The following is a 50,669-nucleotide window of genomic DNA, read 5'->3' as shown; positions in this document are numbered from 1 at the left end:
CGGATCGCCTCTGTCGTCGTGGCGCTCCCATGAAGAACCTGGCCCATAGCGCATCCTTTGATTCGGACGAAAAGTATGCACCATCAAAGCCTGGGATCAAACACCTAGGTCGTATTTCGGCGATGCCTCGGACAAGCCTGCGTATGGCCGCATCGGCGTCTTCGTCGGGGTATGAGTTCAAGTGCCCGAACACGTTTGTGACGTCTGCCGTCACTTCTGCGCCATCGAGTTTTGCACCGATTTTTGCAGGATCCGATGGGTCTGCGACAGCGCTATCGACACCCGGCTGCCGTTTGAATTCGGCAATTACGAGCTCTCTGAATTCCGCCATATTAGAAAAGCGACGCTTCTGAGCCTTCGCGCGCCCGAGAAAGCCAGCGATTATGGAAAACAAAGCCATCGCAAATATCCCCCGCCTTGTGACTGGATGCCCCGATGACGTAACCATCTATCGCCCTACTTGTCTCTCGATACCCGCAAAACTACAGCCTGCCATCTTGGCAGGCACTAAACCCCTTCCGCCATGATCTCGCGCCCGATCAGCCAGCGGCGGATTTCGCTGGTGCCGGCGCCGATCTCGTAGAGCTTGGCGTCGCGCAACAGCCGGCCGGTCGGATACTCGTTGGTATACCCGTTGCCGCCAAGCAGCTGGATGGCGTCGAGCGCCATCAGCGTCGCCTTTTCCGCGGCAAACAGCACGCAGCCGGCGGCATCCTTGCGTGTCGTCTGGCCGCGATCGCAGGAAGCCGCGACAGCATAAACGTAAGCGCGCGCGGCATTCATCGTCGAATACATGTCGGCGAGCTTGCCCTGTACCAGCTGGAACTCCCCGATCGGCTGGCCGAACTGCTTGCGCTCATGCACATAGGGGATGGCGACATCGAGGCTCGCCGCCATCAGCCCGAGCGGGCCGCCGGCGAGCACGGTGCGCTCGTAGTCGAGGCCCGACATCAGCACCTCAACGCCGCGGCCTTCCTCATGCAGCACATTGTCGTAGGGAACCTCGACATTGTCGAACACCAGTTCGCCGGTGTTGGAGCCGCGCATGCCGAGCTTGTCGAGCTTTGGCGATGCCGAGAAGCCGGCCATCGTCTTTTCGACGATGAAGGCGGTGATGCCGTGCGATTTCCGCTCCGGATCGGTCTTGGCGTAGACCACCAGCGTTTCGGCGTCGGGGCCGTTGGTGATCCACATTTTCGAGCCGTTGAGCACATAGCGGTCTTTGCGCTTTTCGGCGCGCAGCTTGAGCGAGACGACGTCGGAGCCGGCGCCCGATTCCGACATGGCCAGCGCACCTGCCCTTTCGCCCGAGCACAATGCCGGCAGGAATTTCTCCTTCTGCGCCGGCGTCGCCCAGCGGTTGATCTGGTTAACGCAGAGGTTCGAATGGGCGCCGTAGGAGAGACCAACCGAGCCCGAGGCGCGCGAAATCTCTTCCACCGCAATGACGTGGGCAAGATAGCCCATGCCGCTGCCGCCGAAATCGGGATCGGCGGTGATGCCGAGAAGGCCGAGCGCGCCGAGCTCTTTCCACAGATGCGTGGGGAATTGATTGCTGCGGTCGATCTCGGCAGCGATCGGCGCTATTTTCTCCTGGGCAAAGCGGCGCACCAGATCGCGCAGCGCCTCGATGTCCTCGTCATGCCCGAAGCTGAGTGTGTTCGTGTACATGCCGTTCCCTCCTGCCGCATGACCCCGAAAATCGACTTCGATTTTCGGAAAGGATCATGCGCGAAATCAAAATGATACAGCGTCCTTTGCGCGTCCGAAGGGACGCGCGGCGCTGTAAGTCTTGCCGTCGATCTTCGCGCCAACCAGGCGCATTGTCATTGAAAGATATGTCGCCGTGACTTCAGCCATCGACAGCCGCTCGCCCGGCCGGAACCAGACGATGACGCCGGTCATCATCTGGATCAGGGCCATGGCAGTGAGCCCGGTGTCATCGACACTGAAGGCGCCGGCCTCCGCGCCGTCGCGCAGGATGGCGCGCAACTCCTTCTCATAGGCGGTGCGCATGCGAAGGATCTGCGTCAGCCGGTCATGTGACAGGCTGCGCAATTCCATGTTCGAGACATGGGTGCAGTGGCGGCGCTCGATGTGGAAAGCGATGTGGTTTTCGACATAGGCGGCAAGCCGCGTTGCCGGATCGGCGGCATCGGGGCGTGCGGCGTCCCACGCTTCGATCAGCCCTTCCATATGTTCGCGCATAAGCGTGAACAGCAGGTCTTCCTTGGTCGGAAAATAGCGGTAGAGCGCGGCGGCCTGGACGCCGACCTCGGCGGCAAGCTGCCGCATCGACATCGCCTCGTAGCCGAAGCGGGCGATCAGGCTGACCGCTGCCTCGCGGACGGCCGCTTCAGTCTTTTCGCCATCGGATCCCGTTGTGCGTGCCATGATCGTCTCCCGATATTTACTAATAAAACGAACGTTCAATTAATTCAAGCGGCAATAAAGTGGTTCCGTCTAGGCAATGATCCGAAAGTCGATGGGCGCGTCGAGGAGTTCGAATTCTTCGATCTCGACCTTCGAAACCGAAGCTCCCCTTGGCCCTTGCCGGAGCCGTTCGATCATTGTGGAAACCGCAGCATCGGCACCGGCAATCGAGGCCGTCACCGTGCCGTCTCGTTCATTGCGTACCCAACCTACGAGGCCAAGCCCTATCGCTTCGCGTCGCGCCCACATCCGGTAGCCGACGCCTTGCACCTTACCATGCACGCGCGCCTGCACCGCCTTTTGCCGGTCGTTATCTCCCATGCTCAAGAACTGGCGCGGGATTGGACGAAAGCAACAGCCTTGAACGGTTGGATTGTTGTTGGATCGACGGAAGCCGGGGACTCGGCTGATTTTATCGTGGCTTTTGGCGGCGTCGGCAGGCCGTGTCGCGACGGCAATCGGCCGGGCTAGTTTCCCCGCGCCGCGGCGAGTGCGCCGGGCAGTTCCTCGGCAAAGATGTCGAGCTCATGATCGAGGCCGACGCTGACCCTTATGCAACGGTCGAGCCCTGGCGCCATCGGTTTGCGAATGAACACGTCGCGCGACAAAAGATTTTGCAGCACTTTCAGCGCGAAGGCGCCGTCCTTGCCGCAATCGATGGTGACGAAATTGGTCGCCGATGGCAGCGGCTTCAGCCCGTTCGTCTCCGCAGTCCCGGCTATACGTGTGCGGCCGGCAGCGACTCGCGCCACCACGCTGTGCAGCCAGTCCTGGTCGGCCAGCGCCTCGACGCCGGCGATCTGCGCCATGCGGCTGACGCCGTAATGGTTGCGGATCTTCTCGAAATCGCGGATCACCTCAGCCTCGGCCACCGCATAGCCGCAGCGAATGCCGGCCAGCCCGTATGCCTTGGAGAAGGTGCGCATGCGGATGACGTTGGGCCGCGCGACATCGATCGGCGGCAGCGCCGAGGCCGGTCCCAACTCGCCATAGGCCTCGTCGAGCACCAGCATGGTGGTTTCCGGCAACGCTTCGACAAAGCGGGTGATATCTCCTGCTTCCCACCAACTGCCCATCGGATTGTCCGGATTGGAGAGATAGACCAGCGGCGCCTTATCCTTGATAACTGCCTTAAGCAGTTCGTCCAGACTTTCCTTGTCGTTCTCGTAAGGCACCGTGACCAGCCGGCCGCCGACGCCGGCAATGTGGAAATTGAAGGTCGGATAGGCACCGAGCGAGGTGACCACCGCGTCGCCGGGCGCCACATACATGCGCGCCACCAGGCTGAGCAGCCCGTCTATGCCTTCGCCGACCACGACGTTTTCGGCGCCGACCCCGAGATGGCGGGCGGTGGCCTGCTTCAGATCGTAATTGTCGGGATCGCAATACATCCACTGGTCACGCGCGACGCTCTCCATGCGGGCGATAACGCGCGGTGAAGGCCCGAAACTGCTCTCATTGGCGCCGATGCGGGCGCGAAACGCGCGGCCGCGCTCGCGCTCCTGCGCCTCCGGGCCGACAAACGGCACCGTCGAGGGGAGTGCGCCGACAAGCGGCGTGAGGGCAGGGCGCTGGCGCATGGCAAAGGCTCACGACGAGAAGAGGGGCCTTCTTGCTAGCGTGCCCGATAGGACGGCGCAAGTTCTGGCGCGGCTGGAAATAGCGGCCATGACGCCCGGGATGAAATCGGCGCGGGTGGCCACGCTCTACGACCTGACTGCCGGTAGGCGGCAACCTTTTGAAGGCCAGCACTGCAGCCAATGACTATGGCGACGGATGCTTCAAACTGCAGCCAATGACTATGGCGACGGATGCTTCAAAAAGAAAAACCCGGCGGTTGCCCGCCGGGTTCGATTTTGAGCCAGTCAGAGCCTGTTAGAACGAGCGCTGGAAGCGCAGCAGGCCGCCAATGCTGCTCTTCTTGTCGGCGTTGGTGAAGTTGGAGAAGTTGGCGTCGTCGAACTTGCCTGCGTTGAGGTAGTCGACTTCGGCCGTGACCGTGAAGCCGGGAACAACGTCGTAGGCGATGTTGGCGGCGACGCCGAGATTCTTCCATTCGTCATACGAGACCTGGGCGTTGAACGAGGTCTTCTCGTTGATGGTGTAGGTGCCGCCACCCCAGAATGCCCAGTTGCCGCCCCACTGCTTGTAGAAGCCGCGGCCGCCGGCGTCGATCGCATAGCTCGAGTCCGTCAAATTGTCGTCGGTGCCGTAGCCGCCCATGATGAACAGCGACAGGTTCTGCATCGGGGTGATGTCCAACCGAACCTTGCCGGCGACTTCTTCATAGTTGCTGTCATAAGCGACGACGCCGGTGATGGCGCCCCAGCCCTGCGTGTACTTCACGCCGCCGACGACATGCGGAACGTAGCTGTCGATGGTGTCGAAGCCCGAGCCTTCTTCGAGAGAGACGACGGCCGAGAAGCCGTTGCCCGCATCGAAGTAGTACTGGACGACGTTGGTGTCGAAGTCGCCGTAGGGAACGAGCGTATCCTGAAGGACGTTGCCGGCGTAGCCGATGAACGTGTCGAAGGCCGATTCGTCTTTACCGACGCGCAGACCACCGAGCTGGATCCAGGCGAAGTTCAGCGAAACGTTCTTGTTGCCGGCAGGGTTGGAGTTGAACTCGTCTGCTTCCGTCGCCGGATCGTCTGCCGACGGATAGCCGTTACGATTGCCGAAGTTGAAGCGGGTCTCGGTGTAGGTCTTCAAGGTGCCGAGTTCGGTTTCCTGGCCGGTCCAGGTCTTCAGCGTGAAGCGGGCGTTCTTGTAGAAGGTGTCCTGCTCGTCGCCATCCTTATGGTCGAAGGACCTCGCACCGTCGAACGAGCCGACGTCGCCGGCACCGATGTCGTAACGGACATAGCCGCCAATGCGCAGGCAGGTTTCGGTGCCGGGAATGTAGAAGTAGCCGGCGCCGTAGACGTCGCAGATCTTGACGTATTCAGCCGGTTCCGGCTCGGCGACGACGACGGCGTCGGCGGCGCGCGCACCGGAAACTGCGATCAAGGCCGCAGCGGAGCCGAGGAGAAGGCTCTTAATGTTCATTTTCTGACCTCCAGTCAGAATCGAACAAGACAGTGAAGCCGGCGACAGGCGTTTTCGCTGTAATCAGTTGTTATTGTTGAGGTTTATTGAAAAATGGACTTTGCTGCGGGTGATGCGGCCATCACCACAGGCGCTTGTTTGCGAAAGCATGCCCTGAACCGGATTTGAGATAGCGCTCGAATGAAGCTGCCTTGGCCTGGTTCGAAAAGGCCATATAGGTGACGATCCGCCACGGCAGAAACTTGGATGTATGGCTGGATTTCCCCGCATTGTGCTCGACAAGCCGTCGTTTCAGGTCCTTCGTTATGCCGATATAGCGTTCGCCTTCCGCAGCCGTACTCTCCAGAAGATACACATACCACATGAGCTGCTCTCCTTTGCCGGGGCTTCGGAGGGCATCCTCTCCGCCATCTTGCTTCGCGCTGAGGGTTGGGCTTGTCCTGCGAAGCTCGAAGAGCGAAGCAGGACTGCCAATCGAATTTTGCAAGGGGTTCTCTGGGCTTACGCTGTGCGGCACGTAGCACACCACACGGTCCGGCCCTCCTACGCCAAGGCTTCGGAGGGCATCCTCTCCGCCATCCTGCTTCGCGCTGAGGGTTGGGCTTGTCCTGCGAAGCTCGAAGAGCGAAGCAGGATGGCGGAGAGGATGGGATTCGAACCCACGAGAAGCTTTTGACCTCTACTCCCTTAGCAGGGGAGCGCCTTCGACCACTCGGCCACCTCTCCGTTGCGCCGCTGGATAGAGAAAAGCGCCGGCACAATCAACAAGCCGGCGCGATAATCGTTGAAAAATCCGCATTCCGCCGCAGCGGCGCGTTTTGCATGCGGCGATTCTACGGCAGTTCCCTGGCTGGCGAGTCGGCGACATGGCCGCAATTCCGGCCGGCCATCGCCGGATTCGGCCACATTGCGCGGCGCTGGATAAGGCTTGCAGGCCCTTCGATAGTTAATGAGAGCTTTCTGACTGAGGCCAAATCGTGTCATTTGTGCAACAACGCCGGGGGATAGCGTCCGCACAGCCCTTTCGCCCGTACGATCGTGGTTGAACGCCGCCGCCTCATGGGTAATGTCGATTTCGAAGGAGCGGCGCGGTGCGCATCTTTTTCGGTAGTGGGGATGGGGCAGGGAACGCTGTCCTTCAGCAAAGAATACCCAGACCCGTTTTTTAACTTTTGACTGGAGGTCAGAAAATGAACATTAAGAGCCTTCTTCTCGGCTCCGCTGCGGCCCTGATCGCAGTTTCCGGTGCGCGCGCCGCCGACGCCGTCGTCGTCGCCGAGCCGGAACCGGCTGAATACGTCAAGATTTGCGACGTTTACGGCTCGGGCTACTTCTACATCCCCGGCACCGAAACCTGCCTGCGCATCGGCGGCTATATCCGCTACGATATCGGCGCCGGCGACGTCGGCTCGTTCGACGGTGCGACGTCTGCCGACGTTGAGGACGGTGGCAGCAACGACACCTGGTTCAAGCACGCCCGTTTCTCGCTGAAGACCTGGACCGGCCAGGAAACCGAGCTCGGCACCTTGAAGACCTACACCGAGACCCGCTTCAACTTCCAGAACAACAACCGTGATTCGGGCTTCGATCCGGACGGAGCCGGCCCCCTCTTTGGCTCGCCCAATGCTGCTGGCAACGGCGACACTGTCTCGCTGAACTTCGCCTGGATCCAGCTCGGTGGCCTGCGCGTCGGTAAGGACGAATCGGCCTTCAACACGTTCATCGGCTACGCCGGCAACGTCATTCAGGATACGCTGGTTCCCTACGGCGACTTCGACACCAACGTCATCCAGTACTATTTCGATGCGGGCAACGGCTTCTCGGCCGTGATCTCGCTCGAAGAAGGCGCGGGCGGCGGTACTCCCGGTTCCTACGGCGTGGGCACGATCGACAGCTACGTTCCGCATGTCGTCGGCGGCTTGAAGTACACGCAGGGCTGGGGCGCCATCACCGGCGTCGTCGCTTACGACAGCAACTATGAAGAAGTCTCCGGCAAGGTTCGTTTGGACATCACCCCGATGCAGAACCTGTCGCTCTTCATCATGGGCGGCTACGGCACCGACGACAACCTGACGGATACGGGCTACGCGTTCCCGGCCGGCGGCCGCGGCTTCTACAAGCCGTGGGATGGCAACTGGGCAGTCTGGGGTGGTGGCACCTACACCATCAACGAGAAGACCTCGTTCAACGCTCAGGTTTCGTATGACGAAGGTGAAAACCTCGGCATCGCAGCCAACATCGCCTACGACGTCGTTCCTGGGTTCACGATCACTGCCGAAGTTGACTACGTCAATGCAGGCAAGATCGATGAGGTCGATACCCTTGGCACGAACCACAACTGGACCGGTATTACTGATGGCGACGACGCCATCGGCGGCATGCTCCGCTTCCAGCGCTCGTTCTAAGGTCTGGCTTTAGGCAAGTGAATACCAGCCCGGGCGCATAAACGCCCGGGCTGTTTTTGTTTCGTGACTGGACAAGACAAGCAGAAGGAACAGGGGGAATCGGCAGCTGAACAGTCCGTAGGGTGCGTTCGTGGGATCCGCTGATGGGCGGATGAATTCACAACTGCGTGATTAAATCTCTTGAAAGGACGCTTCCAAGCGGGTAGGTCTGACTCTATCCACTCGGGGGTGTGGCAATTTATGACCAGCGACGCGATACAAGAGGGCGACCCCTCCGAACATTTCTCAATGTTCTCTTCTCAAAATGCGAAGATAAAATACAGCTACAACAAGATTAGAGAAGTAAAGTCGCACCGGGTCCGAGAGCTTTTTTCAGCGTACCGAGACATACTCTGGGATGATGGGCGACATAAATACAATGTCAGCTCCTTCATCGGCGAAATAGACGAGATTCTCCTCGGAGAACGGTTCAGCGCCTTCGACCAGAGCACCCTGGACAATCTTATCGGCACCTTGCGCCAGCGCGGCAACAGCAACGCAACCATCAATCGAAAGATGGCTGCCCTCAGCAAACTGCTGCGCAAGGCTTACAAGATGGGGGATATCCACAGCCTGCCCGAGTTCCGCCGCCAGAAGGAGCGGGCGGGACGAATTCGTTTCCTCGAAAGGGACGAAGAAGCAAGGCTGTTCGCCGCCATCAGGACCCGCAGCGAAGACGCCTACCGTCTTTCGTGCTTTCTCGTGGACACCGGATGCCGTCTCGGCGAGGGGCTCGGACTGATCTGGAACGATATCCAGGAACATCGCGTCTCGTTCTGGATCACCAAATCCGGCCGCAGCCGCACCATCCCGATGACCGAGCGGGTCAAAGAGGTGATCAAACTGCCCCCGTCAGAGGGCCGCCGGCCCAAGGGTCCGTTCACCAAACTCAGCCAGGCACAATTTCGCGCGATCTGGAACGATGCCAAGGCCGAAGTCGGTCTCGGCGCCGACGACCAGGTGGTTCCGCACATCTTGCGTCACACCTGTGCCTCGCGTCTGGTCCAGGGCGGCATCGACATCCGCCGCGTGCAGATGTGGCTCGGCCACCAGACGCTTTCGATGACCATGCGCTATGCGCATCTGGCCACCAACGATCTCGACGGCTGCGTTGTCGTGCTGGAAACGCCCCGCGGCGAGGGGTTATCCGGCGATGGAAAAAGCTCGGCCTTCGCATCGCCGCTGACCACGGCCTCAGTGCCAGCGCCTGCTCAAAAAAGTAAAGCGGCAGCGGCGAAGGCACCCAAGGCGCCCCGGAAAAGCTCGAAAGCCAAATAGTTACCCAAGGCTTTCATATACTGCCTCGGCAACCCCAGGATCATCTTTGATCTTGGGGTTTACTTTTTCTGGGCCGCATTTGGTACTCCATCCAGGAAGGTCGCGATAGCGCCCGGCAGGTTGCCTGTCTCCAGGAAGGGCGCATGGCCCTGGCCCTCGACGGTGATCGCTTCCATGCCGGAATGACGCTTTTGCATCTCGTCGAGTGTGTCGGCCGACAGGAGTTTCGAGTTGGCGCCGCGAATGGCAAGCAAAGGTATGGCCGCCAGCGCCTCGAACTGCGGCCACAGATCCGGCAACGGCTTGCTGAGGTCGAGGCCCGCCACCGTCTCGACCAGCTGCGTGTCGAAATCCGGCAGCAGGAGGCTTTCGTCCGTCTCGCGGTAGAGGGCCGACACCATCCGCTCCCAATCCGCTGCGGTCAGAGCGGGAAAATCCGCGCCGTGCGCGACGCGTTGGGCATCGATCGCCTCAGCGCGGCTCTTCGGTTTCGGTGCCGGGTCGAGATAGGTTTGGATATAGGCGAGCCCCGCGGCCTCGATCACCGGTCCGATGTCGTTCAGCACGATGGCTTTCAGCGCGGCCGGCCGCAGCGCGCCGAGCACGTGGATGATCAGCCCGCCGCGCGATGTGCCGATAAAGGCCGCTTCCTCGACGTTCAGAGCGGCCAGTCCGGCGAGGACATCGCCGGCTTCGATGCCGACATTGTAGTGGCAGATATCAGGATCGTAAGCGGACTGGCCGCGGCCACGGTAGTCGAAGGCGATGACCTTGCGCGGATTGTCGGTTCGCTGCGACAGATAAAGCGCCAGCTCATGGAAATCGCGCGCGTTGCGGGTCAGGCCGGGCAGGCAAACGACCTGCCAGTCTGCCGAATTGGTCTCGCCATAGACGCGGGCGTGAAGCTTGAGCCCGTCCGGCGCGGTGTAGAAAAAGTCGGAGAAGCCGTCGGTGCTCGACATATTAAAAGGACTCCCTGTCCGGATTGTCTCCGTCTGCTACAGGCGAGGGTGGGAGCGGTCAAATCGAGGGTTGTCGGCAAGCTGACACTCTTGGAAATGCCAGACATCTCCCCCACGAGGGGGGAGATTGGCGGTTCAGGCGCTACGCCCTTCCTTCGACGTTGGAGATCGGCGAAATCGGCAATGACAGCTGATCTCCCCACTCGTGGGGGAGATGGCCGGCAAGGGGGGCGCGAAGGATCGCCAACGTCTGCCCGTGGCGACAGCTCTGCGGCCTCAGCCTCTTCCGTTCACCAAATCCCCAACGATATCGTACTTCCCCGAAATGCGCATCTTGTAGACCTCGTAATTCTCCATCACGCGCTGCACGTAACTTCTTGTTTCGGTGTAGGGAATTCGCTCGATCCAGTCGACGACGGCGTCGATGCCCTTGCCGCGCGGGTCGCCGTACTTGGCTACCCATTGGCTGGCGCGGTTAGGGCCGGCATTGTAGCCGGCGAAGGTCAGCACATAGGAGCCGCCGAAGCGGTCGAGCTGCTCGCCAAGGAAGGCAGCCCCCAGCGTCGCATTGTAACCGGCATCGCTGGTCAGCCGATCCTGGGAAAAGCTCAGTCCTGCCTTCTTCGCCAATTGCTTGGCGGTGCCCGGCATCAGCTGCAGCAGGCCGCGCGCGCCGGCGCTGGAGACGGCGCCGACATTGAATTCGCTTTCCTGGCGGGCGATCGCATAGGCCAGCGCCTTGCCCGAGCCGGATATGTCGGCGGTGTCGGGAATGACGCCCAGCGGATGCGACAGCGCGCCGACATCGATGCCGCGCGCGCCGGCGATCTTGCCGATCTTCAGCGCCATGAAATGATTGCCCTGCTTTTCCGCCAGCACCGCAAGCAGCGCCAGCTCGCCGGGGCTGGTCAACTGCCCGGCGAGGTCGCGGTAAAGCGTCTCGGCATAGCGGTCGTAGCCCGCCTCCTGCAGCCGCTTGATGGCGCTGACGGCTTCGCGGCCGTCAAAGCTTTGGCGGTCGGCAGTGCTTGGCTCGGGATAGACGATGTTCAGCGTGCGCAAGCCAACCCGTTCCGCCGCCAACTGCCCGTAGAAAGTGGTGCCATAGGCTGCCGCCTTGGTGAAATAATCCTTCGCATTGCCGGGACCGCCGACTTCCGCCGCGCGGCCAAGCCAGTAATAGGCGCGTGACAGCGACATCGGTCCCTGCGCGAGATCGGCGATGCGGGCAAAATGGGTCGAGGCCGTCGCAGGATCGTTAAGGCCGCGCAACGCATACCAGCCGGCGTGGAATTCGGCCTCGGCGGCGCTGGCGGGGCTTTCGGCGGCATGCGCGGCAACGATCTTGTAGGCGGTCTTCCAGTCGCCCTGGTCGACCAGTGCGCGCGACAGCACGCGGCGCTCGACCCACCAGGCATCGGGATCGACCAGCGCGTCGCGGCTCGTTGGCGCTTTCATCATCACCGCGGCGGCGTCCGCAAACTTCCGCTGCTTGCGCAGATATTCGGCTTGCGCGAAGAAATAGCCGGCCGATTGCTGCGCGGCAGGCACCGCTTTCAACAGCTTGGCCGCGTTCTTGTCGCCACGCGAGGCGGCGGCCCAGGCATCGGCCAGCGGTTGCGCGCCGGCAAGTGCTGCGACCCGCAGTGCCGAATTCTCCCGGTCGGCATAAAACATCCGTTCCATGCGGAAACGATGGTCGGCAGCCGGAATGATGGCGCCAAACTCCTTGCTGACGGCCGCCTCGTCCCTGGCTTCCAGCTTCTCGGTGCGCCAGAATGGCGACAGCACGGAAAGCGCAGCCTTGGTGTTGCCAAGAGCTACATAAGAACGGGCAAGGATGACCACGCCTTGAAAGGTCAGCGGCTGGCTGCCGTCAAAGGCTTTCACCACGGTCTGCGGCGAGGGGTTCTCGCGATAAAGCGCGCGCTCGCTGTTCTTGCGCAGAGCGATGGTGCCGGGCCAATTCGGCAACATCTTTGCGGTATCGGCAATCTCGCTGCTCGGCACACGGTCGCCGCCATAGAGCGCGATCGCCCAGGCCAGGATATGGCGGTCCAGCGAACTGGCCGGCAATGTTTCGCGCACCGCTCGTGCCGCGGCGATATCGCCGGTCGCCAACGCGTCGAGACTGCCTTTCAACACGGCGATATTGGCGGAGGGCGCATCGGTCTGCGCTCCATCTTGCATGTCAGGCATCGGGATCGATGAGGTCGTCTGCTCGTCGACGCTCTCGTTTGCCGCCGTTCCCACTATCAGCAGGGCAACGGCGCCAAGCAATATGAAGCGGAGTGGCCGACCGGCCGGCATGATCCTGATCTTTCCCTGTTGCGGCACTTTAGATGGCAAGCCCAGGTGCCCGAGAGCCTAGACTTAGGTCGTGAAGAGCTCGTAAACAAAGGGTTATCGAGGCCGTTCGAATTGCGCTTGCTGGCACCATCGGCATGCTTGCCGCGCAACAGTGTCGAGACTATGGTGCGCGGCTTCGCTTTCGGCTAGAAGGCGCCCGATGCATGTCGCCCAAAAGCGGGAACCGGTTTTGGGACGACGACATGCATAAACAAACAAGTTCCAAGGAGTTGGACGACATGCTGAGAGGCTCGCTTACTGCGCTCGTGACGCCGTTCGAAAAGAGCGGACGTTTCGACGAGAAAGCCTTTCGCGCCTTCGTCGAATGGCAACTTGGCGAGGGCACGACGGGCCTCGTCCCGGTCGGCACCACCGGAGAGTCGCCGACGCTGTCGCATGACGAGCATCGCCATGTCGTCAAGGTCTGCATCGATGTGGCCAAGGGCCGCGCTCCGGTCGTCGCCGGCGCCGGCTCCAACAACACCGCTGAAGCGGTCGGTCTGGTGCAGTACGCCGAGCAGGCGGGCGCCGACGCCGCTCTGGTCGTCACGCCTTATTACAACAAGCCAACACAGCGCGGCTTGTACGAGCATTTCGCTGCCGTCGCCAGGGCGACCAAGCTGCCGATCATCATCTACAACATCCCGCCGCGCTCGGTGATCGACATGATGCCGGAGACGATGGGCAGGCTGGCGCACGACTTCAAGAACATCGTCGGCGTCAAGGATGCCACCGGCAAGGTCGAGCGCGTGTCCGAACAGCGCGCCACCTGCGGCAAGGAGTTCATCCAGCTTTCAGGTGAGGATGCCTCTGCCCTCGGCTTCAACGCTCATGGCGGTGTCGGCTGCATCTCGGTGACGTCGAATGTCGCGCCGCGGCTGTGCGCCGAATTCCAGGAAGCCACACTGTCCGGTGACAGCGCCAAGGCGCTGGAATTGCAGGACCGTCTGCTGCCGCTGCACAAGGCCATCTTCCTCGAGCCCGGCCTGTGCGGCGTCAAATACGCGCTGTCGAAGATTGGCAAGGTCGAGAACGTGGTGCGCTCGCCGCTGGTGACCATCGAGGCGTCGACCGCCGAGAAGATCGATGCGGCGATGAAGCACGCCGGCTTGATAAATTAAGGATGAGGCGCCACCTCTCCGCATCATGAACCAGGTCAGAAAAGCCGATCCCAACAACAAGACCGTTGCGGAAAACCGCAAGGCGCGGTTTTCCTATGAGGTGCTCGACACGGTCGAGGCCGGCCTTGTGCTGACCGGCACCGAGGTCAAGTCGTTGCGCCAGGGTCAGGCCAACATCCAGGACAGCTACGCCTCGGTCGAGGGCGGCGAGATCTGGCTGATCAACTCCTATCTGCCGGAATATCTGCAGGCCAACCGCTTCAACCACGAGCCCAGGCGGCGCCGCAAGCTGCTGCTCAACAAGCGCGAGATGGCAAAACTGGCGCAGAGCATCGACCGCGAAGGCATGACGCTGGTGCCGCTGAAAATCTACTTCAACGACCAGGGCCGTGCCAAGCTGCTGCTCGCCGTCGGCCGCGGCAAGAAACTGCACGACAAGCGCGAGAGCGAAAAGCAGCGCGACTGGTCGCGCGAAAAGGGCCGGCTCATGAAGGAACGCGGCTAGAATCTCAGGCAGCCCCAGAAAAGCCAGACATCGGCTTTCAAGTTTCGAACAGCTGCAACAGCAAAACACGACGGGGGAAGGCTTGAAGAACCGGATCATCCTCTGGGGTGCGGCCAGTCTGGTCTTCGCCGGCATCGTCGCCGCAGGCGGCATCTTCTATTTCCGGACGTTCTCGCCGGATCGTGACAGCTATCCGGTCAGGGGTATCGACGTTTCCCATCATCAGGGTGAGATCGACTGGCGGCGCGTTGCCGCCGACGATGTCGCCTTCGCGGTCATCAAGGCGACCGAGGGCGGCGACCATGTCGACGATGCCTTCGCCAAAAACCTGCGCGAGGCGCGCGCGGCCGGACTTGCCGTCGGCGCCTATCACTTCTTCACCTTCTGCCGGCCGGGCGCCGACCAGGCGAAAAATTTCATCGCGGTGGTGCCGCACGACCAGCCGCTGCTGCCGCCGGTCGTCGACATCGAATTCGGCGGCAACTGCCCGCAACGCCCGTTGCCGGAGCAGCTGAGCGCGGAACTCCAGGCCTTCCTCGGACCGGTTGAAGCTGCGTTCGGCAAGCCGGCGATCATCTACCTGACCGACGAGGCCGAGGACGCCTATGCCGGGAAAATCGACGTTCGCCCGCTCTGGCGTCGCTCGTTGCTCCTGGAGCCAGGTCGCAACGACTGGATCTACTGGCAGTACCACAATATGGGCCGCGTCGACGGCATCGTCGGCGATGTCGATCTGAATGTGCTGAAGGGCGGGCAGGAGAAGCTGGCTGAGTTGTTTGCCGCGCCTTGACCTGGCGTGCTCGACCGGCGCGAGATTGGAACCAAACATCGCGGCGCTGATCGGCCCTACCCAGCGTTCCGGCCAGTCTGCGCGCTAACGAAGGTCGGTTTCAGACCGAGCGCTTCCGGACTTTCATGATTGTCGCAATTCCGGGTTCCCGTCGCCGCTCAAGGCTTTGGAGAGCGCCTGTCTCGTCGTGCCTGCCTTTCGGCAAGCTTCGTCATCCGCGCCCGGGCAAGCCAAGGGCAAGATCGTGCTGGCTGGGTTCTGAAGGCTTAATTGCGCAGGAACTCGGCGATGTCGCTGAAAACCTTGACGAACATCGTCTCCGTCAAGACACCGGTGTTGGTGTTGTAGCGCGAGCAGTGATAGCTGGAAAACAGCGTGACGCCGCCGGCCGGCAACTGACCGCCGTGCTTGAACGGATAGGCGGCGACGCGTTGGCCCAGCGCCCTGACGGTCGACTGGTGCGCGATCGAGCCCAGCGCCAGCACGGCGCGCAATTTTGGAAAGCGCGCGATCGTCGGCACCAGGAAGCTGCGGCAAGTGGCGATCTCGGCGCCGACCGGCTTGTTCTCCGGCGGCACGCAGCGAACCGCATTGGTGATCGCGGTGCCGACCAACTGCAAGCCGTCATCCGGCCGCGCCTTGAACTCGCCGCGGGCAAAACCGTGAGCGATCATCGTTGAGTAGAGCAGGTCGCCGGCATAGTCGCCGGTGAACGGTCGCCCGGTGCGGTTGGCGCCGCGCAGGCCGGGCGCCAGCCCGACGATCAGCAGCTCGACGGCGTCCTCGCCATCAGGCGGCAGGAAAGTCGGCACCGGCGCATTGAACCACGACGGCTCGCGTTGCCGCCAGTCTGCGATGAAATCATGCAGGCGCGGGCAGAGCGGGCAGTCGCGGTCGGGTTCGGGAGCGGCGTCCAAGGCCGCCGCCGTCAATAGTCTTCCTCTTCGACTTCGGCCGGCTCGGGCCTGCGCACCGGCCGTTCGGAGGGATCGCGGCCGACCTCGTTCTTCAGCGAGGTCAAATCGATGAAATGGTCGGCCTGGCGGCGCAGATCGTCCGAGATCATCGGTGGTTGCGAGGCCATGGTGGAGACGATCGAGACCTTGCGGCCGCGCCGCTGCAGCGCTTCGACCAGTGTGCGGAAGTCGCCGTCGCCGGAGAAGATGACATAGTGGTCGACAACATCGGCAAGTTCGAGCGCATCGACGGTCAGTTCGATGTCCATATTGCCCTTGATCTTGCGGCGGCCGGTCGAGTCGGTGAATTCCTTGGCCGGCTTGGTCACCACCTTGAAGCCATTGTAGTCGAGCCAGTCGATCAAAGGGCGGATCGAAGAGTATTCCTGATCCTCGACCAGAGCGGTGTAGTAATAGGCGCGCAGCAAATAGCCGCGCTTCTGGAAGCTGGACAGCAGTTTGCGGTAGTCTATGTCGAAGCCGAGTGCGCGCGAGGTGGCGTAGAGATTGGCGCCGTCTATGAAAAGAGCGATTTTTTCACGGGGGTCGAACATGGCAATATTCCTTTTTCGAAATAGGTGGCGGACTAATCGAAATGGGTCGTTATATCGGTCGGCTCGTAAATAAACCGGCTGACCTTTCGTCAACCGAGATAGCGCCAGTTTTACGGCAATCCAAGGGTGCCGGGGCGCACTGCAAGCAATTGTGATCGGAGCCGTGTCGTCGCCGGTAGGCGGGCTTTGCCGGCAAGGCATTCACCGGCGCCAGAGACTGGCATTCGCCAGCCCATGGGGCCACGGCGCCATAATGCTTGTATTTTGGCGGCGTTCGGGTTATGGACCGCGCCTGTTTTCCATCAAATCCAGGCATGAAAGGGGCAATCAATGGCCCGCGTAACCGTTGAAGACTGCATCGACAAGGTCGACAACCGCTTCGAGCTCGTGCTGCTCGCCGGCCACCGTGCCCGCCAGATCAGCCAGGGCGCGCCGATCACCGTGCCCCGCGACAACGACAAGAACCCGGTCGTAGCGCTGCGCGAGATCGCCGACGAGACGCTGTCGCCCGACGACCTCAAGGAAGATCTGATCCACTCGCTGCAGAAGCACGTCGAGGTCGACGAGCCCGAGGCCGACGGCGAGGCGATCGCCGACCAGACCGGCAACGCAGTTGCAGCTACCGATGCCGACGACGCCGAAGAAAACGTCACCTTCGATCGCATGACCGAGGAAGACCTTTTGGCCGGCATCGAGGGCCTGGTTCCCCCGGAAAAGAGCGACGACTACTAATCGCTGCCCTGGACCTGCCGGGAATATGGTTCCGGCACTTCCGTCCCGTGAGTTTCGTGGCTATCTATGAGATGCGCCGTACATCAGTGCGGCGCATCAATCATTTCAGCACCGTGAGAACCCGCCCATGATGCGTCAGTATGAGCTTGTCGAGCGCGTTGCGCGCTACAAGCCTGACGTCAACGAGGCGTTGCTCAACAAGGCCTATGTCTACGCCATGCAGAAGCATGGCCACCAGAAGCGCGCTTCCGGCGATCCCTATTTCTCGCATCCGCTCGAAGTCGCCGCCATCCTCACCGAAATGCACATGGACGAGGCGACGATCGCCGTCGCCTTGCTGCATGACACGATCGAGGACACCACCGCGACGCGGGCCGAGATCGACGATCTGTTCGGCCCCGAAATGGGCAAGCTGGTCGAAGGCCTGACCAAGCTGAAGAAGCTCGATCTCGTCTCCAAGAAGGCCGAGCAGGCGGAAAACCTGCGCAAGCTGTTGCTGGCCATCTCGGAGGATGTCCGCGTTCTGCTGGTCAAGCTCGCCGACCGTCTGCACAACATGCGCACCCTCGACCACATGCCCGAGGCCAAGCGCCTGCGCATCGCCGAGGAGACGATGGACATCTATGCGCCGCTCGCCGGGCGCATGGGCATGCAAGGCATGCGCGAGGAACTGGAAGAGATCGCCTTCCGCTTCATCAATCCGGAAGCCTATCGCGCCGTCACCGCGCGGCTTGCCGAGATATTCGAGCGCAACAAGGGCGTGCTGACCGACATCGAAAAGGCGCTGTCGGCGCTGTTCGAAAAGCATGCCATCAACGCCGGCGTGAAGAGCCGGCAGAAGAAGCCTTGGTCGGTGTTCCGCAAAATGGAGGCCAAGGCGCTGTCCTTCGAGCAGCTCTCGGACATCTTCGGCTTCCGCGTCGTCGTCGACAGCGTCGAAGACTGTTACCGCGCGCTCGGCGCCATTCACACCACATGGTCGATGGTACCTGGCCGCTTCAAGGATTACATCTCGACGCCCAAGCAGAACGACTACCGTTCGATCCACACCACCATTGTCGGCCCATCGCGCCAGCGCGTCGAACTGCAGATCCGCACCCGCGAGATGAACAAGATCGCCGAATATGGCGTCGCCGCCCATTCAATCTACAAGGACACCGGCGGCAAGACGAACGGTGCCGCCCATGCGATCTCGAAGGAGACCAACGCCTATGCCTGGCTGCGGCGCACCATCGAGCAACTGGCAGAAGGCGACAACCCGGAAGACTTCCTCGAAAATACCAAGCTGGAGCTGTTCCAGGACCAGGTATTCTGCTTCACGCCGAAAGGCATGCTGATCGCGCTGCCGCGCGGCGCCACGCCCATCGACTTCGCCTATGCCGTGCACACCGATGTCGGCGATACCTGCGTCGGCGCCAAGGTCAACGGCCGCATCATGCCGCTAATGACGGAACTGAAGAACGGCGACGAGGTCGAGATCATCCGCTCCAAGGCGCAAGTGCCGCCGGCGGCCTGGGAGTCGGTGGTGGTCACCGGCAAGGCGCGTTCAGCCATCCGCCGCGCCACCAAGAACGCCATTCGCAAGCAATATTCAGGTCTTGGTGCCCGCATTCTCGAGCGCGCCTTCGAGCGCGCCGGCAAGACCTTCACCAAGGAAAGCCTGAAGCCGGTGCTGCACCGGCTGGCGCGCAAGGACATCGAAGATGTGCTGGCCTCGGTCGGGCGCGGCGAACTTGCCTCGACTGACGTCATGAAGGCGGTCTTCCCAGACTACAAGGACGAGCGCGTCACCGTCAGCGCCCCCAAGCAGCGCGAGGAGGGCTGGTCGAAGATCCGCAACGCCGCCGGCATGCTGTTCCAGATGCCCGGCACCCGAGCCGCGCGCAAGGACAAGGACCAGCCGCGCGATGGCGCGGTGCCGATCCGCGGCGTGCGCGGCGACCTGCCGGTGCGTTTCGCGCCGGAAGGGGCCGTGCCTGGCGACCGCATCGTCGGCATCGTCCAGCCGGGCACCGGCATCACCATCTATCCCATCCAGTCGCCGGCGCTGCAGGCCTTCGACGACCAGCCGGAGCGCTGGATCGACGTGCGCTGGGACATTGACGAGCAGACCAAGGAGCGCTTTCCGGCGCGCGTCTCGGTCACCGCCATCAACGCGCCGGGCTCGCTCGCCGACATCGCCCAGGTCGTTGCCTCCAACGACGCCAACATTCATACGCTGTCGATGGTGCGCACCGCGCCCGACTTCACCGAAATGCTGATCGATCTCGAAGTCTGGGATCTGAAGCACCTCAACCGGCTGCTGTCGCAGCTCAAGGATAATTCGAGCGTCAGCGATGCGCGGCGTGTGAATGGGTGAATAGTGAATAGTAGTGAATAGTGAATAGTGAATAGTGAATAGTGAATAGTGAAAGAAGGCGTTCTCACTACCATTCACCATTCACCATTCACCATTCACCATTCACCATGGACATGGGGCGAGTTATGAATACCGATGAAGTTCTGGGCATTTTCCGCGAGGCAGGCGCTGTTCTGGAGGGACATTTCATCCTGACGTCGGGTCTGCGCAGCCCGGTCTTCCTGCAGAAGGCGCGCGTCTTCATGCATGCCGACAAGACCGAGCGGCTTTGCAAGGCGCTGGCCGAAAAGATCCGCAAGGCGGTGCCGGGCAAGATCGACTACGTCGTCGGCCCGGCGATCGGCGGCCTGATCCCGGCCTATGAGACGTCGCGCCATCTCGGTGTGCCAGCAATCTGGGTGGAGCGCGAAGGCGGCGAGTTCAGGCTGCGCCGCTTCGAGATCGCGCCGGGATCGCGCGTCGTCATCGTCGAGGACATCGTCACCACCGGCCTGTCGATTCGCGAAACCATCGACTGCCTGCGCGCGATTGGCGCCGAGGTCGTGGCGGCGGCCTGCATCATCGACCGCTCGGCCGGCAAGACCAATGTCGGCGTGCCGCTGATCGCGCTTGCCGAATATGAGGTGCCGGCCTATCCCGCCGACCGCCTGCCGCCGGAACTTGCCGCCATCCCGGCGATCAAGCCGGGTAGCCGCAACATTTAGGGGACATCACCATGATCGCCGGCATCGATCATTTCGTGCTGACGGTCCGCTCGGTGGAGGACAGCTGCGCCTTCTACCAGCGGGTGCTTGGCCTCAAGCGCCTCGACGAGCCGGAGCGGCCGACGGCGTTGCTGTTCGGATCGCAGAAGATCAATCTGCATCAGGCAACGCACACTTTTGAACCGAAAGCCAAGATGCCGATGCCTGGCTCCGGCGATTTCTGCCTGATCGCCGCAAGGCCGCTTGCCGAGATTTGCGCCAGTCTGGAAGCCAATGGCGTTGCCATCGAAGTCGGTCCGGTCGAGCGCACCGGCGCCCGCGGTAAGATGATGTCGGTCTATTTCCGCGATCCGGACAGCAATTTGGTCGAAGTCAGCGAATATCGGGAATAGTCTATCCGCCTCGGCGTCGTCTTCGCGCGGACATTGCCGTCGTCAGGGAGCTTTCATCGATATTGTCCTCAGTTTCGCCCCAATGGCGCTCTTGTTACCCGCCTGCGGCAGACCATCGCGGCGGCGTTTCATTGTTCCGCCGCAAGGCAGTCGCTATATCAAAGTCGTTGTTGCCTTTCTGCGCCCTCGAAGCGCAAGATGGAGCGACCGCGCCCGGCCAGGGATGGTTGCAATTTGGGCGTGACGAACCGGGAACTGGAACAGAGTGCTTTTTCGACGCCGAAAGCCTGATGGCATTCTGGAGCGGGTGCGTACCTATCTGTGGCCGCGCCGCTCGTTTTCGCGCTCGTTGCAATATTTCTCCAAGCGCATCCTGCGGCTGAAGGCGACACCGCATGCGGTCGCGGCCGGCGTCGCGGCCGGCGTTTTCGCCTCCTTCTTTCCGCTCGGCTTCCATTTCGCCGTCGCCGCCGTGCTCTGCTGGGTGGTCGCCGGCAATCTGGTGGCCGCCGCCCTCGGCGCGGTATTCTTCGGCAATCCGCTGACTTTCCCGCTGCTGTGGGGAGCGTCCTGGGAAGTCGGCAAGCTGATCCTGCATGAACGCCTGCCCAAGAACGGACCGCCTGCGCATCTTGGTGAGATGATGCACACGCTGTCGTTTGCAAAACTGTGGCATCCGGTGCTCGAGCCGATGCTGATCGGCGCTGTGCCGCTCGGCCTGATCTTCGGGCTGATCTTCTACGGTATCACCCGCTGGGGGATGACAGCCTTTCGCGAGCAGCGCAGGAAGCGCATGGCAGAGCGGGCGCATAAGGCCGAGCACCGCGGACGGGAAGTTCCGGCGGAATGATCATCGGCATCGGCAGCGACCTGATCGACATCAGACGCATCGAAAAGTCCCTGGAACGGCATGGTCAGCGCTTCATCCAGCGCATCTACACCGAGGTCGAACAGGTCCGCTCGGAAGGCCGCAAGGGCCGCGCAGCCTCCTATGCCAAGCGCTTCGCCGCCAAGGAGGCCTGCGCCAAGGCGCTTGGCACCGGCCTGGCGCAGGGCGTGTTCTGGCGCGACATGGGGGTCGCCAACCTGCCCAGCGGCGCGCCGACGATGGCGCTGACCGGGGGAGCGGCGGCACGGCTGGCCAAAATCCTGCCACAGGGGCACAGAGCGGCGATCCACCTCACAATCACCGATGATTTCCCGCTTGCTCAAGCCTTTGTGATCATCGAGGCGTTGCCCGCCGAACAAGCGCCACATTGATTGCATCAGACGACCGCTATCTAACGCCGACTTGACGTTGCCCAGCGCGCGCCGAGACTCTATACCATCCAACGCACAATCGAGGACGACATGAGCGTGGCTGAAAAATCCGAGAAGAAATCCGGCGGGCTTGGCGAAATCGTCAGCGTCATCATCCAGGCTTTGCTGCTGGCCATGGTCATCCGCACGTTGCTGTTCCAGCCCTTCTCGATCCCGTCCGGCTCTATGCGGCCGACCTTGCTCGAAGGCGACTATCTGTTCGTCACCAAATGGTCCTACGGCTTCTCGCGTTATTCGCTGCCATTCGGCCCCGACATCTTTTCCGGCCGCATCTGGGGTTCCGATCCGAAGCGCGGCGACGTGGTGGTCTTCAAGTTCCCGCCGGATCCGTCGCTCGACTACATCAAGCGCGTCGTCGGCCTGCCGGGGGACAAGATCCAGATGAAGGACGGCCAATTGTTCATCAACGGCCAGGGCGTGCCTCGTGTGAAAACCGGCCAGATCCAAAATCCTGATATCACGGAAGTGCCTGAGCCGGTCGACGTCTATCGCGAGACCCTGCCCAACGGCGTCAGCTACGACACGCTCGACCTGACACCGAATTCGATCACCGACAACACCCGCGAGTTCGTCGTGCCCCCCGGCAACTATTTCATGATGGGCGACAACCGCGACAATTCCTCCGACAGCCGCCTCAGCGTCGGCTACGTGCCGGCGGAGAACCTTGTCGGCCGCGCCAACATCGTCTTCTTCTCGATCGCCGGGAAGGCGAGCCCGCTCGAGATCTGGAAATGGCCGTCCCTGGTGCGCCTGTCGCGCCTGTTCCATTTCGTGAATTGATGGCTTTGAAGCGCCCGACGGGTGAAACTCTGGCCGATTTGGTGACAGCCAAAACCGGCCATTCCTTCCGGGATGTCCGTTTGCTCGAGACCGCGCTGACTCATTCCAGCGCGGTCAAGGCAAGCAGCAACAACCAGCGCCTCGAATTCCTTGGCGACCGCGTGCTCGGCCTGATCGTTGCCGACCTGCTTTTTGAAAAGTTTCCTGAGGCGCCGGAAGGTGAAATCGCCCCGCGCTTCAATGCCCTGGTCGATGCGCGGACATGCTCCGAGATCGGCATTGAAATGCAGCTCGAAGATCTGGTTCGGGCCGACGCTGCCTTGAAGGCGCGCTCGCGTGGCTCGGGCGGAAACTATCTGGCGGATGCAGTCGAAGCGCTGATCGCGGCGGTCTATATCGATGGCGGCCTCGATGCGGCAAGGCAATTCGTCCTGCGCTACTGGGAGCCGCGCTCGCAAAAGGTGGTGGCCAAGCCGCCCAATCCGAAATCCGACCTGCAGGAATGGATCGCCAAGACCAGCGATGTCAGGCCCGAATACGCGATCGAGAAACGCGAGGGACCTGAACATCAACCGGTTTTCACGGTGTCGGTGAAGGTCGGCGGTTTTGCGCCGGCGAGCGGCACGGGCGGCTCTCGCCGCGCAGCCGAAGAAGCGGCGGCATCGGCGTTTCTTACGCGCGAAGGCATCTGGGCCAACCAAGGGAGTGCGGCATGACCGGCAGCGAAGATCTCCCTCCGGCAGCGGAGGCCACGCATTCCGGCTTCGTTGCCCTGATTGGGGCGCCCAATGCCGGCAAGTCGACGCTGGTCAACCAACTGGTCGGCGCCAAGGTGTCGATCGTCACCCACAAGGTGCAGACCACCCGCGCCATCGTGCGCGGCATCGCCACGCATGACAACGCGCAGATCGTCTTTGTCGATACGCCCGGCATCTTCAAGCCGAAGCGCCGGCTCGACACCGCGATGGTGACCACCGCCTGGGGTGGCGCCAAGGACGCCGATATCGTGCTGCTGCTGATCGATGCCGAGCGCGGCATCAGGGGTGACGCCGACGCCATCCTCGAGCGGCTGAAGGACGTCCGCCAGCCGATGGTGCTGATCCTCAACAAGGTCGACCGGGTCAAGCACGAGGCGCTGCTGGCCCTGGCCGCGGCAGCAAACGAAAAGGTGCCGTTCAAGCGCACCTTCATGGTCTCGGCGCTGACCGGCTCCGGCTGCAAGGATTTGCTCGACTATCTCGCGCAAGCGCTGCCGGTCGGCCCCTGGTACTATCCGGAAGACCAGATCTCGGACCTGCCGATGCGCCAATTGGCCGCCGAGATCACCCGCGAGAAGCTGTATCTGCGGCTGCATCAGGAGTTGCCCTATTCCTCGCATATCGAGACCGAGAAATGGGAAGAGAAACCGGACGGCTCGGTGCGCATCGACCAGACCATCTATGTCGAGCGCGACAGCCAGAAGAAGATCGTGCTCGGCCACAAGGGCGAGACGATCCGCGCCATCGGCCAGTCGGCGCGCATGGAAATAGCCGGCATTCTCGAGCAGAAAGTGCACCTGTTCTTGTTCGTCAAAGTGCGTGAAAACTGGGGCGACGACCCCGAACGCTACCGTGAGATGGGGCTTGAGTTTCCCCATTGAGCTTCATCGTCTGGAAATGCCGCCCGGCAGTTTGAGACGATGACATGCCTGATCCAAAACCGACCATCCATACCGATCTCGTGCGCCGGCTGGTCAACGCGCAGTTTCCGCAATGGCGGCATCTGCGGGTGAGCCCGGTGGCGTTTGGCGGTTGGGACAACCGAACCTTCCACCTCGGCAATGATATGACTCTGCGGCTGCCGAGTGCCGCACCATATGCCTTGCAGGTCGAAAAAGAGCACCGCTGGGTGCCCACGCTGGCGCCGCTTCTGCCGCTGCCGATCCCGGTTCCACTGGCGATGGGCGAGCCTGGGGAGGACTACCCCTGGCAATGGTCCGTCTACCGCTGGATCGACGGCGAAACAGCCAAGACCGCCGAAATCGCCGATCGCCGACAGTTCGCGGTCGATCTGGCCAAGTTCCTCATTGCGCTCCGGCGGATCGATCCGGCGGGCGGGCCGCCCGCGGGCCAGCACAATTTCTTCCGCGGCGGATCGCTGAGCGTGTATGACAACCAGACAAGGGAAGCACTCCAGGCGCTGGAGGGGCAGATCGACACCCAGGCGGCCACCGCTGTCTGGGATGCGGCCCTTGCCGCCACCTGGCAAGGGTCGCCCGTCTGGTTTCACGGCGACGTCGCCTGGGGCAACCTTCTGGTCCAAAACGGCCGTTTGAGCGCCATCATCGACTTCGGCACCTCAGGCATCGGCGATCCCTCTTGCGACCTGGCGATCGCCTGGACATTCTTCCAGGGCGAGAGCCGGGAGGCATTCCGGGCTGCCATCGACGTCGATGAAGCGACCTGGGCGCGCGGCCGCGGCTGGACGCTGTGGAAAGCGCTGATCACCGTTGCCGGACACGACGCCAACCAGGCCGAGGCGGAACGATCGCGCCGCGTCATCGACGACGTCCTGGCCGATCACCGGGAATTCGCGTGATCAGAGCCTTTCGACGATGTGTGGGGATCCAATGTCAGCACAGATCGCACGCGGCGCGCCAAAACCTTGATTTAGCCACGCAACCGGTGACAAGCTCCTGCCATGGAATGGCGCGACGAGGGAATCATACTCGGCACCCGCAAGCATGGCGAAACCAGCGCCATTCTCGAGGTAATGACGCGTGCGCATGGCCGCCATCTCGGCCTGGTGCGCGGCGGGCGCTCGCGCAAGCAGCAGCCGGTGCTGCAGCCCGGCAACCGCGTCGACCTTTTGTGGCGGGCACGCCTCGACGAGCATCTCGGCACCTTCCAGGCCGAGGCGATCGAGATGAATGCCGCCCGGTTGATGGACAGCGCAGTCGCCGTCTACGGCCTGCAGACCATGGCCGCGCATCTCAGGCTCCTGCCGGAGCGCGACGCCCATGGCGGCCTGTATGAGACGCTTGCCGTGATGATCGCCCATCTGGACGATTCGGATGCCGCCGGCGAACTGGTGGCGCGCTTCGAACTGCTCATCCTCGACGAACTCGGCTTCGGCCTCGATCTCAGCCAGTGCGCGGCGACCGGCGCCAGGCAGGATCTGGCCTATGTCTCGCCGAAATCCGGCCGCGCGGTTTCGCGCCAGGCCGGCGCGCCATGGCGCGACAAGATGCTGGCGCTGCCGGCCTTCCTGCGGCGCGGCTCCGGCTTGCGGGCGGACCACGCGGCACTCGAGGACGCCTTCCATCTGACCGGTTTCTTTTTCACCCGCCATGTCTACGAGCCGCGCGGCATCGAACAGCCCGATGCCCGTGCCGGCTTCCTCGCCGCCTTGCGCAAGCATCATTCGGGCGGCAAGGCCGCCCTTACGGCAGACGCTGCGCCAGAAGGGGGAGGGAGACTCGGTGGGTGCTGACCTCCGCAAACCGTCCAGGTTCACACCAAAAGCTGCATGCGGGAGCATTCCCTCCCCCTTGTGGGGAGGGTTAGGGTGGGGGTACTCGTAGGGCAAGAGCCTCAGCCGGCTTTGCGATGCTCCATGAAATCATCGAGGATGGCGCGCTGACCGCCGAGGATCTTGAGGCTGGCCTCGGCGAAGGAAAACCAGCCGGCCCTGTCGATTTCGGGAAATTCCCTCGTCACGCCTGACCTGGGCGGCCATTCCATCGTGAACATGTTGCTTTTAACGGCATCGGGATCGAAATCGGCTTCGACACTCCAGGCGATGACGATCTTGCCGCCGGCTTGCCGATAGCTGCCGACAGGTTCGAAATCGCCATCGATGCTGACTCCGAGTTCTTCCCCAGCCTCGCGCCGGGCGGCGGCCAACTCATCTTCATTGTCCTCGACGAGGCCCTTGGGGATCGACCAAGCGCCTTCATCCTTCCTTGCCCAGAACGGGCCGCCGGGATGGACGAGCAGAAATTCGAGAATGCCGGCCCTTGTCCGGTGGATCAGCAGCCCTGCACTTCGTTTCGGCATTCGATTTCCTCGTAGTTCATCCGAGGATAGCATGGCTCCTGGGCAAGTGGCGGCGGCATGCCATTCCTGGCTATCTCAGATGATGGGTGAGGAGAAAGACCGTAGGCCGCTGGAATTTGCCGACGAAACATGCTCGATAACTTCTTTTCGGCCACCATTGCGGTGGCGTGACTTGAATAGCCGTCTGGGGTGGCCGTGTGGCCGCCGCAATTGTCAGTGAAAACTGGCCTGGTTTGGGGGAACCGCCATGTTTGAAAGCCTGATTGGCGCCGTCGTCGTTATCGTGCTTTTTGTCCTCGTCTTGCGCCAGCAGGGCCGCGTCAGTCTGATCGAGCGCGAGCTCGGAGCGCTGCGCAGCCTGGTTCTGTCCGGAGTGCATGCGACACCGCCCGTTGCCAAACCGGCCGAGCAGGCTGCAAGCGCACCGGCGGATGCCGCTCACGCTAGCGCACCAGTTGCCGACATAGCTTCGCCAACAACAGCAGACGCGGCACATGCCCAGGCACCGGCCGCCGAAGCCGATGCGGCCACCAGCGAGGCCGTGCCAGAACTGTCGGCCGCGGCCAAGGCGGCATTCACCGGATCCGCGCCTGCCGCCACGTCGAAGGCAGCCCGCCAGTCAGAGGTCGAAACGGCGCTCGGCACCCGTTGGGCGGTCTGGGTCGGCGGCGTCGCGCTGGCCCTGGGCGGCCTGTTCCTGATCCGCTACACCATCGAGGCCGGCATTTTCGGCCCTGAAGTGCGGCTGTCCCTGGCGGCGCTGCTCGGCCTGGTGCTGATCGGCGGCGGCGAGTTCATCCGCCGCACCGGCTTCAAGGTGCCGGTGCAAGGGGCTGCAGGCGCCTATATTCCGGCGATCCTGACGGCTGCCGGCGCCTTCATCCTGTTCGGTACGGTCTATGCCGCGCATGCCATTTACGGTTTCGTCGGGCCGGCCTTCGCCTTCACCGTGCTCGGCGCCATCGGCGTGGCGACCATTGTCGCCGCCCTCGTCCACGGCCAGGCCCTGGCCGGCATCGGTCTCGTCGGCTCGATGGCGACGCCGGCGCTTGTGTCCTCGCAGGCGCCCAACCCATGGGCGCTGTTCGTCTACCTGGCGATCGTGCTTGCCGCTACAGCCGTGATCGCCCGCATTCGCGACTGGAAATTCCTGATTGCGGCGGCCTTCTTCGGCACCGGCGCCTGGACCATCGTCTACATGATGAGCACGCTAGTCGCCGACCTTGCCGTCATCCTGTTCATCGACGCGGTGACGCTGGCGGTGCTTGCCTTTGTCTGGCTGGGCACACGTGACAGCGAAGCGGAGACGGCGAAGACCGGCTTCGACTGGCCCTCGATCGTGCCAGGCGTTTTCGTTGCGTTTTCAGCGCTAGGCCTGTCCGTCGACACGACGCTGGTCGCCGCCGGTGGCGCCTTGCCGGGCGCCTTCGTCCTCGTCGCCCTTGTCGCCACCGCACTCTACCGGCCGCGCGCGCTGCCGCTGCTGCATGCCGCCGGCGTGGTGAGCGTGATGATCCATCTCGGCATCATTCCGCCCACCACCATCGGCTCCGACATAACCCAGGGGAATATCGGCTTTGACGGCATGCCGGTGGCGGCCGGAAATCCGTTGACGCTGCGCATCGGCATTGCCCTCGGCCTGGTTTTCATCGGCGCCGGCTTCTGGGCCGCACGCCGCTTCGCCGCCTCAGCACGGGTCCGCGCGGCATGCTGGGCGGCATGGGGCGTCGCTTCGCCGCTGCTTATTCTGCTGACGCTGTGGCTCGCCTACGGCAATCTCGACCGCGACCTTGTCTACGCAGCGATAGCTGCCCTTCTGGTCGTCGTCTTCGCCGCCGGCGGCGAATGGATTGCGCGCGCCGAACAGCCGCCGCTCAAGGGCGACGTCGCCGTCTCCTTCGCGCTTTGCGGCTCGGCTATGGCCGGGCTCCTGATGCTGCACATGGCCTTCGGTTCCGGCTGGACCACGTTGCTTGCCGGCGTTGCCGCCATCGTGCCGGCGCTGGCGACGCGTTGGCGTTCTTATCCCGTGCTGGGCCGGATTTCGGTCGGCGCGGTCGTCGCCGTGCTCGGCCGCGTCGCCTTCGATCCGACCATCGTCGGCGCCGAGTTCCTGACGACGACGCCGGTGTTCAACTGGCTGCTGCCGGGATACGGCGTACCGGCGCTAGCCTTCGGCTTTGCCGCCTGGCAACTCGCGCGTACCACCCCCGCACTACCAACAACTGGCAATGGCCGGCCGCGCCTAGCGATGGAGGCGGGTGCAGCCCTGTTTGCGCTGCTCACCGTCGCCATGCTGGTGCGCCACGCCATGCATGGCGGCGTCATCGACACCGGCCCGGTGACGCTCGCCGAACAGGCGATCTATACGCTGATCGCCATCGGCGCCGGCGCGATACTGGTGGCCATCGACATGCGCTCGCCAAGCTCTGTGCTGCGCTACGGCTCGATGGCTGCCGGCGTGCTCTCGGTCGCCTTCATCGTCCTCCAGCATTTCCTGGTGCTCAATCCGCTGTTCACCGACGAATCGACCGGCCAGATCCCGGTGTTCAACCTCTTGTTCCTGGCTTACCTGTTGCCGGCCATAGCCGCCGGCGGGCTGGCGCTCTATGCCAGGGACAAGCGGCCGCCATGGTATGCGCAGATGCTGGCGGTGGTGGCGGCATTGCTTGTCTTCGCCTACGCCACACTGTCGGTCAGGCGCGTGTTCAAGGGCGAGTTCATCGGCCTGTGGAGCGGCCTCGGGCAGCTTGAGACCTACACCTATTCGGCGCTCTGGCTGATCATCGGCGTCGTGCTGCTCACCGCCGGCGTCTGGCTGAAGTCGCAGGTGCTGCGCATTGCCTCGGCGGCGCTGATCGCGATTGCCGTGGTAAAAGTCTTCCTGTTCGACATGTCGGAACTGGAAGGGGTGCTCAGGGCGCTGTCCTTCATCGGTCTTGGCGCCGTGCTGATCGGCATCGGCCTGTTCTACCAGCGGCTGCTGACGCGGGCGGCGAGGGAGGCCAACGCTGCAACTTGAAGTGATATACGAGATGGAATATATGAATATCCAACGGAGGATATTCGATGCCGCTCTATATCCGCGACGACGAAGTGGATGCGCTGGCCAGCAGATTGCAACGCGAGACGAACGCTCCGAGCAAAACGGAGGCGGTGCGGGTCGCGCTCGTGCACGAACTTGAGCGCAATCGGGCGAAGGTGCCGCTGCGCGATCGGATCGCCAGTCTTCAGGACAGGGCCAGGAAGCTTGGCCTGCCCAATCCCGATTTCGATATGAAGAAGTTCACCGACGAGATGTGGGAAGACTGATGTTTGTCGACGCGTCGGTGATCGTCGCCATTCTCAACCAGGAACCTGGGTGGGAGGAATTGCTGAAGCAGCTATCCGGTTTTTCCGGGCAGGTCTGGGTTTCTCCGTTGGTTCACTTCGAAGCAACACAGGCATTGGCAAGGGCCGGCGCCGGCCCGCGCAGACCCAGCGCTGAAGCCCTTCTCCATGCCCGCGATCTGATCGATGAGTTCATTGTGGAGATCATGGGAGAGAGTCTGGCCATTGACGACAACATCAGCTCTCGGGCCATTGACGCGAGTGCCCGTTACGGCAAAGCCGTTGGCCACAAGGCGGATCTGAATCTCGGGGACTGTTTTGCTTACGCCTGCGCGAAAAGCCGCGATCTTCCACTGCTATACAAAGGCCATGATTTCGCACAGACCGATTTAGGATAATTCGGCCCTTTTGTTGATTGCGGGGAATAATTTAGCCGATCAACTCGTTATCTCACTGCTTGGGTGACCGGGGCGGCAGACCGCTTCGCGCTGGCCGCTTGCGCCGCGCCGGGAAGGCGCGTTCAATCGGGTTAAACAAGGGCGACCTCAGAACCAGCGGTCATGGACGAAAAGAAGGCAGCAATCCTTGGCGAAATACCGCGCCTGCGCCGCTACGCACGCTCGCTTCTGCGCGACCGCGAATCCGCTGACGATCTCGTCCAGGATTGCCTCGAACGAGCGCTCTTGCGGCTTGAAAGCTGGCAGACGGGAGAAAGCCCCCGGAGGTGGCTGTTTACGATCATGCATCATTTGTTCATCGATCAGATGCGCAAGGTGAACCGGCGCGGTGAGGCGGCGATCCTGCCGCTTGACGCAAACGAGGCGCAGGCAGTCCCCGCCGAGCAGGCCGAGAACGCCGCCTCGCGCGAGATCATCGACGCATTGCAGGCGATCAGCCCCGACCGCCGCGCCGCTCTCGTCATGGTCGCCATCGAAGGATTCTCCTATGCCGAAGCCGCCAACATTCTCGGCGTGCCCGCCGGCACGCTGATGTCGCGCATAGCGCGCGGACGCGAGGAGCTGCGCAGCCTGCTCGATGACACGGCGCGCCGCCGCTCGATAAGGATCGTCGAGAAATGACCCGCCGCGATTTTTCCGAACGCGATATCCACATGGCTCTCGACGGCGAGCTGCCGGGCGACGAGCGCGCCGCCTACGACGCCTGGATCGACGCCAATCCCGAAATGAAGGCGAAAAGCGCCCGCTACACCGCCGACCGCGCCGCGTTGCGCGCCGCCTTTGCCGGTGTGCTCGACGAGCCCGTGCCGGTGCTGTTCAAGCAGATCGTTAGCGGTGAAGGCGCGACCAAAGCGGCGGCGCGGCAGTCGCGCTGGTGGCTTGCGGCCGCGGCGGCCGCAGTGCTCGTCATCGGCGGTCTTGGCGGCTATTTTGCCGGCATCGACGGCATCGGCAGGGAAGATGGCGCCGATGACCAACTGGCCGAAGAGGCGATCGCCGCCCATGTCATCTATGCCGCCGAACAGCGCCATGCGGTGGAAGTGCCGGCAAGCGACAAGGATCACCTGCAGACCTGGCTGTCCAACCGCGTCGGCCTGAAACTGGTGGCGCCGGATCTGGTGGCGGAAGGCTTCCAGCTGGTTGGCGGCCGGCTGCTGCCCGCCGGCCAGGGCAAGGCAGCGATGCTGCTTTACGAGGACGCCAAGGGTCAGCGCATCTCCTTGTTCGTTACCGCTGATTCCTCAGCCAAGTCCAAGGGCACCTACATGGCGGACGCCGACGGCCCCGAGGCGGTCTACTGGCTGGACAAGGGCTATGCCTGCGCCGTCGTCGGCTCGCTGCCGCGAGAGCAGCTGGCCGCGGTCGCCAAGCGCGCCTACGGTCAGCTTCTGGCCGGTATCGCCAGTTGAGCACATTCGGTTTTGGCGTCATGCGCCGAGGCGGCGCCGCACCTGGCGGTGCCGCGGTCACCGCCCGCCACTCGCGGTGGAACTGTCACAATTCGGCCCTATTCAAGGTGCGATAGCGCTTGGCTGATATCGGCGTTTCGGCTGATGTTTGCGACGTTTTTGACCGCGGCCTTTTCCTCCACCCAATCGAGGTTTTCCAAACCCGCATGCCTGCCGAGATTCGCAAGGCCCGCGCGTCCGACGTCGATGACCTCGCCGCCATCGAGAAGGCGGTTTTTTCCAGTGACCGCATTTCCCGGCGCTCCTTCCGCCTGTTGATCGAACGCGAGACAGCCGAGATGCTGGTCGCCGAAAGCGATGGCCGTGTCGCCGGCTACGCCATCGTGCTGTTTCGCAAGGGCAGCGGCGTCGCCCGGCTCTATTCGCTTGCCACCAGCCCGTTTTTCAGCGGCCGCGGCATTGGCCGCATGCTGCTTGCAGCGGCCGAAGAAGCTGCCTTCGAGCACGACCGCATGATGTTGCGCCTCGAAGTGCGCGAGGACAATCTTCGCGCCATCGGCATCTATGAGCAGAGCGGCTACCGCAAGATCGGTCGCGAGCCCCACTATTACGAGGATGGCGCCACCGCGCTGCGCTACGAAAAGACCTTGCGCGGCGATATTCCGGTCGCCACCAAAGTCCCGTTCTACCAGCAGACCTGCGAGTTCACCTGCGGTCCATGCTGCCTGATGATGGCGATGGCCAATTTCGATTCCGGCTTCGTGCCCGATCCGGTCATGGAAATCCGCCTATGGCGCGAGGCAACGACCGTGTTCATGATGTCCGGCCCGGGCGGCTGCGAGCCCTTCGGCCTTGCGGTTTCCGGCTACGAAAGCGGGCTTGCGGCGGAAATCTTCGTGTCCTTCTATGGCGCGCTGTTCTTGCAATCGGTGCGCAGCGACGACAAGCGCCGGGTGATGGAACTTGCCCAGGTGGACTTTCGCCGCCGCGCGGAACTTTACGGCATCCCGGTGAATTACCGTCCGTTCACCATCGATGATATCCGCGGCGCCCTGGCTCAGGGAAAACTGGTGCTGGTGCTGATCAGCGGCTTCCTGATGTTCGGCAAGAAGGTGCCGCATTGGGTGCTGGCTATCGGCGACGATGGCGACCACATCCTGATCCACGATCCCTGGGTCGAGGACGAAAGACAGGAGACCATCCTCGATGCCGCCAACATTCCCGTGCCGCACGGCATCTTCATGAACATGGCGCAATTCGGCCGCGACGGACTGCGTGCTGCCATCACTCTTGGGAAACGCTGATAACAATGACCTGGGTCATCCTCACCGGCCGTCAGAACGATCTCGACCCGGCGGCGACGCCGCACAAGATCATCACCAACCGTGACTATCTTGCGCATCCGGCGCTGTTTCGCGGCCAGCAGCCGAAGGTCATCAACCTGTCGAACAATTACGCCTACCAGAGCCGCGGCTATTATGCCTCTCTGCTCGCCGGTTCGCGCGGCCACAAGGTCATCCCGACGGTCGAGACGATGATCGACCTGTCCGAGCGCAAGCTCTACGAGCACGCGCTGCCGGAACTGGAGCTGGCGCTCAACAAATGTCGCAAGGATCTCGGTGGCGTATTCCCGCAAAAAATCTGCATCTTCTTCGGCATCGGACCGTCGAAGGTCTGGGACCGCTTCGCCAAGCTGTTGTTCGACTGGTTCCGCGCTCCGGCGCTTGAGGTTCACATCAAGGACAGCGCCGAATGGGCTTCGATCCGCAAGATCGGCTTCCTGCCGCTGGCCAGGATGGCCGAGGAGGAAGAAGCCCTCTTCGTGCAGGCGCTCGAGACGTACACCAACCGCGAGTGGCGCGACACCAAGGGCCGCACGCCGGCACGCTACACCTTCGCCACGCTGGTCGATCCGCATGAGGAACTGCCGCCGTCGGAGATTTCCTCGCTGCGTTACTGGGCCAAGATCGCCGAAAAGATGGGCGTCGAAATCGAGCCGATCACCAGGAAGGACCTGGCCAAGCTCGCCAATTACGACGCGCTGTTCATCCGCGAGACCACCTCGATCTCAAACCACACCTACCGCTTCGCGCGCCGCGCCCAGCAGGAAGGCATGCCGGTGATCGACGACCCGCTGTCGATGATCCGCTGCACCAACAAGGTCTATCTCAACGAACTGATGGCCTACAACAAGGTGCCGGTGCCGCCGACGGTGATGATAGCCGGCACCTCGGACCTCGAACTGGCGGCGCAGACGCTGGGCTTTCCGCTGGTGCTGAAGATCCCGGATTCATCGTTCTCGCGCGGCGTCAAGAAATGCGGCAACTTCGAAGAACTGAAGACGCTCGCCACCGAGTGGCTGGAGGATTCCGATCTCCTGATCGCGCAGAAATTCATCCCGACCGAATATGACTGGCGCGTCGGCGTGCTCGGTGGGCAGCCGCTGTTTGCCGTGCATTATCTGATGGCGAAAAAACACTGGCAGATCGTCAACCACAAGGCCAGCGGCAAGCCCGACCAGGGCGGCATCAAGACCTTCACGCTGAAAGAGACGCCGCCGCATGTCGTCGACACCGCGGTGAAGGCGGCGCGCTGCATCGGCGACGGGCTTTACGGCGTCGATCTCAAGGAAACCAAGGATGGCGTCTTCGTCATCGAGGTCAACGACAACCCGAACCTCGACCATGGCTGGGAGGATTCCGGCGAAAAGGACGAAGTCTGGGTGCGGCTGACGCAATGGTTCCTGGAGCGGCTGGACCGTCCCGGGCGTTAGTTTGCGGTCCCGGGCGGTAATTCAACCGAGGGGGAAAAATGCAGTTCATCGTCATCGAGGATTTCACCGGCTGCGACCGCAAGGAGATCTACCGCCGTTTCGGCGAGCGCGGCAGATTGAAGCCGGACGCGCTTGTCGTGCACCACTCCTGGATCGCGGCTGATATGAGCCGCTGCTTCCTGCTGGTCGAGGCCGATGACGTCACGCTGCTGCAGCGCTGGGTCATCGAATGGTCTGACCTGGTGGAGTTCGAGATCATTCCCGTGGCGACGAACAAGGACATGGTCGCCGCACTGGCCGGCCATCTCTGAGCAGTTCGGTCCATCAGCCGAGCACCGGCGAACCCACCGACCGCCGGCATTCCTCAATCAGCCAATTGCGAAACGCCTCCACCAGGTCGCGCCTTGCACTGCGTTCCGGGATCGTCAGGCAATATGGCTGACGCAGCGCGATCGATAGGGCATTCGCCCGGACCAAACGGCCGTCTTCCAGCGCCCCGGCGCAATAAATGCCTTGCGCCAGCGCCACGCCCAGCCCTGAAATGGCAAGGTCGAGCGCTGCCCGCGACGAGTTCGCCGACAGGCCGCGCTGCACTGCGCGGCCGGGCTCTATGCGCGCCGCCTCGAACCAGGTGCGCCAAGACGGAAACGACGCGCCGGTCGGTCCCCAGTCGGTGTGAATCAGTGGCAGGCCGGCGAGGCTGTCGGTTTTGGCGGTGAGTTCTGGCGCGCAGACGGGGTAGACGGCGTCCCTGACGATCTCCTCGGTCGGGTGTTCACGATAGTGCGGGCCGAAGGACAGCCGGATGTCGATCAGTTCGCGGTCGAACGGCACCGGATCGTCATCGCCGCGCAGGGATATGTCGACGGCGCCGTGGCTGGCGACAAAGCCGGCGAGGCGTTCGGAAAGCCAGCCCATCGCCATGGACGGCGGCACCGATACGACAAGCCGCGGGCGGAAGGCATCGCTGCCCTGCGCGATGCTGCCGATCTCTCGAAAAGCCAGGGTCAGCCGGGGCAGCATCTCGACGCCGGCTTCCGTCAGCACCACGCGGCGGTTGACGCGATGGAACAGTTTTCGACCCATCTGCTCCTCGACGGTGCGAATGAGCTGGCTGACCGCGGCCGCCGAGATCGAGAGCTCATCCGCCGCTGCGGCGAAACTCCCCGAGCGCGCCGCCGCCTCGAAGGCTTGAAGTCCTCTCAGGGAAGGAAGCGCGGTCATGGGCTATCCGATAGGTAAGGTAAGCTTATCTATGTCGCAGAAATCCTCGTTTTTCGAAAGCTTTCTTATCGAGTATCTTGGCGCCATGACCGTGTCGGCCCAGTTTGAACCCAGAGACCATCGCGACGTCGTCGCGTCTCTGACCAATGAGCAGCGCAGCCGCCTGACCGGCAAGTCGGACGGGCCGGGTCTGGTCCAACTCGCCTTCCATCTCGGCGCGATTGTGGCTATCGGCGGGCTGATTGCGGCCAAGGTGCCGTACTGGCCGCTGTTGATGTTGCCGCAAGGCATTCTCATCGTCTTCCTGTTCACGCTGCTGCATGAGACGGTGCACAGGACGGCGTTCGAGACGCAGTGGCTCAACGATGCCGCCGCAAGGGTCTGCAGCCTGGCGATCGCGCTGCCCGCCGACTGGTTTCGCTATTTCCACTTCGGCCATCACCGTTTCACCCAGGATCCCGAGAACGATCCGGAACTCGCCTTCCCGAAACCGGAGACGATGCGGCAATACATCGTCCACGTCTCGGGCCTGCCGGTGTGGTGGGGGCATTTGCAGACACTCTACACCAACGCGATTGGCGGCTGCCACGACAGCTACGTCCCGCCGAAAGGCCTGCCCAAGGTGCGCACTGAAGCCCGCGCCATGATCGCTTTCTATGTCGTGGTCGCCGCGCTAGCCCTGTGGTTCGAGGCAAGTGTACTGCTCTATGTCTGGATCGTGCCGGCGCTGCTCGGCCAGCCCTTCCTCAGGCTCTATCTGCTGGCCGAGCATGGCCGCTGCCCGCTTGTCGCCAACATGCTGGAAAACACCCGCACCACGCTGACCAACTGGCTGGTGCGCAAAGTCGCCTGGAACATGCCGTATCACGCCGAGCACCACGCCTATCCCGGCGTGCCCTTCCATCAGCTGCCGGCCTTCCACCAGCTGATCGAGCGCCATCTCAAAGTCGTCGAACCCGGCTATGTCAGCTTCCACGAGAAATACGTCGAGACCTTGCGCTGAGGCGCTCGGCCGTCAGCGTAGCGTCTGCTCAACGAGCGTGACGAAATAGCGGAGCACGGTGGGGACGATGGCGTCGTTGAAGACATAGCGATCGCCGTGCAGCCCTTCGCCCAGTCTGACCGCTCCTGCGCCGACCCAAGCATAGCACCCGCCGGCTTCGCGGACCATGTAGGCAAAATCCTCGCAGCCGAGGCTCGGGTTGAATGCGGTCTCGACCTGCTCGCGGCCGACAACCGCGGTTGCCGCCTGGACGGCCCGGTCAGTGGCAGCCGACGTGTTGACCAGCGGCGGATAGCCTTTCTTGTAGGCGAGCTTGGCGGTGAGGGCATGCGCCGAGGCAATGCCTTGCGCGATGTCGCCGATCAGCCTTTCGCAATGGTCCGACAAAGCGGGCTCGAAGAAGCGGCAGGTCCCCTGCAGCCAGACCTTGCTTGGCACGATGTTGCCGACGTTGCCGCCATGGATCTGGGTGATCGAGACGACCAGCGCCATTTGCGGGTCTACCGAACGGCTGACGATGCGCTGCACGGCCTGGACGAAGGCGCCGGCCGCGAGCACGGGATCGTCGCCTAGCTGCGGCATGGCGGCATGCGCGCCGGTCCCCTCAAAGTTCAGTTCGAAAGTGTCGACGGCCGCCATCATCGACCCGGCACGGGCCGCGATCTTTCCGAGCGGCAGCCCCGGCCAGTTGTGGACGGCGTAGACGGCTTCCACGGGGAAGCGCTCGAACAGTCCGTCCTCGATCATCCGCATGGCGCCGCCTTCATTTTCTTCCGCCGGCTGGAAGATGAAACAGACGGTGCCGTCGAAGGCTCTGTTGTCGGCGAGCAGCTTGGCGGCGCCGAGCAGCATCGCGATGTGCCCGTCGTGGCCGCAGGCATGCATCACGCCGTCTTTCTTCGACGCATATGGCAATCCTGTCTTCTCCAGCACGGGCAAGGCATCGAGTTCGGCCCGAAGCCCGATGGCGCGCACGCCTGGCCGTCCTCTGAGGACGCCAACCACGCCGGTGCCGCCTATGCCTTCATGAACCTCGTCGAGCCCGAAGGTGCGCAGCTTGTCGGCGACGAAGCGCACGGTCTCATACTCTTGGAAACCGAGTTCGGGGTTGGCGTGGATGTGATGCCGCCATTCCACCACCTGCGGGGTGAGGGCGGCGATGGGGTCGTTGTGCAGCATTGCGCTCTCCTTGCCGGCTATCCTAAATTCGGCCTTGTCGATGCCAGCACGTAAAGGTTTTGCGCCGGCAGCGTCTTGAACAGGATTGACCGTGTCTGGAATTCAACAGCCTCAGGAGACGACGCAGTTCTGGCGTCATCCGCGCTTTCGCGATCTTGGCATGCTCAAGGCGCGCTTCACGCGGCATCGCTACCAGCTGCACACGCACCCGACCTATGTCGTCGCCCTGATCACGCAAGGGTGCGAGCGGGTCCGCATCGGCAACGAGACTGTCCTCGCGCCGTCGGGCACGGTTCTGCTCGTCGATCCGGAGATATGGCATGACGGCGAGGCGGGTGCCGACCAGGGTTGGGCTTACCGCACCTTCTATCCGTCGGCCTCGCTCATGGGTGCGATCGCGGACGAGCTCGGGCAGGATCGCCCGCCGTTGTTTTCGCAAGCGATCGTCGATGATGCCGATCTCGTCCAGGCAGTAGGCGTCGCGCACTTGGCTTCGACATCGGGTGATGCCACCAGCGCCGAAACATCCATGCTGATCGCCTTGCGCAAGCTCATCCTGCGCCATGGCGATTGGGGCGGCCGGCGGCGCGAGGCGGTCGAAAGCTTCGGATCGAAAAGCCGGCTCCGGGTCTATGAACAGGTCATCGAAGACCATCTGAACTCGGACCTCGATTTGCAGCGGCTCGCTGAAGCCGCAGGCGTGACGCGCTTTCAAGTTATCCGCGATTTCAGGAAAGTGCTGGGTCTCACCCCTGCTGCCTTCATCCGTGACCGCAGGCTGCGCCGTGCCGATCTGCTGATCCGGCAAGGTTCAGATCTCGCCGGTGCCGCCTTTGCGGCCGGCTTCTCCGACCAAAGCCATCTCTCGCGCACCTTCCGCGCCGCGCATGGAATGACGCCGGGGATGTTCAGGCGCGCCGGGACGCTGCCCTCGTCTTGAGAAGTCGAGCCATGTCGGCGGCCTTTGACGGCATGCCGATCAGAAAGCCCTGCGCCTCGACGCAGCCAGCCTTGCGCAATATGTCGAGCTGCGCTTCGGTCTCGACGCCTTCGGCGGTGACAGTGATGCCAAGTTCGGCACCAAGCCCGATGATCGTGCGCACGATCGCCGCCGTGTCCTTGTTGTCGATATCGTGGATGAAGGAGCGGTCGATCTTGATCTTGTCGACGGGAAAACGCCTGAGATAGCCGAGCGACGAATAGCCGGTGCCGAAATCGTCGAGCGCGATGCGGATACCGAGTTCGCGCAGCTGTCTCAGCGTCTTCAGCACCGTCTCGCTCTCATCCATCAGCACGGTCTCGGTGATTTCCAGTTCGAGCCGGCTGGCCGGCACGCCGGAAACGGCCAGCGCCGAAATCACGCTGCGGGCAAAGTCGGCGCTTCTGATCTGCACTGCCGAGACATTGACGGCGATGCGCATTCCAGGCGGCCAGCCGGCGGCCACGCTGCAGGCCTGTTTCAGCGCCCATTCGCCCAGCGGAACGATCAGCCCGCTGTCTTCGGCGGCTGCGATGAAATCGTCGGGCGCCACCAGGCCGCGCGTCGGTGAATTCCACCGCATCAACGCTTCGGCGCCGACGATCTTGCCCGACGCGATGTTGGTGATCGGCTGGAACTCCAGCACGAACTCCCGCCGCTTCAGTGCCGTCTCGAGATCGGTTTCGAGCGCCAGGCGCGCCCGCACCAAGGCATCCATGCCGGGCTCGAAAAAGCGGTAGACGTTGCGGCCTTCGCTCTTGCCGCTGTAAAGCGCCATGTTGGCGTTCTTCAAAAGCGTGTCGGCGTCCTTGCCGTCACCGGGATACAGCGCGATGCCAAGGCTGATGCAGACATGCATGTCGCGGCCCTTGTCGCGAAACGGCTGGCTGACGACAGCGACGATGCGTTTTGCCAGTTGTTCCGCATCGGTGGCGCCTTTGGGATTGAACTGCAGGATGGCGAACTCGTCGCCACCGAGGCGGGCGACCACATCGGTGTCACTGCGCAGGCTGTGCCGCAACCGCTCCGCCACGCATTTCAGCAGCCAGTCACCGGCCGGGTGTCCCCAGGTGTCGTTGACGGCCTTGAAGCGATCGAGGTCGAGCGAGAAGATCGCCAACGGTGTATCGCCGGCCATCGCCTGGTCGAGCCGTTCGCGAAACATCGAGCGGTTGGGCAGGTCGGTCAGCGTGTCGTAATGGGCAAGGTGGCTCATGCGCTCTTCGGCGCGCCGGCGCTCGGTGATGTCTTCGAAGGTCGCCACCCAGCCGCCACCGGCAAGCGGCCGGCGCGCAACCAGCAGCGTTCGGCCATCGGCAAGGCTGCGGTCTGTCGAACGCTCCTCACCGGCCTGCAGGCTGGCTCTGGTGTTGGCGATCTCGCCGTCGATGTCCATCGACGGATAGATGCGCAGTCGCACCATCTGTTCGAGCAGGGCGCGCTGGCTCATGCCGAGCGGGAAGTCGTCAGGCGTGACCTTGTAGAGGTCGAGGAAGCGCTGGTTGCGCACGATCAGCGTGCCTTCGGCGTCGTACATCAACAGGCCTTGCGACATGTTGGCGAGCGCCGCATCGAAGCGGCGGTGCTGCTCCTTCAGTTCCTGCTCGGCCCGCCTTTGCTCCGTAATGTCCTCATAGATCGACACCCAGCCGCCTGAGGCCAGCGGCCGGTGCGTGATGGAAACGATGCGTCCGTCCGACAGTATTTCCTCGTAGGTCGAGGCTTGCGCGCGCTCGATATAGGGCTTGCGGATGGCATACAGGTCTTCGGCGCTCTGTGAGGCGACACCGATGTCGACGCTGTGCTTTAGAATGTCCAGGAACGCGATGCCGGGCCGCACGATCTTCGCGTCGAGGGAGAAGATGCTGATATAGTTGCCGTTGCAGATGATCATCCGCTCGTCGGCGTCGAACATGCACAGCCCATGCGACATATTCTCGACGGCCGCGGAAAAGCGCTCGTTCTGGTGGCGCAGTTCGTCGGCGATCTGCCGTGGCGCGGCGACGCCTCCGGCTCCCCGTCTGCGGACGGGCGAACCACCCTTGACGTGCGCAACGGACATGAGGCGTGCCTGCTGACCGTGATCGAAACCCGGTACTGTGGTTACCGCTGGTTAATTTAGCGTATGTTCACTGCGCCGAATGCACGGCAACCGTTGCCTGGCGTTGCTTTTCAAGCGTTGCGTAGCGTTTGAGGAAGGCAGCTTGCGCCGAGGTCACCGAGTGCGGCTTAAAGTCGAAGCGGTCGGCATTGAACCCGCGCGGCCGGCCGAAGAACTCGGTTGCTTCCGCGGTCGAGAAACCGGCAAGCAGCGTCGCCTCGTAATAGGCGGCGATCTGGTCGGCGCGCTTGATCTCCTTGCGCAAGCCGACGCCGAGTTCGGGCGGCAGCGAAAAGCGCTGATGGATGGCGCGCTGGAGACGCAGCTCACACTCCTTGTAGGAGCCGCCCATTACCGATTTGAACGGCGAGATCATGTCGCCGATGACATATTCCGGCGCGTCATGCAGCAGTGCTGCCAACTGAGTATTGGCCGAGGCGTCCGGCTGCAACTCGCTGAACAGCGCCTCGACCAGCAGCGAATGCTGGGCGACCGAAAAGGCGTGATCGCCGCGGGTCTGCCCGTTCCAGCGGGCGACGCGGGCAAGCCCGTGGGCGATGTCGGAGATTTCGATGTCGAGCGGCGAGGGATCTAGCAGGTCGAGCCGCCGTCCCGACAGCATGCGCTGCCACGCGCGCGGTGGCGCTCCGACGCGATCGGCGGCCATCAGGCGTCCTCCGCGCCGATGGCTTCCCTGGGAAAGCTGAACTGCGCCCAGGCCGGGATGGCGAGCGAGACGGTGACATCACCGGCCAGTACCGGCTGGCCAGCGTCGAGCGCCGCCTTGACCCGGTCGATGCGGGCAATGGCGAGTCCGGCCGTGCCCGCGGTCGAGCCGAGCGTGCCGACCGGCCGCCCCGCAACCGTCAGCTCCGTGCCGGGCGCGGGTAAGGCGCGGTCGGCCGAAACGATCAGCACGCGCCGCCTGGCGGTGCCGCGATGCTGCATGCGCGAGACCACTTCCTGGCCGACATAGCAGCCTTTCTTGAAGCCGACGCCGCCGGTCTCGTCGAGCAGCACGTCGTGAGGGAAGGCATCGCCGAGCTGATAATCGGGACCGCTTTCGGCAATGCCGTTGGCGATGCGGAGCGTCTGCCATGCAGCCGGATCGCCACCTAGGGATGCGCCGCCATAGGAACGGCTCACAACCACATCGCGGAAGCGGGCATCGGCAAGTGTCGTTGAATCAGAAGGTGAGGCGCTTGAATCATCGCCCCACGCAACCGTCACAAGCACTTGATCCTGCTTGGCGATCTCGGCCTTGGCGCGCAGCTTGTAAAGCATCAGCCGGCGCAGGAAGTCGTCTGCGACGTCGGCACGGCAATCCAGCCGGAATCCGTCCTCGCCGCTACGCGAGATCAGGAAATCAAACAGGATCTTGCCTTGCGGCGAAAGCAGCGCACCGGGTTTTGCCGCACCGGCGCCCAGCGTGTCGAGGTCGGTGGTGAGGATGTTCTGCAAAAAATGCTCGGCATCCGGGCCTGACACAGAAATGAGAGCGCGGTCTTTGAGCAGGGCAAAAGGCATGGGCGGCAAAGAACCTGATCTTGCAAAACGGTCGGCCTTTACGTAAGCCGACGATACTCCCCCCGCAAGAGACCGAACGCCCATGGCCACCACCTACGACCTCATCCTGACAGGCGGCACGGTGGTCAACCATGATGGCGAGGGCGCGCGCGATGTCGGCGTCAAGGGTGGTCGCATCGTCGCAATGGGCGATCTTCGCCAAGCTTCGGCCGGCGAAGCGATCGACTGTCGCGGGCTGCACGTCCTGCCCGGCGTCGTTGACAGCCAGGTGCATTTTCGCGAGCCGGGGCTGGAGCACAAGGAAGATCTCGAGAGTGGATCTCGCGCCGCTGTTCTGGGCGGGGTCACCGCCGTCTTCGAAATGCCCAACACCAATCCGCTGACCACCAGCGAGGCGGCGCTTGCCGACAAGGTGCGCCGCGCCACCAGCCGGATGCATTGCGACTTCGCCTTCTGGGTTGGCGGCACACGCGAGGATGCCAATGATGTCGGTGAGCTCGAGCGGCTGCCGGGTGCTGCCGGGATAAAGGTGTTCATGGGCTCGTCCACCGGCGACCTGCTGGTCGAGGACGACGAGGGTGTCGCATCGATCCTGCGCAACACCCGCCGCCGCGCCGCCTTTCACTCGGAGGACGAGTTCCGGCTGCGCGAGCGCCTCGGCTTGCGCGTCGAGGGCGACCCGTCCTCACACCCCGTCTGGCGCGACGAGATCGCGGCCTTGCGCTGCACCGAGCGGCTGGTGCGCATCGCGCGCAGCACCCGCGCCCGCATCCATGTCCTGCACATCTCCACTGCCGAAGAGATCGTGTTCCTCGAACAGCACAAGGATGTCGCCACCTGCGAGGCGACGCCGCACCATTTGACGCTCACCGCCGACGACTATGCGCGGCTGGGCACGCTGATCCAGATGAATCCGCCGGTTCGCGCGGCCCGCCATCGCGACGGCGTCTGGCACGGCATTGCGCAAGGCATCGTCGATGTGCTTGGCTCCGACCACGCCCCCCACACGCTGGCCGAAAAGGCAAAGCCCTATCCGGCCTCACCGTCGGGGATGACCGGGGTGCAGACGCTGGTGCCGATCATGCTCGACCACGTCAATTCAGGCCGGCTGACCCTGCAGCGCTTCGTCGACCTCTCCAGCCATGGCCCACAGCGCATCTTCGGCATGGCCCGGAAAGGCCGTATCGCCGCAGGCTATGACGCCGATTTCACCATTGTCGACCTCCAGCGCCGCGAAACCATCACCAATGCGCAGGCCGGCTCCAGGGCCGGCTGGACGCCCTATGACGGCAAGGAAGTCACCGGCTGGCCGGTCGGCACGATCGTGCGCGGTCGTCGCGTGATGTGGGACGGCGAGATCGTCACGCCAGGACAGGGCAGGCCGGTGGAGTTTTCCGAGGCGCTGCCGGCTTAGCGGTTTCTTGCTGCGTTGGATTTTTTAAGCGCTATCCACTACGTTAAGGGCATTATGAACGCAGATATCGCGCCCATGATTGTCCCTGCGGAGTTTCCGGAGCTCCAGGCGCTCGCCTGGAACCGCGATGCGGCACGCCCGATTCCGGCCGAAGAGGCATTTGCGCTGTATGAGCGTAATTGGCGGTTTGTCGATCAAAAGCGTCTTACTGTGCGTGAGAAGCTGCTTATCCAAGGTTTGGCAGACAAATTCGGTCACGGCGTGCTCTTGACCGCCGGCTGATTTCCCTCACCTGATCGTTCCTCGCAGCCGGAATATCAACAGGACACACCGCGAGCGTCATGATGGAATTCAAGAGGCCCGAGCACCAGATCATTGCCGAAGCGCTCGGATTGATGGATCGCCATTTCCTGACCGCAAACCAGTGCTGGTTCGGCGGTGGCACTGCGATCGTCATGAAATTCGGGGAATATCGCCGCTCACTGGATGTGGATTTCCTGTGTGCCGACAGCGATGCCTATCGCGAATTGCGGACCTCCGCAGCCGAACGTGGCGTCAGAGCATTCTTTCCTGAGCCGGTCGAGGCTGTTCGGGACTTCCAGATCGATCAATATGGCTTGCGGACGATCGTGCGGTTGAAAGGCCAAACGATCAAGTTTGAAGTCATCCGCGAAGGCCGCATAAAACTGCGAGGCCATTTCGACGACGATCTGAATGTATCCGCCCTGGTCCCGGCGGATATGTTTGCCGAGAAGTTGCTGGCGAACGCGGATCGATGTCAGGACCGTGCAATTGCATATCGCGATGCCATCGATCTTGGAGTGCTGGTTGGCATCTATAAGGAAATTCCGAGCGACGCTGTTGGCAAGGCGAAGGTGGCCTATGGCGTGGATATCGAGCGCAAGGTGGCTTGGGTGGTAAACAGGCTGCGGGACAAGGAAGAATTGCGGCATGCCGCCGAGGTGCTGCAAATGGATCCCAACGCGGCGGTCGAAGCGATTTCGGCCCTTCGATGTGAAGGCGTCCGCATCTGGCCTGACACGGGTATTGCCCCGGAGCTTTCCAGCCCTGGTCAATAGCCGTAAGGGCGTTGCAGAAACTCAATCCCCGGCGACGAAAAACGTCCACTGCCCGGTGGGCGTAATGCCGACGCGGTAGAAGATGTAGGCTCCGAACTGCTTCATGTCGTCATAGTCGCCGGCGGTGACGATCTTGAACAGTTCGACCCGCTGCCTGGCGTTGAGCTTGTCCAGCGGCAGGGCGAAGAAATACGGCCAGACATAGAGTTCCTGCGGTGTGCCGACGTCTACATGGACATAGCCGGCATTGAGCACCTCTTCCAGGATGGCGAGGATTTCCTGACCTTCCTTGTCGCCCGATAGCCCTTTCAGGAAGGCGATCGGGTCGCCCTCGATTTCGCCCAGCGACAATTGGGTCATGGTGTCGCCCTTGCCGATCAGCGGCCGCAGCTTCTCGATGTCGCCGCTGACGCAGGCCTCGACCATCAGATCGCGCATGCGCCTGACGGGCTCGGGCAATTTGGAAAGGTCATAGACGACTTCGGGCACCGGCGCTTCTGGATCGGCACGCGGGTTGGCCACGCCGCCATCGTTGGCGGGGGCTTCCGGTTGGCTTTGTCCGGGCTCCGTGGGCGATTTCGGCTGGCTGGCGGCCGGTGGCGCCGTGCCGGGCAGATCGGGCATTGGCACTGAATTTTCAGACGGCGCCGTCTCACCATTGGCTGGTGGCCCGGCAGGAGCTGGAAGCTCCTCGCGCTTGATCTCGCTCAGCGCATAGGCAGGGTTGCTGGTCAGGACAAGCGCCAGCGGAACCGCGGCGCAAGAGGCGGCAAGCCAGATGCTGAGGACCACGCCGCGAGGCCGGCCTGACATCGAAAAATTCACCGCTTGCCTCTCCTTGGGCCTAGGCTGTTCAGGCATGATGCCCAAACGGCGCGCCGTCGTCAAAGAACCGGTAAGCTGGCGATGCACCCTCTGAGACGCGCGACGCCTAGTGCCGAAACCGCTCCGGCTCGAAGGCGCCGGCGATCACCTTTTCACGCATGCGATCGAGCAGGGCAAGGGCCGAGGTTTCGCCATTGGCTCGCAGCATCTCGCCGAACGCGGTTTCAAGCGCTGCCTCGGCGATGATTTCAGGTTCTATGCCGGCCGACAGACCTTCCGCCCAGGCCTCGCTATGGCTTTCCACCGCGGTCAGGCGCTTTTCTTCCCTGACCAGCGCGTCGATGTCGTTGACGCCATGTTCCATTTGCGATGTCCACCTTTTCAAGCGGCGGTCCGACGGGTCGGATCCGGCTTGGGCTGCCCCTATCTCACGCAGGCTAAGTAAGTATCTGTAAATACGACATTTTTTTGATCGTCTTTACAAACTTCGTCGCCTGCGTTCGGTCCGATTCAAACTTAGCCGATTAGACCGGTGAGCGGGATGAAAACCTTCAGTTTGAGTTAATTCCGCATTCGCGCGCTAACGTTTCGTTAATACTGTTGCGCAAGTGCAACACCAAGATTGCATCAACGTGCCGTGGATACAAGGCGGGTGCTCGAAAAGGCGTTCGCTAAACGCCGTCTGGCGCTCGTCAGTTGCCGTAACGCGAGGCGATGTCGCGCGACAGCGTCTCGCCTTCCTTCATGTAGCGGCTGATGGCTTCGGTCGCTGACGGCGTGCATTGGGTATAGGTGCCGCCGAAGGAACGGTAACCGCGGTTGAAGCTGGCGATGAAGCGGGCACGCCGCTCCGGATCGGGATTTTCCGAATCGATCAGCTTTTCCATCTCGGTGCGCCACTGGTCGCCCTTTTCGCCGCACAGATTGCGCAGGAAATGCAGCGACCCCAGCACCTCGGCCAGTCGCATCAGCCCGGGCTCGAACGGCGACTCGGCGGCCAGCGCCGGCTGCACGGCAAAAGCCGTGGCGGTGGCGATGCATGCGGTAAGGAACAGCGAGGTGCGGGTCATAAGTCTATCTGACGAAACATTTTGTCGCCTGCAAGGCGATTCTCGGAGCGGCAGATATGGGCCTGCTTCAGGCCAAAAGCTCTTCAGCCACCTCCATGACGTCACCCGCGAGCGGCAGCGTCGCCATTTCATCAAGACTATAGAAGGCGGCGGTCTCGGCATCGTCGCTGGCCGTCGCTTCGCCGCCGGCATAAACGGCGCCGAACACGGTCAGCAGATAGTCGACCGGGTGATTCTCGCCGCTGCCGTCGATGTGGATGTCGCGAAGCGGACGATAGTCCTGCGCCCGCAGCCCGGTTTCCTCCAGCAATTCGCGCACTGCTGCTTCTTGCAGCGTCTCGTCGGGCTCGACCTTGCCGCCGGGAAAGGCATAAAGCCCCTGCGACGGCGGCCGCGCCCGTTTGACCAGCAGCACCGTCCTGCCGCGCACGACGGCGACCGAGACTGCGGGAAGTATCTTGCGCTGCTCGTTCATCGATATCGATTCGCTTATGTGAGGCCCACCCTGTGGACCGGCTGGCAGCGAGCAGCTTTAGCGGTTGCGCAGCGCCGGTTCCATCGCCACGTTCGCGATCGGATCAATTCATCGAGCTTGCCAATGTGCGGACGCTTTGCCCTGACCGCGACGCCCGACCAGACCGCCGCCTTGCTCGGCCTGGCGGAGCTGGAGGATTTTCCGGCCCGCTACAACATCGCGCCGACGCAGCCGGTGCTGATGGCGTTGTCGGGGCCGCCGCGCATGCCGGGCTCGAATTTCCCGGATCGCCAGGCGATGCTGGTGCGCTGGGGGCTGATCCCCACCTGGGTCAAGGACACCAGGGAATTTCCGCTGCTCATCAACGCGCGTTCGGAAGGCGCTATTGAAAAAGCCTCGTTCAAAGCCGCCATGCGCCATCGCCGTGCCTTGGTGCCGGCCTCCGGCTTCTATGAGTGGCAGCAATCCGGCAGCGGCAAGAAGGGCCAGCCCTACTGGATACGGCCGCGGCATGGCGGGTTGATCGCCTTTGCCGGGCTGATTGAAACCTATGCCGAGCCGGGCGGTTCGGAAATGGACACCGGCGCTATTCTTACCGTCAACGCCAATGCCGGCATCGCCCATATCCATGACCGGATGCCGGTGGTGATCGCGCCTGAAGATTTTGCCCGCTGGCTGGACTGCCGCACGCTCGAACCGCGCGATGTGGCCGACCTGCTCAAGCCCGCGCTGCCCGTTTTCTTCGAGGCAATTCCGGTCTCCGACCTCGTCAACAAGGTCGCCAACACCGGGCCGGAGATACAGGACATGGGCATCGTCGAGCCCGGCAAGGTCAGGCGCCAGAAGCCCGGCGCGGACGACAGTCAGATGACGCTGTTTTAGAGCGCGCTCCCAAGAAGCCATGTCCGGTCTTCGGGAAGAACCTGCTCAATAGGAAGAGCTGCTGTTTTCAGGCGCGCTATGGGGCCTCAGCCTTCCGTTCCGGCGCACGCCTTGTCGGCGGCGGCACGATGCCTGTTCAGGCAGCGCGGGGCGAAGTGATTTTCGGCGCCGGCTTTTTATTCTTCGCGGTATGGAGAAGGGCGGCGACGATCGCGGCCGGGCCGATCGCACGGTAGTGGTTGGCGAGCGCCGGTTGCTTGGCGCGGCTCGATTCCTGCTTGGTTCGTGACATCGATCTCTTCCCTGGTAACATTTCCGTGTCTGCGTTTGCCGGCCGAATCTGACCGAATCGTGACCTATGGTGAACTAGCCGGCGAATGTTTCATGACTGTGCCGACATGTTTAATAAAATGTTTCAGCGGCTCCTGACCTATGAACCAGCGACGCTTTTGCCGGAAGTTGCGACTTGACGGCAACACCGGCCAAGGCGATAAAGCCGCCGATGAAAACGTTTTTCGCCATTTGTGGCATTTGCATTATTGGCTAGCTTCGCGCTGGTCCGGACGTTTTCGCCTCATCTTTCCCCAGAGTGGACAAACGCCCCGGCCAGCAGGCTGGAGCCCGATTTGTGCCTTGGCACAGGTAAGGCTCTCTCCAGAACTTAACGGACCGGAAGGGCACGCATGTCTGACGCATCGAAGGGTCTCAGCCTCTACAACACGCTAACGCGGACGAAGGACGTGTTCGTCCCCATCGACCCGTCGAATGTGCGCATGTATGTCTGCGGTCCGACCGTCTACGACTTTGCCCATATCGGCAATGCGCGTCCGGCGATCGTCTTCGACGTGCTGTTCCGTTTGCTGCGTCACCTCTACGGCGAGGCTGGTGTCACGTATGTGCGCAACATCACAGATGTCGACGACAAGATAAACGCCCGCGCGCTGCGCGATTTCGGCGCCGAGATCGCGTCGGGAAACCTGACGCTCAACGAGGCAATCCGCCGCGTCACCGAAAAAACCGCCGACCAGTACCACAAGGATGTCGCCGCACTCGGCTGCTTGCCGCCGACGGTCGAGCCGCGCGCCACCGAGTTCGTCGCGCGCCGCGCCGACGGCAAGGTTGACATGATCACCCTCATCGAACGTTTGATCGAACGCGGCCACGCCTATGTCGCCGCCGGCGAAGTGCTGTTCGACACCGCCTCGATGCCGGATTATGGCGAGCTGTCGAAGCGCAATCTCGACGAACAGCAGGCCGGTGCGCGAATTGCCGTCGACGCTCACAAGAAGAACCCGGGCGATTTCGTGCTGTGGAAATTGTCGTCACCGGAGGAGCCCGGCTGGGACAGCCCATGGGGCAGGGGCCGGCCGGGCTGGCACATCGAATGCTCGGCCATGTCGGCCGCCTATCTCGGCGATGTCTTCGACATCCATGGCGGCGGCCTCGATTTGATCTTCCCGCACCATGAGAACGAGATCGCCCAGTCGCGTTGCGCCCACGGCACCGACGTCATGGCCAATGTCTGGATGCACAACGGCTTCCTGCAGGTCGAGGGCCAGAAAATGTCGAAGAGCGTCGGCAATTTCTACGCGATCGCCGAACTGCTGGAGACCGAGACCTTCGGCGGCCGCAAATGGCCGGGCGAGGTGCTGCGTCTGGCGATGCTGATGACGCATTACCGCGAGCCGATCGATTTCTCCGTGCGCAAGCTGGAGGAAGCCGAGAATACGCTGCGCAAATGGAAGCGCGCCGCCGATCTCTCCCCGTCGGCAGGGCAAGTTCCGGCGGAGGTTGTGGCGGCGCTGTCTGACGACCTCGCCACCTATGCCGCCTTCCAGCAGCTCACGCAGCTTGCCGGTGAGGCCGCGGAGGGCAACGAAGCGGCCGCATCGCTGAAGGCATCGCTGTTGTTCCTCGGCTTCGATATCGGCGCGGCCGCCGTGGATGAGGACAGCGTTGCCAAGTCGATCGCGCAGCGCCTGGAGTTCATCGCCGCCAAAAACTGGGCCGAAGCTGACCGCATCCGCGACGAGCTTCTGGAGCAAGGCGTGCAGCTGAAGGACGGCAAGGATCCTGTCACCAACGAACGCGTGACGACGTGGGAGGTGAAGCGGTGAGGGTGGCGCGAGACACCGTTGTAAGATTGGCGAAGGCGGCAGCGACAGCCAATCTCCCCC

The 50,669-nt window shown here is 62.7% G+C and carries 54 protein-coding genes and 1 tRNA gene; 31 read left to right on the top strand and 24 right to left on the bottom strand.

The window, feature by feature from the left end; genetic code table 11:
- The 9 genes from NKH38_RS28980 to NKH38_RS28940 all read right to left on the bottom strand — a co-directional run.
- The coding region (locus tag NKH38_RS28980; protein ID WP_352904683.1) for a hypothetical protein at window positions 1-400 on the bottom strand (400 nt) is incomplete at its 3' end.
- A 107-nt stretch (window positions 401-507) separates the two neighbouring features.
- Entirely contained in the window at window positions 508-1,671 is a 1,164-nt protein-coding gene (locus NKH38_RS28975) for an isovaleryl-CoA dehydrogenase (protein WP_023731403.1), read from the bottom strand.
- A gap of 66 nt (window positions 1,672-1,737) precedes the next feature.
- Window positions 1,738-2,394, bottom strand: a complete 657-nt coding sequence (locus NKH38_RS28970; RefSeq protein ID WP_023731404.1) for a TetR/AcrR family transcriptional regulator — start codon at window positions 2,392-2,394, stop codon at window positions 1,738-1,740.
- Between the two features lie 69 nt (window positions 2,395-2,463).
- Complete coding sequence (locus NKH38_RS28965; protein ID WP_023731405.1) at window positions 2,464-2,754, bottom strand: acylphosphatase; 291 nt, start codon at window positions 2,752-2,754, stop codon at window positions 2,464-2,466.
- Window positions 2,755-2,900: 146 nt separating this feature from the next.
- The gene (locus NKH38_RS28960; RefSeq protein WP_023731406.1) at window positions 2,901-4,013 is read right to left on the bottom strand and encodes a pyridoxal phosphate-dependent aminotransferase; all 1,113 of its coding nucleotides are present in this window, start codon (window positions 4,011-4,013) and stop codon (window positions 2,901-2,903) included.
- Between the two features lie 295 nt (window positions 4,014-4,308).
- Complete coding sequence (locus tag NKH38_RS28955) at window positions 4,309-5,481, bottom strand: porin (RefSeq protein WP_023687273.1); 1,173 nt, start codon at window positions 5,479-5,481, stop codon at window positions 4,309-4,311.
- A gap of 121 nt (window positions 5,482-5,602) precedes the next feature.
- Entirely contained in the window at window positions 5,603-5,845 is a 243-nt protein-coding gene (locus tag NKH38_RS28950; RefSeq protein WP_023731409.1) for a GIY-YIG nuclease family protein, read from the bottom strand.
- Between the two features lie 271 nt (window positions 5,846-6,116).
- Window positions 6,117-6,207 (bottom strand) — tRNA-Ser (locus NKH38_RS28945).
- Window positions 6,169-6,465, bottom strand: a complete 297-nt coding sequence (locus tag NKH38_RS28940) for a hypothetical protein (RefSeq protein WP_352765741.1) — start codon at window positions 6,463-6,465, stop codon at window positions 6,169-6,171. The genes NKH38_RS28945 and NKH38_RS28940 overlap by 39 nt, the downstream gene beginning before the upstream one ends.
- Window positions 6,466-6,671: 206 nt before the next feature.
- Here NKH38_RS28940 and NKH38_RS28935 point away from each other — a divergent pair, with 206 nt between their 5' ends.
- Both NKH38_RS28935 and NKH38_RS28930 read left to right on the top strand, forming a co-directional pair.
- On the top strand, window positions 6,672-7,886 hold the full coding sequence (locus tag NKH38_RS28935; RefSeq protein WP_352904680.1) for a porin: 1,215 nt from the start codon (window positions 6,672-6,674) through the stop codon (window positions 7,884-7,886).
- Between the two features lie 240 nt (window positions 7,887-8,126).
- Entirely contained in the window at window positions 8,127-9,203 is a 1,077-nt protein-coding gene (locus NKH38_RS28930) for a tyrosine-type recombinase/integrase (RefSeq protein WP_023731411.1), read from the top strand.
- Window positions 9,204-9,262: 59 nt separating this feature from the next.
- Here NKH38_RS28930 and NKH38_RS28925 read toward each other — a convergent pair whose 3' ends face one another.
- Complete coding sequence (locus NKH38_RS28925) at window positions 9,263-10,165, bottom strand: alpha/beta fold hydrolase (RefSeq protein WP_023731412.1); 903 nt, start codon at window positions 10,163-10,165, stop codon at window positions 9,263-9,265.
- Window positions 10,166-10,441: 276 nt separating this feature from the next.
- Complete coding sequence (locus NKH38_RS28920; RefSeq protein ID WP_352763985.1) at window positions 10,442-12,475, bottom strand: lytic transglycosylase domain-containing protein; 2,034 nt, start codon at window positions 12,473-12,475, stop codon at window positions 10,442-10,444.
- A gap of 278 nt (window positions 12,476-12,753) precedes the next feature.
- Here NKH38_RS28920 and dapA point away from each other — a divergent pair, with 278 nt between their 5' ends.
- The 3 genes from dapA (at window position 12,754) to NKH38_RS28905 (ending at window position 14,930) form a co-directional block, all read left to right on the top strand.
- Entirely contained in the window at window positions 12,754-13,635 is an 882-nt protein-coding gene (gene dapA, locus NKH38_RS28915; RefSeq protein ID WP_023727558.1) for a 4-hydroxy-tetrahydrodipicolinate synthase, read from the top strand.
- Between the two features lie 25 nt (window positions 13,636-13,660).
- Window positions 13,661-14,140, top strand: coding sequence for an SsrA-binding protein SmpB (smpB, locus tag NKH38_RS28910; RefSeq protein WP_023687280.1), 480 nt, complete (start codon window positions 13,661-13,663; stop codon window positions 14,138-14,140).
- An 82-nt stretch (window positions 14,141-14,222) separates the two neighbouring features.
- Window positions 14,223-14,930 (top strand): glycoside hydrolase family 25 protein, encoded by a 708-nt coding sequence (locus NKH38_RS28905; protein ID WP_352763987.1) that lies wholly within the window; start codon window positions 14,223-14,225, stop codon window positions 14,928-14,930.
- Between the two features lie 266 nt (window positions 14,931-15,196).
- On the opposite strand, the gene NKH38_RS28900 is transcribed toward NKH38_RS28905, so the two are convergent.
- Both NKH38_RS28900 and NKH38_RS28895 read right to left on the bottom strand, forming a co-directional pair.
- Window positions 15,197-15,862, bottom strand: coding sequence for a uracil-DNA glycosylase (locus tag NKH38_RS28900; RefSeq protein ID WP_023687282.1), 666 nt, complete (start codon window positions 15,860-15,862; stop codon window positions 15,197-15,199).
- Window positions 15,859-16,440 (bottom strand): LabA-like NYN domain-containing protein, encoded by a 582-nt coding sequence (locus NKH38_RS28895; RefSeq protein WP_023670234.1) that lies wholly within the window; start codon window positions 16,438-16,440, stop codon window positions 15,859-15,861. The genes NKH38_RS28900 and NKH38_RS28895 overlap by 4 nt, the downstream gene beginning before the upstream one ends.
- Before the next feature lie 330 nt (window positions 16,441-16,770).
- On the opposite strand from NKH38_RS28895, the gene rpoZ reads away from it, so the two are divergent.
- From rpoZ to recO, 11 genes are all read left to right on the top strand, one after another.
- On the top strand, window positions 16,771-17,172 hold the full coding sequence (rpoZ, locus tag NKH38_RS28890) for a DNA-directed RNA polymerase subunit omega (RefSeq protein ID WP_023670235.1): 402 nt from the start codon (window positions 16,771-16,773) through the stop codon (window positions 17,170-17,172).
- Window positions 17,173-17,299: 127 nt separating this feature from the next.
- A complete protein-coding gene (locus tag NKH38_RS28885; protein ID WP_023670236.1) occupies window positions 17,300-19,531 on the top strand; it encodes a RelA/SpoT family protein in 2,232 nt (743 codons plus the stop codon).
- A gap of 125 nt (window positions 19,532-19,656) precedes the next feature.
- Window positions 19,657-20,235, top strand: a complete 579-nt coding sequence (pyrE, locus tag NKH38_RS28880; RefSeq protein ID WP_023731418.1) for an orotate phosphoribosyltransferase — start codon at window positions 19,657-19,659, stop codon at window positions 20,233-20,235.
- Between the two features lie 11 nt (window positions 20,236-20,246).
- Window positions 20,247-20,627: a VOC family protein gene (locus NKH38_RS28875; protein ID WP_023731419.1), complete on the top strand. Its 381-nt coding sequence runs from the start codon at window positions 20,247-20,249 to the stop codon at window positions 20,625-20,627.
- A gap of 265 nt (window positions 20,628-20,892) precedes the next feature.
- Window positions 20,893-21,477 (top strand): DUF2062 domain-containing protein, encoded by a 585-nt coding sequence (locus tag NKH38_RS28870; RefSeq protein ID WP_023709783.1) that lies wholly within the window; start codon window positions 20,893-20,895, stop codon window positions 21,475-21,477.
- On the top strand, window positions 21,474-21,887 hold the full coding sequence (acpS, locus tag NKH38_RS28865) for a holo-ACP synthase (protein WP_023670240.1): 414 nt from the start codon (window positions 21,474-21,476) through the stop codon (window positions 21,885-21,887). Before NKH38_RS28870 ends, acpS begins: the two co-directional genes overlap by 4 nt.
- Before the next feature lie 90 nt (window positions 21,888-21,977).
- Window positions 21,978-22,727 carry a signal peptidase I gene (lepB, locus tag NKH38_RS28860; protein WP_023670241.1) on the top strand — a complete coding sequence of 250 codons (750 nt, stop codon included), beginning with the start codon at window positions 21,978-21,980 and terminating at the stop codon, window positions 22,725-22,727.
- Window positions 22,727-23,443 (top strand): ribonuclease III, encoded by a 717-nt coding sequence (gene rnc / locus NKH38_RS28855; protein ID WP_023684493.1) that lies wholly within the window; start codon window positions 22,727-22,729, stop codon window positions 23,441-23,443. The genes lepB and rnc overlap by 1 nt, the downstream gene beginning before the upstream one ends.
- Entirely contained in the window at window positions 23,440-24,366 is a 927-nt protein-coding gene (gene era / locus NKH38_RS28850) for a GTPase Era (RefSeq protein ID WP_023670243.1), read from the top strand. The genes rnc and era overlap by 4 nt, the downstream gene beginning before the upstream one ends.
- Window positions 24,367-24,410: 44 nt before the next feature.
- A complete protein-coding gene (locus NKH38_RS28845; RefSeq protein WP_352763993.1) occupies window positions 24,411-25,304 on the top strand; it encodes an aminoglycoside phosphotransferase family protein in 894 nt (297 codons plus the stop codon).
- 102 nt (window positions 25,305-25,406) lie between these two features.
- Window positions 25,407-26,198: a DNA repair protein RecO gene (gene recO, locus NKH38_RS28840; protein WP_023670245.1), complete on the top strand. Its 792-nt coding sequence runs from the start codon at window positions 25,407-25,409 to the stop codon at window positions 26,196-26,198.
- A gap of 101 nt (window positions 26,199-26,299) precedes the next feature.
- On the opposite strand, the gene NKH38_RS28835 is transcribed toward recO, so the two are convergent.
- Complete coding sequence (locus NKH38_RS28835) at window positions 26,300-26,764, bottom strand: NUDIX hydrolase (protein WP_023670246.1); 465 nt, start codon at window positions 26,762-26,764, stop codon at window positions 26,300-26,302.
- Window positions 26,765-27,011: 247 nt separating this feature from the next.
- On the opposite strand from NKH38_RS28835, the gene NKH38_RS28830 reads away from it, so the two are divergent.
- The 8 genes from NKH38_RS28830 to NKH38_RS28795 all read left to right on the top strand — a co-directional run bounded on the left by NKH38_RS28830 (window position 27,012) and on the right by NKH38_RS28795 (window position 35,045).
- Entirely contained in the window at window positions 27,012-29,786 is a 2,775-nt protein-coding gene (locus NKH38_RS28830) for a DUF2339 domain-containing protein (protein ID WP_352763996.1), read from the top strand.
- Between the two features lie 47 nt (window positions 29,787-29,833).
- Window positions 29,834-30,076, top strand: coding sequence for a type II toxin-antitoxin system VapB family antitoxin (locus NKH38_RS28825; protein WP_023670248.1), 243 nt, complete (start codon window positions 29,834-29,836; stop codon window positions 30,074-30,076).
- Window positions 30,076-30,492 (top strand): type II toxin-antitoxin system VapC family toxin, encoded by a 417-nt coding sequence (locus tag NKH38_RS28820; protein ID WP_023731424.1) that lies wholly within the window; start codon window positions 30,076-30,078, stop codon window positions 30,490-30,492. Before NKH38_RS28825 ends, NKH38_RS28820 begins: the two co-directional genes overlap by 1 nt.
- A gap of 162 nt (window positions 30,493-30,654) precedes the next feature.
- Window positions 30,655-31,173: an RNA polymerase sigma factor gene (locus NKH38_RS28815; protein WP_023670250.1), complete on the top strand. Its 519-nt coding sequence runs from the start codon at window positions 30,655-30,657 to the stop codon at window positions 31,171-31,173.
- On the top strand, window positions 31,170-31,961 hold the full coding sequence (locus tag NKH38_RS28810) for an anti-sigma factor family protein (RefSeq protein ID WP_023687291.1): 792 nt from the start codon (window positions 31,170-31,172) through the stop codon (window positions 31,959-31,961). The genes NKH38_RS28815 and NKH38_RS28810 overlap by 4 nt, the downstream gene beginning before the upstream one ends.
- Window positions 31,962-32,167: 206 nt before the next feature.
- A complete protein-coding gene (locus tag NKH38_RS28805; RefSeq protein ID WP_023692865.1) occupies window positions 32,168-33,265 on the top strand; it encodes a peptidase C39 family protein in 1,098 nt (365 codons plus the stop codon).
- A 5-nt stretch (window positions 33,266-33,270) separates the two neighbouring features.
- Window positions 33,271-34,734 carry a RimK family ATP-grasp domain-containing protein gene (locus tag NKH38_RS28800; protein WP_023692866.1) on the top strand — a complete coding sequence of 488 codons (1,464 nt, stop codon included), beginning with the start codon at window positions 33,271-33,273 and terminating at the stop codon, window positions 34,732-34,734.
- Between the two features lie 38 nt (window positions 34,735-34,772).
- Entirely contained in the window at window positions 34,773-35,045 is a 273-nt protein-coding gene (locus NKH38_RS28795; RefSeq protein WP_023670254.1) for a DUF3303 domain-containing protein, read from the top strand.
- Between the two features lie 13 nt (window positions 35,046-35,058).
- Here NKH38_RS28795 and NKH38_RS28790 read toward each other — a convergent pair whose 3' ends face one another.
- Window positions 35,059-35,958, bottom strand: a complete 900-nt coding sequence (locus NKH38_RS28790) for a LysR substrate-binding domain-containing protein (RefSeq protein WP_352764000.1) — start codon at window positions 35,956-35,958, stop codon at window positions 35,059-35,061.
- Between the two features lie 85 nt (window positions 35,959-36,043).
- Here NKH38_RS28790 and NKH38_RS28785 point away from each other — a divergent pair, with 85 nt between their 5' ends.
- Window positions 36,044-36,961 carry a fatty acid desaturase family protein gene (locus tag NKH38_RS28785; protein WP_352764046.1) on the top strand — a complete coding sequence of 306 codons (918 nt, stop codon included), beginning with the start codon at window positions 36,044-36,046 and terminating at the stop codon, window positions 36,959-36,961.
- 12 nt (window positions 36,962-36,973) lie between these two features.
- Here NKH38_RS28785 and NKH38_RS28780 read toward each other — a convergent pair whose 3' ends face one another.
- Window positions 36,974-38,140 (bottom strand): amidohydrolase, encoded by a 1,167-nt coding sequence (locus NKH38_RS28780; protein WP_352764002.1) that lies wholly within the window; start codon window positions 38,138-38,140, stop codon window positions 36,974-36,976.
- A 91-nt stretch (window positions 38,141-38,231) separates the two neighbouring features.
- On the opposite strand from NKH38_RS28780, the gene NKH38_RS28775 reads away from it, so the two are divergent.
- Window positions 38,232-39,080 carry an AraC family transcriptional regulator gene (locus NKH38_RS28775; RefSeq protein WP_352764004.1) on the top strand — a complete coding sequence of 283 codons (849 nt, stop codon included), beginning with the start codon at window positions 38,232-38,234 and terminating at the stop codon, window positions 39,078-39,080.
- On the opposite strand, the gene NKH38_RS28770 is transcribed toward NKH38_RS28775, so the two are convergent.
- The 3 genes from NKH38_RS28770 to ygfZ all read right to left on the bottom strand — a co-directional run bounded on the left by NKH38_RS28770 (window position 39,049) and on the right by ygfZ (window position 42,747).
- A complete protein-coding gene (locus tag NKH38_RS28770) occupies window positions 39,049-41,181 on the bottom strand; it encodes a putative bifunctional diguanylate cyclase/phosphodiesterase (RefSeq protein WP_352764006.1) in 2,133 nt (710 codons plus the stop codon). The two genes, NKH38_RS28775 and NKH38_RS28770, sit on opposite strands and share 32 nt — an antisense overlap.
- Before the next feature lie 67 nt (window positions 41,182-41,248).
- Window positions 41,249-41,887, bottom strand: coding sequence for an HD domain-containing protein (locus NKH38_RS28765; RefSeq protein ID WP_352764008.1), 639 nt, complete (start codon window positions 41,885-41,887; stop codon window positions 41,249-41,251).
- The gene (ygfZ, locus tag NKH38_RS28760; protein ID WP_023824158.1) at window positions 41,887-42,747 is read right to left on the bottom strand and encodes a CAF17-like 4Fe-4S cluster assembly/insertion protein YgfZ; all 861 of its coding nucleotides are present in this window, start codon (window positions 42,745-42,747) and stop codon (window positions 41,887-41,889) included. The genes NKH38_RS28765 and ygfZ overlap by 1 nt, the downstream gene beginning before the upstream one ends.
- A gap of 82 nt (window positions 42,748-42,829) precedes the next feature.
- On the opposite strand from ygfZ, the gene NKH38_RS28755 reads away from it, so the two are divergent.
- The 3 genes from NKH38_RS28755 to NKH38_RS28745 all read left to right on the top strand — a co-directional run bounded on the left by NKH38_RS28755 (window position 42,830) and on the right by NKH38_RS28745 (window position 45,240).
- Window positions 42,830-44,161 (top strand): dihydroorotase, encoded by a 1,332-nt coding sequence (locus NKH38_RS28755; protein ID WP_352764010.1) that lies wholly within the window; start codon window positions 42,830-42,832, stop codon window positions 44,159-44,161.
- Window positions 44,162-44,215: 54 nt separating this feature from the next.
- Entirely contained in the window at window positions 44,216-44,443 is a 228-nt protein-coding gene (locus NKH38_RS28750; RefSeq protein WP_031239468.1) for a hypothetical protein, read from the top strand.
- 62 nt (window positions 44,444-44,505) lie between these two features.
- The gene (locus tag NKH38_RS28745; protein WP_023731432.1) at window positions 44,506-45,240 is read left to right on the top strand and encodes a nucleotidyl transferase AbiEii/AbiGii toxin family protein; all 735 of its coding nucleotides are present in this window, start codon (window positions 44,506-44,508) and stop codon (window positions 45,238-45,240) included.
- 21 nt (window positions 45,241-45,261) lie between these two features.
- On the opposite strand, the gene NKH38_RS28740 is transcribed toward NKH38_RS28745, so the two are convergent.
- The 4 genes from NKH38_RS28740 to NKH38_RS28725 form a co-directional block, all read right to left on the bottom strand.
- Window positions 45,262-46,065 (bottom strand): hypothetical protein, encoded by an 804-nt coding sequence (locus NKH38_RS28740; RefSeq protein ID WP_023692874.1) that lies wholly within the window; start codon window positions 46,063-46,065, stop codon window positions 45,262-45,264.
- Window positions 46,066-46,171: 106 nt separating this feature from the next.
- Window positions 46,172-46,429, bottom strand: coding sequence for a hypothetical protein (locus NKH38_RS28735; RefSeq protein WP_023673564.1), 258 nt, complete (start codon window positions 46,427-46,429; stop codon window positions 46,172-46,174).
- 328 nt (window positions 46,430-46,757) lie between these two features.
- Window positions 46,758-47,135 carry a TIGR02301 family protein gene (locus NKH38_RS28730; protein WP_023731433.1) on the bottom strand — a complete coding sequence of 126 codons (378 nt, stop codon included), beginning with the start codon at window positions 47,133-47,135 and terminating at the stop codon, window positions 46,758-46,760.
- Between the two features lie 67 nt (window positions 47,136-47,202).
- Window positions 47,203-47,610, bottom strand: coding sequence for an NUDIX hydrolase (locus NKH38_RS28725; RefSeq protein ID WP_031239471.1), 408 nt, complete (start codon window positions 47,608-47,610; stop codon window positions 47,203-47,205).
- Between the two features lie 123 nt (window positions 47,611-47,733).
- Here NKH38_RS28725 and NKH38_RS28720 point away from each other — a divergent pair, with 123 nt between their 5' ends.
- A complete protein-coding gene (locus NKH38_RS28720; protein WP_352764013.1) occupies window positions 47,734-48,492 on the top strand; it encodes an SOS response-associated peptidase in 759 nt (252 codons plus the stop codon).
- A gap of 136 nt (window positions 48,493-48,628) precedes the next feature.
- On the opposite strand, the gene NKH38_RS28715 is transcribed toward NKH38_RS28720, so the two are convergent.
- Window positions 48,629-48,784: a hypothetical protein gene (locus tag NKH38_RS28715; RefSeq protein WP_023673568.1), complete on the bottom strand. Its 156-nt coding sequence runs from the start codon at window positions 48,782-48,784 to the stop codon at window positions 48,629-48,631.
- A 391-nt stretch (window positions 48,785-49,175) separates the two neighbouring features.
- On the opposite strand from NKH38_RS28715, the gene cysS reads away from it, so the two are divergent.
- Window positions 49,176-50,609 (top strand): cysteine--tRNA ligase, encoded by a 1,434-nt coding sequence (cysS, locus tag NKH38_RS28710; protein WP_352764015.1) that lies wholly within the window; start codon window positions 49,176-49,178, stop codon window positions 50,607-50,609.
- Window positions 50,610-50,669: the final 60 nt, after the last annotated feature.

The sequence above is a fragment of the Mesorhizobium sp. M1078 genome (assembly GCF_040318615.1).
Lineage (GTDB): Bacteria > Pseudomonadota > Alphaproteobacteria > Rhizobiales > Rhizobiaceae > Mesorhizobium.
Note: the sequence above shows the minus strand (reverse complement) of the source record. Positions and strands in the feature narration are given on the sequence as shown.

Bases quoted from the DNA above. Each gene is read 5' to 3' on its own strand.
- NKH38_RS28815 (WP_023670250.1), top strand. From the start codon at position 30,655: ATGGACGAAAAGAAGGCAGCAATCCTTGGCGAAATACCGCGCCTGCGC.
- NKH38_RS28790 (WP_352764000.1), bottom strand. From the start codon at position 35,958: ATGACCGCGCTTCCTTCCCTGAGAGGACTTCAAGCCTTCGAGGCGGCG.
- NKH38_RS28755 (WP_352764010.1), top strand. From the start codon at position 42,830: ATGGCCACCACCTACGACCTCATCCTGACAGGCGGCACGGTGGTCAAC.
- dapA (WP_023727558.1), top strand. From the start codon at position 12,754: ATGCTGAGAGGCTCGCTTACTGCGCTCGTGACGCCGTTCGAAAAGAGC.
- NKH38_RS28810 (WP_023687291.1), top strand. From the start codon at position 31,170: ATGACCCGCCGCGATTTTTCCGAACGCGATATCCACATGGCTCTCGAC.
- NKH38_RS28770 (WP_352764006.1), bottom strand. From the start codon at position 41,181: ATGTCCGTTGCGCACGTCAAGGGTGGTTCGCCCGTCCGCAGACGGGGA.
- NKH38_RS28825 (WP_023670248.1), top strand. From the start codon at position 29,834: ATGCCGCTCTATATCCGCGACGACGAAGTGGATGCGCTGGCCAGCAGA.
- NKH38_RS28805 (WP_023692865.1), top strand. From the start codon at position 32,168: ATGCCTGCCGAGATTCGCAAGGCCCGCGCGTCCGACGTCGATGACCTC.
- NKH38_RS28930 (WP_023731411.1), top strand. From the start codon at position 8,127: ATGACCAGCGACGCGATACAAGAGGGCGACCCCTCCGAACATTTCTCA.
- rpoZ (WP_023670235.1), top strand. From the start codon at position 16,771: ATGGCCCGCGTAACCGTTGAAGACTGCATCGACAAGGTCGACAACCGC.
- NKH38_RS28830 (WP_352763996.1), top strand. From the start codon at position 27,012: ATGTTTGAAAGCCTGATTGGCGCCGTCGTCGTTATCGTGCTTTTTGTC.
- acpS (WP_023670240.1), top strand. From the start codon at position 21,474: ATGATCATCGGCATCGGCAGCGACCTGATCGACATCAGACGCATCGAA.
- smpB (WP_023687280.1), top strand. From the start codon at position 13,661: ATGAACCAGGTCAGAAAAGCCGATCCCAACAACAAGACCGTTGCGGAA.
- NKH38_RS28720 (WP_352764013.1), top strand. From the start codon at position 47,734: ATGTGCGGACGCTTTGCCCTGACCGCGACGCCCGACCAGACCGCCGCC.
- era (WP_023670243.1), top strand. From the start codon at position 23,440: ATGACCGGCAGCGAAGATCTCCCTCCGGCAGCGGAGGCCACGCATTCC.
- NKH38_RS28955 (WP_023687273.1), bottom strand. From the start codon at position 5,481: ATGAACATTAAGAGCCTTCTCCTCGGCTCCGCTGCGGCCTTGATCGCA.
- pyrE (WP_023731418.1), top strand. From the start codon at position 19,657: ATGAATACCGATGAAGTTCTGGGCATTTTCCGCGAGGCAGGCGCTGTT.
- NKH38_RS28965 (WP_023731405.1), bottom strand. From the start codon at position 2,754: ATGGGAGATAACGACCGGCAAAAGGCGGTGCAGGCGCGCGTGCATGGT.
- NKH38_RS28785 (WP_352764046.1), top strand. From the start codon at position 36,044: ATGACCGTGTCGGCCCAGTTTGAACCCAGAGACCATCGCGACGTCGTC.
- NKH38_RS28715 (WP_023673568.1), bottom strand. From the start codon at position 48,784: ATGTCACGAACCAAGCAGGAATCGAGCCGCGCCAAGCAACCGGCGCTC.
- rnc (WP_023684493.1), top strand. From the start codon at position 22,727: ATGGCTTTGAAGCGCCCGACGGGTGAAACTCTGGCCGATTTGGTGACA.
- NKH38_RS28920 (WP_352763985.1), bottom strand. From the start codon at position 12,475: ATGCCGGCCGGTCGGCCACTCCGCTTCATATTGCTTGGCGCCGTTGCC.
- NKH38_RS28935 (WP_352904680.1), top strand. From the start codon at position 6,672: ATGAACATTAAGAGCCTTCTTCTCGGCTCCGCTGCGGCCCTGATCGCA.
- NKH38_RS28950 (WP_023731409.1), bottom strand. From the start codon at position 5,845: ATGTGGTATGTGTATCTTCTGGAGAGTACGGCTGCGGAAGGCGAACGC.
- NKH38_RS28895 (WP_023670234.1), bottom strand. From the start codon at position 16,440: ATGTTCGACCCCCGTGAAAAAATCGCTCTTTTCATAGACGGCGCCAAT.
- NKH38_RS28940 (WP_352765741.1), bottom strand. From the start codon at position 6,465: ATGACACGATTTGGCCTCAGTCAGAAAGCTCTCATTAACTATCGAAGG.
- NKH38_RS28970 (WP_023731404.1), bottom strand. From the start codon at position 2,394: ATGGCACGCACAACGGGATCCGATGGCGAAAAGACTGAAGCGGCCGTC.
- NKH38_RS28745 (WP_023731432.1), top strand. From the start codon at position 44,506: ATGGAATTCAAGAGGCCCGAGCACCAGATCATTGCCGAAGCGCTCGGA.
- cysS (WP_352764015.1), top strand. From the start codon at position 49,176: ATGTCTGACGCATCGAAGGGTCTCAGCCTCTACAACACGCTAACGCGG.
- NKH38_RS28845 (WP_352763993.1), top strand. From the start codon at position 24,411: ATGCCTGATCCAAAACCGACCATCCATACCGATCTCGTGCGCCGGCTG.
- NKH38_RS28975 (WP_023731403.1), bottom strand. From the start codon at position 1,671: ATGTACACGAACACACTCAGCTTCGGGCATGACGAGGACATCGAGGCG.
- NKH38_RS28795 (WP_023670254.1), top strand. From the start codon at position 34,773: ATGCAGTTCATCGTCATCGAGGATTTCACCGGCTGCGACCGCAAGGAG.
- NKH38_RS28730 (WP_023731433.1), bottom strand. From the start codon at position 47,135: ATGACCCGCACCTCGCTGTTCCTTACCGCATGCATCGCCACCGCCACG.
- NKH38_RS28800 (WP_023692866.1), top strand. From the start codon at position 33,271: ATGACCTGGGTCATCCTCACCGGCCGTCAGAACGATCTCGACCCGGCG.
- NKH38_RS28765 (WP_352764008.1), bottom strand. From the start codon at position 41,887: ATGGCCGCCGATCGCGTCGGAGCGCCACCGCGCGCGTGGCAGCGCATG.
- NKH38_RS28885 (WP_023670236.1), top strand. From the start codon at position 17,300: ATGATGCGTCAGTATGAGCTTGTCGAGCGCGTTGCGCGCTACAAGCCT.
- NKH38_RS28835 (WP_023670246.1), bottom strand. From the start codon at position 26,764: ATGCCGAAACGAAGTGCAGGGCTGCTGATCCACCGGACAAGGGCCGGC.
- recO (WP_023670245.1), top strand. From the start codon at position 25,407: ATGGAATGGCGCGACGAGGGAATCATACTCGGCACCCGCAAGCATGGC.
- NKH38_RS28750 (WP_031239468.1), top strand. From the start codon at position 44,216: ATGAACGCAGATATCGCGCCCATGATTGTCCCTGCGGAGTTTCCGGAG.
- NKH38_RS28875 (WP_023731419.1), top strand. From the start codon at position 20,247: ATGATCGCCGGCATCGATCATTTCGTGCTGACGGTCCGCTCGGTGGAG.
- NKH38_RS28725 (WP_031239471.1), bottom strand. From the start codon at position 47,610: ATGAACGAGCAGCGCAAGATACTTCCCGCAGTCTCGGTCGCCGTCGTG.
- NKH38_RS28780 (WP_352764002.1), bottom strand. From the start codon at position 38,140: ATGCTGCACAACGACCCCATCGCCGCCCTCACCCCGCAGGTGGTGGAA.
- NKH38_RS28735 (WP_023673564.1), bottom strand. From the start codon at position 46,429: ATGGAACATGGCGTCAACGACATCGACGCGCTGGTCAGGGAAGAAAAG.
- ygfZ (WP_023824158.1), bottom strand. From the start codon at position 42,747: ATGCCTTTTGCCCTGCTCAAAGACCGCGCTCTCATTTCTGTGTCAGGC.
- NKH38_RS28925 (WP_023731412.1), bottom strand. From the start codon at position 10,165: ATGTCGAGCACCGACGGCTTCTCCGACTTTTTCTACACCGCGCCGGAC.
- lepB (WP_023670241.1), top strand. From the start codon at position 21,978: ATGAGCGTGGCTGAAAAATCCGAGAAGAAATCCGGCGGGCTTGGCGAA.
- NKH38_RS28820 (WP_023731424.1), top strand. From the start codon at position 30,076: ATGTTTGTCGACGCGTCGGTGATCGTCGCCATTCTCAACCAGGAACCT.
- NKH38_RS28960 (WP_023731406.1), bottom strand. From the start codon at position 4,013: ATGCGCCAGCGCCCTGCCCTCACGCCGCTTGTCGGCGCACTCCCCTCG.